We start from the raw sequence: 45,591 nt of genomic DNA, 5'->3' as shown, positions 1-45,591 counted from the left end.
AAGACGACCGAACATTTATCCCTGTGCGTTTCGTCGCAGAGGCACTTGGTTTGGAAGTTGAATGGTTGGAATGATTACTTATTAAAAAACGGAAATATATTGAACCGACACCCAAAAGTCAGACCAAAATCTAACAGTTGGGATGTCGGTTTTTTTATAAAAATTTTTTCAAACAAAGACAAGATATAGTGCTTGCAATTGGTAAAAATACAAAATAATCTATTATGAACAATCAAAGAACTTTCTGTTAAAATTTTTTACTTGAAATTATAAGAAAAACAGTATATAATATAAAATGTATAGTGCGAGAGAGTGCCTATAAGGGAGAGGTGTCTATGTATAAGTTGAATGATATACATAATTCTGATGTCGGAAACAAAGGCAATTTTGAAAAAATGGTTATTTCCGAGGCGGACAGAGTTAAGCCTATTATCAAAGAACAATTTCTTAGAGAATACATTCTTGGTACGGGCGATACATATGAAATATTCAATATATATTGTAAGACGTTTGGCGTAGACCGTATGCTTGAAACAAGAATGATAATCATTAAACCGTCACAGCAAAGTGAAGATGAAGATATATTCTTCTTAAAAAACACTTCTGAGCAGTATATCGGTGAAGATAGATTATTATTAAGCACAACAATAAAAAATCATTTGTTTCTTATAACAACATTATTGGAACAGCAAGAGATTACATCGGTACTTGAGAAAATTCATAATACTATGAAAACGTGCTATGGATATGATGTTATGGCGGTATACAGCAAGATTGCGTCAATAGCTGATGCACCTGCGTCATACGAACGTCTGAAAAGATGTATGGGATATTCGTTTTACTCTGACAGCTGCGAGATTTTGTATGAAAACGATATTAAAATCAACGAAAATGCTGTTAGTGTACAAGCTGAATACGGCGCTATTGAACACGCCGTAAAAACCGGTGATATGGAAAAGCTGAAAATGCTTTTGAGCGGATTTTTTAAAACACTTGAAAAAGCAATGCCGACTCCGGCAGTTGCAAAAACGTATTGTTTGGAGCTTTACGTCTGTATAATTCGTTGTTGCAGTGTTGAAAAAATCGAAAAGTATATGAAAGGAATTGTTTCTGTTCAAGCGGCTAAAAAGCTTAGTGAGATTAAATCTTTCATTGAACAGAACGGTTTTGAAATCGCAAAAGCCAATGCACCGGAATCTAACAAAATATACAGTTCGCTTATTCGTGATACGATTAACATAATTGATGAGAATATCGAAAATGAAAATCTTTCGCTGCGATGGCTTGCCGGAACGATATTATATACGAATGTCGATTATCTCGGAAAGCTGTTTAAGAAAGAAACAGGCAAGAATTTTTCTCATTATGTTATGGAAAAACGTATGGAAATGGCGAAAGATCTCATAATAGAGGGTAAAAAGGACAGAATTTACGAAGTTGCAGAAAAAGTCGGTTACGGCTCAAATTCACAATATTTCAGTCAGGTATTTAAAAAATATACCGGAGTTTCTCCGCTGGAGTACAGGGAATTTGCAAGGTTGGCAAGAGAAAAAAATGAAGTAGGTTGAATTTATAAAAACAACCGAAAATAGTCCTTAAATTAGACAATTATAACTGATTTTTAACTGTTAATTGTATTGACAATGCTATATAATTGTCTGTGAGTTTCGTTAATAGAAATTGGAAAAATCCAATTTGTATTATATTTTTAAATTTTATGGAGGTATTCAAATGGGTAACAAGATGAAAAAACTAATCTGTGCGCTTTTGGCATCAGCAATGCTTGTAGGCTCAGTCGGCGTTGTCGGCTTTGCAGATGAAGATACAAACGCTGAAACAGTTGTAACAACTTCTGCAGAAGCAACAGAAAAACCTGCCGATGCAGAGGCAACAGAGGCTCCTGCCGGTGCAGAGGCAACAGAGGCTCCTGCTGTAACAGAGGCTCCTGTAGCTACAGTTGCTCCTACTACATCTGGTAGCAGCTATGATAACGACAGTTATTATGACAAGGCACTTTCACTATGTAGTGCACTTGGTATTATCACAGGTTATGAAGATGGTAGTGTAAAGCCTGATTCAAAGGTAACAAGAGCGGAAATGGCATCAATCGTTCTAAGAATGCTTGATTTAACATCAACATCTACATATCAGAACGGTTTTACAGATGTAACATCATCACACTGGGCTGCTGATCAAATTCAAACAGCTTTAGAGGCTAATATCATCAGCGGTATGGGTGACGGAACATTTGTTCCTGACGGCGAAGTTACATATGCTCAAGTATGTGTAATGCTTGTAAATGCTATGAACTATCAAGATGACGCTGAATATTACGGCGGATATCCTAACGGTTATATTAAGGTTGCAGGTATGTCAGACCTTGAAATCACAAAGAACGCACCGGGTGCGGCAGACGTTGCCTCAGACCGTGGCGTAGTTATCAAGATGGTGTATAATGCACTTCTTGGTCAATACAAGGAAATCAACGGCTATGAGAACGGTGCTCCTACTTACAAAGCTAACGGAACATTGGCAAAGGCTAAGTTTGACGTTATCGATAAGAAGGGTGTTCTTACAGCTACATCAAAGACAAGCGTATCTTCAACAGACGTTCAAGACGGTCAAATCGAAATCGTTTCAGATGAAGACGATGAAGCTAAGCTATTTGACTGTGACCTAACAGGTCTTGAAGATTACCTTGCTCAAAAGATTACATATTACTACAAGGAAAACAGCGGTCTTACACCAAAAGTTCTTGCAGTAACATATGACGCATCAAAGACAACAACATTCAAGGCTGATGCTGATGATATTCAAACAGTTGAAGGCTTTGATACAGATGAAGGTAAATTTAAAATTGACGGCGTAAGCAAGAAAAAGAACTGTGCCGGTGCATCAATCGTATATAACGGTAAGATTATATCAAAGAGCCAACTTGCAGAGTTAGGTGAATCAATCAATGACCTACTTCTTCCTGAAAAAGGTAACATCAGACTTGTAGACAGTGACAAGGACGATGTATTTGATGTTGTATTCGTAGATTCATATGAAACAATGGTAGTTTCAAGTGCAACAGACGAAAGAATCGTAGGTAAAGTAGCAGATGACGATAACTTCGGCGATACAAAGGCGCTAACAATCAAACTTGACGATTCAGAAGACAGAACAATCTCTGTTACAAAAGCAGGTAACGAGATCAGACTTAGAAACCTAAAGAAGAACGATGTAGCAACAATCAGAAGAAGTCTTGACGATACAGTTGTTGACGTTGTTGTAACAGGCGAAAGCTTTACAGGTTCGGCGTCAGGTATTTCAAAGAAGGTTGACAAGAGCTATGCTACAATCAACGGTACAAAGTACGATGTTGCAAACGTTGCAGTTGGCGATCTTGTAAGCGGTACACAATCAACATTCTATACAGATATGTTCGGTCGTATAGCTTATATTGAATCAGCAGGCGGAAGTGTTCTTCAATCAGGTGAAAAGTATGGTTGGATTATGAACGGCTATGACGCAGAAGACGGTAGCGGTTACATTATTGAAATGATGACTCAAGACGGTAAGTCAGCTGAATATAAGCTTGGTTCAAGTGTTGATTACTGGGCTCCTACAGCAACAGCTGCTACAACACTTTCTTCAAAAGAAGAGGCTAAGTCAACAATTTCAGCTCTTGTAAGTGCAAATTCATTTATGAAACTTTCATCTGATGCAAATGTTGCAATTAGACTTGTAAAGTATAAAGTTAATTCAAGTGGCAATATTACAAGATTATATTGTGCAGTTAATGCTAAAACAGTTTCTGATGACAAGGCTCTTAGAATTAATCCAACAAACTTAAAGAGTACTGCGGTTGTATCTGGTCTTGTTGGCGGATATAAGATTGGTGACGGTATTGTTGAAATGTCAGTTCCAAAGACTGCAGCAGATATGAAAAATGCAGACAACTATAAGGTTGGTACAGTAAATTCAGGTTCTTATGTGGTAAGAGAAAACGGTTCAAGTCGTGATTTCGTTGTTGGTCAATTTGAAAATACAAATGTTCCTACAATTCTTATCAACTTTACTTCAAGTGCGGATGCTCTTGCAGCAGTAAAGGATATTGATACGGCTGCTAACAATCCGACAATGGTCGTTAATGAAATTGAAACTGGTGTTGATGATGATGACAACACAGTTTACACAATCAATGGTTACTTTAATGGTGCAGAAGTATCTCTTACAACAACAAAGAATGCTGTTTTAGGTAAGTTGAATAACAAGGGTAAGAATAACGGCATTATTGCAGACCAGGGTGGTAGCAAGTTCTATTCAACAACAGATATTTGGAATGCACAATCTGGTGCTAAATTGACTGATTACTTATCAGAGGGCGATTATATTCTTTATGATGGTGGAGATAGAATTGTCTTGGTACTTGACGCAGATGATGTGTATAAACAAGTATATGAAGGTAAGACTGTAGCCGATGCTCTACCGTTTGGTGCATATAACCAATTTATTGCTCGTAATATGATGGTATATGGTGCAGTGCTTTCATCAGATCTTGATGATGAGGCTAAGGTTGAAATTGATGCAAGTGCATTGAATACTCTTCAATTCGACTCATCAAAGCTTATGGATACTATTGAAATCAATATAAAGACCGGTAAGGCTTCTATTGATACAGACGGTAGTGAGATTTCAGATCTTGAGCCATATGATTCTGAAACAAAAACAGGTGATTATGCAATAGCAAGATTCTGTGATAAGGGTGCTCTACAAGAAATCGTTATTTACAGATTTGTAAACTAATTTCTGAAAATAATAATAAAATAACGGACGCGAATGCGTCCGTTATTTTTATAGCGAAATAAAATATAAGATTGCAATTATAATACAACAATATTACATTTTGGTTACATTTCACAAAATTCACTTATTACGATTGTATATTATTGATAAAGCGGAAAAAATAATAAGTTTTATTGTGCAAAATGTTACGCAAAAGACTTGCAAAGTATAGGTGTTTTGTGATAAAATAATAATGTACAGTTAAAGATATTAATTTACAATTTGTCTGTGCGGTAAACAGCACAAAAACACAGAAAAAAGTCTTTACAACAAGACTTATATGGTGTATAATAAAGACAAAACAAAATAAAACCAAAAAAAACAAAGAAAAGAGGGAAAACAAATGTATAAGTCTGACTTTGAAATTAAGAAAGAATTATGCGAAATCGGAAGGAGAATTTATAATGACGGTTTTGTTGCCGCAAATGACGGTAACTTTTCAGTCAAAATTGATGACAACAATTACTATGTTACACCGACAGGCGTAAGTAAGGGTTTCATGACTCCTGAAATGATTTGTAAAGTTGATGGACAAGGTAATATAAAAGAGGCTAACGGCCCTTGGAAACCTTCATCAGAATTCAAAATGCACTTGAAGGTTTATCAGCAAAGACCGGACGTAAATGCCGTTGTTCATGCTCATCCTCCGATTGCAACTTCATTTGCTATCGCAGGTATTCCGCTTGACAAGCTAATTATGCCGGAAGCTATCATCTTCCTTGGTGCAGTGCCAATCGCACAATACGGTACACCGTCAACAATGGAAATTCCTGAATCACTTGAACCATATCTTCAAGATTATGATGCAATTCTACTTGCAAACCACGGTGCACTTTCATTCGGTTGTGACCTAAACACAGCATTCTTCAGAATGGAATCAACAGAATTTTACGCAAAGCTACTTTTCTATGCAAGAATGCTTGGCGGTGAAAAGGAAATCCCTTGCGGTGAAGTTAAGAAACTTGTTGAACTTAGAAAGCAATTCGGCGTTCCGGGTAAGCACCCTATGGAAAAGCTTTGTCCGGGTTGTTATGAAGGTGACGATACTTGCTCAATGTCACCGACAGAGGCTAATGAAAAGTACGGCGTAGAATCATCAGCCGCTTATCATGGTTTCCAACCGCTTCCTTCACAGGTTTGCCCGACTCCTTCATCATCAAATAAGGATATGGAAAGCCTTGTTGCAGAAGTAACAAAGAAAGTTATGGAACAACTTAATAAATAAGTAACGGAGAAACATCATGAAAACTATTGATGAACTTGTCGATGAGTTGGCAGTACGCCTTAACTCTGGACAAACCGTTAAACAAAAAAAAGTCGCAAAACCTGTTTCTGCTCCTAAACCGACGGAGGTTAAACCGGAAGTGAAAAAAGAGTGTAAAAAACAATGTAAGTGCGGCGGAAATTGCAAACATGAAAGTCCCGAAAAGATGACTATTGCTATGGCGAAAGAACTTGCCGAGGCAGTTGAAAAAGCGGCGACGATTTTGGGAGTTAAAGTGGTTGTTGCAATTCGTGACGAGGGTGCAAATCTTGTACTTCTTCACGCAATGGACGATAGTTACATAGCAAGCGTTCAGGCGTCACAGGATAAGGCTTATACAGCCGTAGCACTGAAAATGCCTACACATATCGCACTTGATGAATCAAGAGGCGGTTCGCTTGACGGACTTACAAACGGAAACGGAATATTGCTGTTGGGCGGAGGTTATCCGCTTAGAACAGACAAAAAAATATACGGCGGAATCGGAGTTTCAGGCGGCACAAAAGAACAAGATACAACTCTTGCAATGGTTGCCGACGCGTATTTTAAAGCCCGATTTGCTTGAGGAGGTTGGAAAAGTTAATGGTAGATGAAAAGCAAGTAAGCGAAATCGTTAAAAACGTTATTGCCGGAATGGATATTTCATCATTCGATAACAAGCCTGCAAGAAAGCAGCTTGGTGTATTCGATACAATGGAAGAGGCCATTGCAGCTTGTAACAAAGCTTACACGACCTTTAGACATTATAATAAAGAACAAAGGGAAAATATTATAAAGGAAATCAGACGTCTTACTCATGAAGAGGCTGAACCAATGGCTAAGTTGGCTGTTGAGGATACTAAAATGGGTAATGTTTATCACAAGATTTTAAAGCATCACCTTGTTGCCGATAAAACTCTTGGTACATCTGACCTTGAAACCCGTGCACTATCCGGTGACAGAGGTCTTACACTTGTTGAGATGGCTCCGTTCGGAATTATCGGTGCAATCACACCGTCAACAAACCCAAGCTGTACAGTTATTTGTAACAGTATCTGTATGCTTGCAGGCGGTAACGGTGTTATATTCAATCCGCACCCGCACGCAAAGAGAATTTCAGCATATGCTGTTGACCTTGTCAACAGAGCTATTCTTGCGGCAGGCGGTCCGGAAAATATCGTATGTACAGTAAAAGAACCGACAAGAGAAACTTCTGCTAAGATGGTTAATGACCCATCAGTAAGAATGCTTGTTGCAACAGGCGGTCCGGGCGTTGTTAAAATGCTGCTTTCAAGCGGAAAGAAAGCTATCGGCGCAGGCGCAGGTAACCCTCCTGTTGTTGTTGATGATACTGCCGACATTCCAAAGGCGGCTAAAGATATTATCGACGGATGTACATTTGATAACAATCTTCCTTGTATCGCTGAAAAAGAATGTTTCGTAATGAAAAATGTTGCGGACGAGCTTATTCAGAATATGTTGAAGAACGGTGCTTACCTAATCAATGCGGCACAAGTTAAACAACTTGAGGATGTTGTCCTTGTTTGGTCAAAGCCTAAAAAAGAGGGCGAACAGCCAAAACGTGTTATCAATAAGGATTGGGTTGGACGTGACGCAAAGAAGATTCTTGCTCAAATCGGTATCAATGTCGGTGACGATATTAGATGTATCATTTGTGAAACAGAGTTTTCACAGGCATTTGTTCAGACAGAACTTATGATGCCGATACTTCCTATCGTCAGAGTAGATACATTCGACGAGGCTGTTGAAATGGCTGTTAAGGCTGAACACGGCAATCGTCACAGCGCTCATCTTCATTCAAAGAATGTTGACCATATGACACAATATGCAAAAGCAATCTGTACAACAATATTTGTTAAGAATGCTCCGTCATATGCAGGTATCGGCTTTAACGCTGAAGGTTGGACAACCTTTACTATTGCCGGTCCGACAGGTGAGGGTATCACTTCTCCGAGAAGTTTTACACGTCAGAGAAGATGCGTACTTTCAGACGCACTTAATATCATATAAAAAGGAGTGAAAACCTTGAATATAAACGAAAATGATGTAGCAAAGCTTGTACAACAGGTTTTGCAAGAAATGACAAGCGGTGCTCCTGCATCAGCTCCAAAAGCACAAGCAGCTCCGAACGGTGACATTCCAAAGACTGCAAAAGTTGCTATGATGACAGAATTAAAGCACTTTGAAATTCAGGAATACCCAATCCCTGAGTTGGGTGATGACGATATTCTTGTAAGAGTTGAAGGCTGCGGTGTTTGCGGTACAGATGCTCACGAATATAAGAATGACCCATTCTCACTTATCCCTGTTGTTCTTGGACACGAGGGTACGGGTGAAATCGTAAAGATGGGTAAAAACGTTAAGAAAGATAGCGCAGGTAAGCCTTTAAACATCGGTGATAAGGTTGTTACTTGTATGATTTTCAAAGACGATCCTGATATTACAATGTTTGACCTTAATAAGCAAAATGTAGGCGGTGCAGACGTTTACGGACTTCTTCCTGATGATAACGTTCACCTAAACGGCTGGTACAGTGACTACATTCTTATCAGAGGCGGTTCAACAGTGTTTAACGTAAGCGACCTTGATCTTGATTCAAGAATTCTTATCGAGCCATGTGCGGTTTTGGTACACGCTGTTGAAAGAGCAAAGACAACTAACATTTTGAGATTTAACTCAAGAGTTGTTGTTCAGGGTTGCGGACCTATCGGTCTTATCTGTATAGCAGTTCTACGCACAATGGGTATTGAAAATATCGTTGCAGTTGACGGTAATGAACAAAGACTTGCATTCGCTAAGAGAATGGGTGCCGGTGAAACAGTTAACTTTATGAACTACAAGGGTATCGATAACCTTGCAAATGCTGTAAAGGACGCTTTCGGCGGACATCTTGCGGATTTTGCATTCCAGTGTACAGGTTCGCCTGTTGCTCACAGCAATATCTATAAGTTCATCAGAAACGGCGGCGGACTTTGTGAACTTGGTTTCTTTATCAACGGCGGTGACGCTACAATCAATCCTCACTTTGACCTTTGCTCAAAGGAAATTACGCTTGTAGGCTCATGGGTATATACTCTTAGAGATTATGCTACAACATTTGATTTCTTAAAGAGAGCAATCGCAATCGGATTGCCTATTAAGGAACTTATTACACACAGATTCCCACTTGAAGAAATGAACGAGGCACTTGAAACAAACCTTGCTCAGAAGGGATTGAAAATAGCTTACGTCAGAAAAGACTTAATCTAAACCTCGGAAGAAAGGCTGAATAAGTATGAATGACGCAATAGGAATTATAGAAATGTTCGGATTTGTTACTGCGATAACAGCGGCAGACGCGGCTGCAAAAGCTGCAGACGTTAAAGTTATTGCAATCGACTCAAATAAGCCGGCAAACGCCGATTCGGTAGAAGTACCGCTTATTATGGCTGTCAAAGTTCAAGGCAGTGTCAGTGCCGTTACTGCGGCGGTTGATGCGGCTGCAAGAACAGCGGAGAGCATATCCGGACTTATAAATAAGCACATAATTGCAAGACCAACCGACGATTCGCAAAAAATGGCGAACCGAACAAGTGTCGGCAGAGATAAGGTAGGTCATATACCAAATAACGCGTAGCGTAAATTTAAGGAAAGGAATGATATAGGAGTGCAGGCATTAGGATTTATCGAAACAAGAAGTCTTACCGCTTCTATTGAAGCTTCCGACGTTATGACCAAAACCGCTGACGTATGGGTAGTCGGAACTGAGAAAATCGGCTCAGGTCTTGTGAATGTAGTGATTCAAGGCGATGTTGACGCTGTTACGGCGGCTGTTAAAGCCGGTGAGGCAGTGGCAAAAGAAATCGGAGAGGTTTATGCAGTTAATGTAATTCCTCGTCCGCATGATGACATTGCCAAAATCCTGCCTTCGATTTAAGTAGGAGGTTAGCAGATGGAATATTCATTAGGTTTGGTTGAGGTTTCAGCGTTGGGAAATGCTATTATAATGCTTGACGATATGCTGAAAGCGGCTGATGTTGAGTTTGTTGCGACAGAGCGTAAGCTTGGAGGCAGACTTGTAACAATAGTCGTAAGAGGCGAACTTACTTCCGTAAAAGCGTCAGTTGACGCCGGTGTGGCAAGAGCTACAAAGGACGGATGTTTGAAAGCGTCACAGGTTATAGCAAGACCTCATCATGAGATATTTAAGTTCTTGCATCTTGACGAGGAGGAGAAAAAGCCTAACTCGGAAATTGCGGGAACACACGTCGGAGCGATAAAAGAAACTCCGGTTAAGGCTGAAAAACCAAAAACAGTTGAGAAATCAACAGAAACGGAAAAGACTGCGAAAACAACTGCCGAAAAGAAACCGGCAACAAGAAGACGCGGTCGTCCGAAGAAAACACAATAATTAAGTTCTAATTTGCACATTGGTGCTTTTAGATAAATAAATTAAGTAAAAAAGGGCATTTGCCCAAGAAAAAATAGGAGGAAATTTAAAATGGCAGTAGAAGCATTAGGTATGGTAGAAACAAGAGGTCTTGTAGCAGCAATCGAGGCAGCAGATGCTATGGTTAAGGCTGCAAACGTTACACTAATCGGTACAGAAAGAATCGGTTCAGGTCTTGTAACAGTTATGGTAAGAGGCGACGTTGGTGCAGTTCAGGCTGCAACAGACGCAGGTGCTGCAGCAGGTTCAAGACTTGGTGAACTTGTATCAGTTCACGTAATTCCTCGTCCACACAGTGACGTTGAAAAGATTTTACCTGCTGTTTGATTTAGTAAGTAAAAATTCTTATGTAGAAATACATAAGGCGAAGTATGGACGTTAAGTCCGATTCCGACATGGCTGACGGGGAAATTTAATTTTCCCGTCACAGCTATGGGGAATGAAACCTCAATTTTTAGGAGGAAAAAGGAATGGACAACAATTTGCAAGATATGATTGCTAAGGCAGTTGTAGATATTATTAAGCAAAAAGAAGATAATAAAGGAATAAAAGTCGGCGTGTCGGCAAGACATGTTCATTTATCACAGGAACATTTGGAAATTCTTTTCGGTAAGGGACACGAACTTACTGTAAAGAAAATGCTAATGGGTGATCAGTTTGCTGCAGAAGAATGTGTAACATTGGTAAGTCCGTCACTTCGTACAATCGAGGGTGTTCGTGTACTTGGTCCTGTCAGAAAACAATCACAAGTTGAAATTTCAAGAACAGATACCTTTAAATTAAAGGTTAGTCCGCCTGTACGTCCTTCAGGCGAGTTAAAGGGCAGTGCGCCGATGGCGTTGGTTGGTCCAAAGGGCAGTATATTTTTAAATGAAGGCTGTATCATAGCCAACAGACACATACATATGACTCCTGCAGAGGCAGAAAAGTATGGAATTAAGGATAATGACATCGTTGATGTTGAAATCCAAAACTCAAAACCGACACGTTTCTATAACGTTCAGGTCAGAGTTAGAGAAGACTTTAATACGGAAATGCACATCGATACTGATGACGCAAATGCCTGTGCAATAAAGACAGGCGACAGAGTTGTGATTTTAGAAAAATAACCATATTAGGCTTTTTGTCTAATAAGAGGATTGATAATAATGATTATTGGCAGAGTATATGGAAGCGTTGTATCAACTCATAAACTTGAAGGTTTGGTGGGATATAAGTTTATGCTTGTACAATGTATTGAAAATAAAAATCTTGTCGATAAGTTCCTTGTAGCAGTTGACGGAGTCGGCGCCGGTATCGGTGAGGACGTTATAATTACTACGGGTAGCAGTGCGAGAGTTGCAATCGGTGATGCAAATTCACCAGTTGACGCAACGATTGTCGGTATACTTGACGAGAAACAATGCTGATTAAATTCAGTAAATAAACCCACATAATAACTCTTTGGGGAGGAAGAAGCAAAATGACATTTGAAGAGCTTCAGAAAATTGTATATGATGCAGGTATAGTCGGTGCCGGTGGTGCCGGATTCCCTACTCACAGAAAAATTTCAGACAAAGTAAAACAGATTATAGTGAATGCGGCAGAATGTGAACCATTGATGATGGTTGACCATCACATTTTGGAACATCACCTTCAGGCACTTGTTGATACACTTAATGTACTAATTGATACAATGGGTGCAGATGAGGCAATTATCGGTATTAAGGGTAAGAATATGCACCTTTTGGATACAAAAATTGTTGCATCACTTGAGGGTACAAAGGTAAGAATTAAGGAAATCCCTGACATTTATCCTGCCGGTGACGAAGTTGTACTTACATATGAAACAACAGGCAAGATTATTCCGGAGGGAGCAATCCCTGTAATGGTCGGAGTAATGGTTATTAACGTTGAAACTGTTTATAACATTCACTGTGCAATTACAAACGGTCAGCCTGTTACTCAAAAGTATGTAACAATCGGCGGTGACGTTGATGAGGATATTACAGTTAAAGTTCCTGTCGGAATGAAGATTAAGGCGTTGCTTGAGGCAACAGGACACGGTGACCTTGACGGTAAGGCTGTTATTAACGGCGGTCCTATGATGGGAAGACTTGTTGATTTGGAAAACGATTCAGTTACTAAGACAACTAAGGGACTTCTTATATTCCCTGAAACTCATTCTATCATTCAACGTAAGAGAATGCCAATTTCAATGACATTAAAGCGTGCGTCTGCAGCTTGCTGTAACTGTACAATGTGTAGTGATATGTGTCCGAGAAACTTGCTTGGATATAATATCAATGTGCATAAGACAGTTCGTGCGGCATCGCACAGTGAAGTTACAGATTCAGAAAGCTTTTTGCAGTCGGCTCTATGCTGCGGTTGCGGTGTCTGTACCGTTATCGGTTGTCAGCAAATGCTTGACCCGCAGAAGATTTCAATGGACGTCAAAGGTGCTCTTGGAAGAAAGGGTCTAAGACGTCAGAATAATCAAGCGCCACAACAGGTAAGACCTGAAAGAGCGTCAAGACTTGTATCTTCGTCTGTTCTGATTGACAGACTGGGAATAAGAAAGTATGTTAAAGCACACGTTGAAAGAAAGTATATAGACTTTGCTCCAAACGAAGTTTATATCGAACTTAAACAACACGTTGGTAAGCCGGCAAGTGCTACTGTAAAGGTCGGCGATACAGTTAAAGTTGGTGACGTTGTTGCTCAAACAGCATACGAGGACCTTGGTACAACAATGCACGCAAGCATTGACGGCAAGGTTAAGGCAGTCACAGACAGATTTGTTATTATTGAAAGATAGTGGGTGAGAGATGATGAATTCAATAGGATTAGTTGAAGTAAAAAACGTATCTAAGGGTATTGTTGTAACTGATGAAATGCTAAAGAGTGCGGGTATCGTGCTTATAAGTTCAGGTTCGGTTTGTCCGGGTAAATTTGTCACAATCGTAGGCGGAGAACTTTCTGCTATTCATGCGGCTGTTGACAGAGCGGAACTTATCGCAGAAGATGCACTTATTGATAAATTTGTAATAGGTAATCTTGGTGATAACGTATTTGAGGCAATTTGCGGAACAGCCGATGTTAAGGAAAAGAAAGCATTCGGTATTGTTGAAACATTTACTGCCGCAAGTGCAATTCAAGCAGCCGACGCTGCTGTTAAAGCCGGTGACATCGAACTTATCGAAGTTCGTGTGGCTCGTGGTTTGGGCGGTAAATGCTTTGTTTCAATGACAGGTGATGTTGCAGACGTTAAAGCAGGCGTTGAGGCAGGAGCAAGAATTGCGACTGAACAAGGCGTGCTTATCAATACAGAAGTTATTGCTAATCCACATCCTGAATTGTGGGAAGCTGTACTTTAATTTGATTTTACGGCTTACAAAGGTACTGCGTATGCAGTACCTTTTTTACGTCTAAATCCAGACAAATTCGATTGTGTAGCGTAAATGTTTATATAATCGTATTTATGTGCGAAAGTATAGTAATATTAAATTACTAATTAGATTTGCCGAAAATGTGATACCATCACACTTCCCGCGGAGCGTGTGAGTTGAAATTTTAGATTTTTTGTTTATATTTTAAATTATTAAATGTATAATGTTAATATGAGATGATACAATAGAAAGGATGATTTATATGCTTACAACAGTAGAAAAAATAAAAGTAATTATGAAACGCAATAATTTTACAATGACTGAATTGGCCAATCAATTAAATTGCTCAAGACAGAATTTGTCAAATAAAATGTCGCGTAATAATTTTGACGAAAGGGAATTGACCGCCATTGCCAATGCTCTTGGTTGTGAACTTGAAATTAATTTTGTAAATCGTGAAACAGGTGAAAAGATTGAATTATAACAAAAATTCTGATTTTTCTTGCATACAAAAAAGCACGTCTAAAAATGTGCTTTTAATCTTCGTCAAGGTATGCATATTTATCTGACATTGCTTCCGTTATTTCTTCTTCTGTTAAGCTATCAATTATTCTTTGAATTGCTCGTTCATTTTCTTCAGGTGTTCCGTCTAATTTGGTTGATGGTTTAAGTTCTTTCATTCTAAATCACTCTTAACTGTCTGTATTCTCTTTTATTATACCATATTTTTTGACATTTGCAACAGATTTTAATGCATTTTTAACTCGTATGTCATATTTAGAATCGCACTTAACCATATGACATTATAACTACATTGGGTGAAAACATATTTTAATATGATTTTAATATATGATTTACAAATTCGTTAGGCAACTTTGCATTGTATTTTTCTACGTAATATATTAGTTCATCACTCCATACGTATTCGTTATCGCCTAAAACACGATTTTCATATGATATGGTATCGCCCGTAAATATATCACGCAAAATATCTAAACGTACAAAGATAAATGTTTCTTTTTTTAGATAATTCAATATTTGTTCCTTGTTTTCATATTCGACATCAGATATATTACTATGCAAACTTTCTAAACAACTATTACAACCGTTTAATTCTTTAAATCCTATAAGTTTCATATTTTAATCATTCCTTATATCATAATTTTAATTAGTACCACATTACCAAACGCTCATTCGGTGTATATGACGGATCTTTTTTTATGTCGTATAATATTCTTTCTAAACCGTTTATTGCCATACGAGTATATGTGTCGCTAAAACCTATCACACTTCTCACATCAATTTCTTTTGTCACTCTATTCATTTTAATATGACCGCATTCAGAGCTGCATTCAGGTATATAATCAGCCTCAATATATGCATCAGTAATTTTAATGTTTTTTAATTTTAACATAATACATTTCACTACCTATTTCGTTAAATTATATTTACCGTACGTCAGACTGTTTTCGTTCCACAGGAGTGTATGAGTAAAAAGTAGGGAAGAAAAACTAAGTAAAATCGCGTCTATAATCGGTTGGTTTTTGATTGGTATTCTTTTTAAACTGTGATATAAAGTTACTTGTATCAAGGAACCCGCATTCTTCGGATATTTCGGAGATTGATTTATTTGTTGTACGCAAAAGCAATTTTGACTTATTTATTCTATAATTCGTTAAATAATTATACGGAGTTGTACCCATAATCCTACGAAAAAGGCGGATAAAATGATATTTTGAAATATGGATATTCTGTATCATATCATCAATGGATATTGAATCGGAGTAATTATTTTGAATAAAATCAATTACTACATTAATATCATCCGAATGTTGACGTTTTTGACTTTTTTGCTCATTTTCGATTGTGTAAATAACAAGTGTATTCAGAACATCATGTATTTGCGAAGAAGTGGAAATACTGCTGAGAACATCATTTTTTGTTACGTTACATATAAGCTCCGACAGCTGTTGTTCAAAACTCAAAAAGTCTTTTACGGAAATAATATTTACCGCGTTAGGGTAGAGAATATCAAACATTGCCGCCACTGCACTGCCTTTTAAATGAATCCATATAAATTCCCATTCTTCGTTATTTGAAAAGTATTTATGATAATTATGACAATTTATCATAACGGCATTGTGAGGAAGAGCGGCCAAAGAAACTTTGTCACTCACAACCGTACCGCTGCCTTTTATTGTGTACAATAAAAGATAACTGTCGTGTTCGTCACGTTCCACTTTATAATCAGCCTCTGCACGAAAATGACCTGCCTCGGTTATGTAAAAAGGCAATGTCAATGTAAGCGGGGTAGGGGTGGCGGTGTACCAAAGTGAATTATCTGTTATTTTTTCTTCGTATTTTGACATATGGCTCTACCTCCTTTTTTTATTCTAACACATATTAAACTTTAAAGCAATAATTTCATATTAAATGTACAAAAAAAGCAAGCCACGTGAATAGCTTGCTTTTATATGTTTTATTTATCTTGTTACGATGTCAACAGGAACATTAAAGATTTTAGCAACCTTTAAGATTGTATCGATATGTCTGCCTGTAGCGGCTGCAAAGTGGTGAGTAGGACCGCATTCGCTCCAACGGTTTACAAATTCTCTTGCTCCGCAAGTGAAACGTGTTCTCATATTTGTATCACCGAATGAAAGAATCTTACCTTCTTCATTTACGCCCTCTGCAACGATAAACTTAAAGTGACCGTCACCGTCTTGTGTAATTGCAAGATAAGTAACAGGACCTGTGTACGGATAGAATTGAGTAAGGTAACCGCCGCCTGTTTTACCGTGGAATACCTTAACAATCTTCATTGTAGGTTTTTTATCTGAAATATCAGCATCACCCGAACCGCTGTGACCGATGATTGCAATATCGTCGTTAAAGTCGATTGAATACATTTCAGCAAGCTGACCTGTACCTGAGATAGTCTTTAGGATACTCATAGCCATAGCAACTTTCATATCACCCTCAACGGCACAAGCTGTACCTTGCTTAATAAGCATTGAGAATGCAGGGATAAGCATACTGTCAAGTACGCCGGCTTTACCTTGAGCGTAACCGTCATAGTGAGATGCGATTAAGCCAAGATGTTCGTCCTTAACCCATTGCTCAAAAGCAACAACGTATTTAGCCATATCCCAAACTTCTTCGATACTTCCGCCGCCTTCGATGTCGAATGTATCAAGAATATCTTGAGCCTTTGCACGAATTGCATCTTCGTCTGTGATGTTGTCAGCGATTGCCCACATCTTTTCCCAGTCGAACTGCTTTGTATATAGGTGCATTCTTCTGTATAGGTTTGATTCGTCAATGTAAAGGTCCATCATACCCGGATAAGGTCTGCCGATTTGAGCGATATTTGTATCTCTGAATCTTCTTCTAACCTGAGCTGCACGGCACCAATCGTCGATTTCAGCCTGTACACCAGGGTCGCCGCCTTCAACAACGCCTGTGATTACAGCGTGTCTTTTGCCGTATCTTTCAAGGTCTGCAACCATTTCGCCGACTGCACCGCAGGCATAACCTTCGCCAAGCCATGACGCTATATCAGTGTGGTCATAATCCAAAGCCTTTAGCTTTTGAATATTTACAAGAACAACCGGTACATCAAGGTCTTTTACTGCCGGTAGCATATTGTATGATGTTGCATATGTAAGTAACTGAAGAAATACCAAGTCAACGTCTGCGGCACGGAATAAATCTCCTGCTGCTTGTGACTGCTCCTTTGTTGTTACCATTCCGCCGTCGATTATTTCGACAGTGTCAGGAAGTGTTTTCTTGAACGCATCGTATTGAGCTTCAAATTCAGGTACCAATGATGGGAACTGAGGTAGATAAGCTCCTAATGCAATAGAAAATACGCCTACTTTAGCCTTTGTTTCAACTAACATTACTCTCTTCCTCCATTAATTAAATATTTAATTATTTTTCCGAAAAACAATAGCAAATCATACAATTTGACTGCCACGCACTGCTTTTCTCTCTATAAGATTTATTATACAATAAATGCAATAATACGTCAAGCGTTTGGGGCAATAAAAAAACCGCATAAAGCGGTTTTTAAAATATATTATTTACTGTTTAAACGATTTAACTCTTCCATAGAAATTGTGCGAGTATGTTTTGTATGTGACCATTCGGTTTTGTTTTTACCGATCATACCTTGAATTGCGATAGGCACCCAAGTGAAGTTATACAAAATATATGTGAAGTAGTAAAATACCATTTTTGGCTTAAATTCGCGGCGTTCATACCATATAACGAACGGTGTATAGCAGAACTGCAAAATAACGATTACGTTCCACAGCCACGAATTACCGAATATGTATGAAAGCTGAATGAATCCTAAGTCACCGTCGGGGTGAAATGTTTGTGCATATGCGAAGAATGTAATGATACCTGTTGCGATAATTCTTATCGGCTGAACAAGATATACAGCACAGTCAATACACGAAAGTTTTCTCTCTTTAATGCCTTTTTTGATAAGTTTAAAGAAATATCTTGATGCAACGTCACAATGTCCTTGCATCCAACGAACTCTCTGACGCCACGACTGTTTTAAGGTCAAAGGTTTTTCGTCGTAAACAACAGCGTCGTAAGCGAATGCCACACGTGTGTCGTTAAGAGAAAGTTTCATTGTAAATTCCATATCTTCCGTAAGACAGGTTGCACCCCAACCGAGTTTCTTTAAAGTGTCAAGTGCGATTATAAAGCCTGTACCCGAAAGTTCACAGCAAAGACCGAGTTTGTATCTTGAAAGCTGAAATATACGGTTTACACTCCAAAAACAGAATGAATAAGCTGCCGTAATCCAAGAATCGTATGGGTTTTTGCTGTCAAGGAAACCTTGAACAACCTTAAAGCCTTGATTTGCACGTTCATTCATAGCTTTTAGATAATTTTTATCAACAAGGTTGTCCGCGTCAAATACCGATATATAGTCGTATTGTTCGTCCATTTTATAAAGCTTGTCGAACATCCATTCAAGCGCGTGTCCCTTACCTCTAAGCTCCGGAACGTTTCTTACATATACAAGTGCACCGGCATCTTCAGCCGCTTTTGCGGTATTGTCGTCACAATTATCGGCAATTACAAAAATATCATATGCGTCATCGGGATAGTCAAGCTGTTTCAAAGATTCAACCATATTACCGATAACGACTTCCTCATTATGTGCAGATATTATAAGTGCAAATTTATGTGTTTTGTCGGAAATTTTCTTATTCTTGTCTTTTATCGGCAAAAATCCCGTAATTCCGACTATAAGATAGTAAATACCGATTGACAAAGAAAATACCTGTAAAATTATGCTAAATACAGTCAAAAACATACTGCCGTCTGACATTAAATTACCCCCTATAAAATATTCATAGCCTATTTTACTATCTTTGGCTGAAAAAAGCAATATATTTATGATATTTTTTGCAAATTCTATAATTATTTCTAAATAAATAAATTATATATGGGTAATTTTTTAGTATGGCAGAGATGAAATTATAATATAAAGGCAGGTGCATATAATAGATAATACTGAAAAGAATGCTATAAGCTCGCCTTTCAGACGTGAAGATTTTTGACGGCGGGTATAGTTTGAAACCGCTATACATTTACTGTTTTTTAACTGTTGTGTATTCATAATAAAACTTGTCCTTTTTGTGAAATTAATTATATATATAAAGTATATGAAATAAATTTACAATATATTCCAATTATTTTCGCGAAAAGTGAAATATTTGTAAACATACTTAAAAAGGGGTTTAAAATTTTAGATTGATATGGTATAATAACTTCAAAAATTGTGTATTTTCAGCGGTAAAACCGTTTTAAGATATATAGAAAGGAAAAAAGTGATGACATTATGTGCAAAATGTAAGAAAAACCCTGCGGTTTTCTTCATTACAAAAATGGAAAACGGAAAGACCACAAGCGAAGGACTTTGTCTGTCATGTGCAAAAGAGCTGGGGATTGCTCCGATTAATCAAATGATAGATAATTTCGGTGTGTCTGACGAAGAACTTGAAAATATAAATAATCAGATGTCCGAATTTATGGAGAGTATGGAAGGTATGCCTGGTATGGACGGCGATTTGTCGGAAATGCTCGGACAGATTTCGGGCGGTGAGGACGACGAAGGCGGTGCGGCTACCGCTCCTCTTGATGCGTTTAAAGATTTCTTTAATAATCTTGGCTCTAACTCAAACAGTGACGAAAGTACCGAGGAGAATAAAAAGTCGAAAGACAAAAAGCAGTCGAAGAAAAAACAGAAAAAGACCATGCTTGATACTTACGGCACAAATCTTACCGAAAAAGCCGCAAGAGGCGAGGTTGACAGAGTTGTAAACAGAGATGCGGAGATTGAACGTGTAATTCAGATTTTGAACAGACGTTCAAAGAATAATCCAGTTCTTTTGGGTGAGCCGGGTGTAGGTAAAACTGCCGTTGCAGAGGGCTTGGCTTGCAGAATATATGAAAAGAATGTTCCGCCTAAACTTTTTGAATATCAGCTTTATTTGCTTGATTTTACGGCACTTGTGGCAGGTACGCAGTTCAGAGGACAGTTTGAGGCAAGACTGAAAAGTCTTTTAAACGAGGCTGCCGAAAGAGGTAACGTTGTACTTGTAATTGATGAAATTCATAATATCGTTGCGGCAGGTGACGCAGAAGGGGCAATGAGTGCGGCGAATATTCTGAAGCCGGCACTTGCAAGAGGTGAAATTCAGATAATCGGTGCGACAACTCTTACAGAGTACAGAAAACATATAGAAAAGGATTCCGCACTTGAAAGACGTTTCCAACCTGTTCTTATCGACGAGCCTTCTATTGACGAAAGTATCGAGATTTTGAAAGGTATTAAGGATTATTACGAAAATTACCATTCTGTAAAAATTTCTGACGATATAATTGAACAGGCGGTAAGGTTGTCGGAAAGATATATAACAGACAGATTTTTGCCTGACAAGGCTATTGACGTAATAGACGAAGCAGGTTCAAGAGTAAATCTTAAAAATAAGGCACTTTATGACGTTAAATTGTTGGAGGACAGACTTGATGTCATAGAGGAAGATATTGAAACGGCTACCGATGATGGCGATTTTGAAAAAATAGCCAACTTAAAAACAGAAAAACTTAAAGTTGAAAAAGACATTGAAACGGCTGAAAACGAGGCTAAAAAAGCAGAGATTACGTTTGACGATATTGCGGCTGTTATCGAGGGGTGGACAAAAATTCCCGTACATCGCTTGACGGAGGACGAATCTACAAAACTTCTTAATCTTGAATCGCGTATTCATGAGCGGGTTATCGGTCAGAATGAGGCTGTTGAGGCTGTTTCGCGTGCGATAAGACGCGGCAGAGCCGATATTACTACAAGAAAACGTCCTGTATCGTTTATATTTGCAGGCCCGACAGGTGTCGGAAAAACAGAACTTGTTAAGACGATTGCGGAAGTTATGTTTGATAACGAAGAATCACTTATCAGAATTGATATGTCGGAATATATGGAGAAACATTCGGTTTCGAAATTAATCGGCTCACCTCCGGGATATGTCGGATATGATGATGCCGGTCAGCTTACAGAAAAGGTTAGAAGAAAGCCGTATTCCGTAATATTGCTTGACGAAATCGAAAAAGCACACCCTGAAGTGTTTAATTTGTTCTTGCAAATTCTTGATGACGGACGTGTTGCGGACAGTCACGGTAAAATAGTTAATTTTGAAAATACCATTATTATAATGACAACAAATGCTGGCTCTGAATTTAAGTCGGCGGCGGCAGGGTTTAACTCGAATGATGAAGTTAAACTTGACGATAATGTGGATAAGAGTTTAAAACAGTTCTTTAAGCCTGAATTCCTTAACAGAATTGACGAAATTGTAACATTCAAACCGCTTACAAAGGAAAATCTAAGACAGATTATTGACCTATTGCTAAAGGATATCCACGCAAAACTTGCGGAAAAAGACGCAAAACTTGTTGTTACCGATGAAGCGAAGGAGCTTATCTTGGAAAAGGGTTACGATAAGCGATACGGTGCAAGACCGCTTAAGAGAGCAATCCAAAAACTTTTGGAGGATAAACTTTCAATCTTGTCGCTTACAGGTCAGATTACATCGGGCTGTGTGATCACCGCCGACAGAAAAGACAACGAAATCACACTTACGGCAGTTTCAAACTTGCTTGAAAATTAGTATGATTTTCCTGTGATATTTTAAACCTAACTGCAAATAATATTTATGTGCCGCAGGGGCGGTATTAAATATTATTTTATGGAGGTAAAATATCATGGCATGTTGTAACGGCGAAAAGAACGAAAGTATTAAATGTACTGTAACACAGTGTGCAAATCACTGTGATTCAGCAGATTATTGTTCACTTTCAAGTATTCAAGTGGGTACGCACGAGGCTAATCCTACAATGGTTGAATGTACAGACTGTAACTCATTTGAATTGAAGAAGTAATAAAAAATTTCAGAACCCTAAAAGGAACTGTAGAAAAATTATGTTTTTTCTACAGTCCCTTTGTTTATGGAGAAAATTATGGAGAATAAATTTAAGTATTCAAACGACAATAAAAGATATCATACATGGAACTATCATCTTCAGCGGAAATTCGGCGGTAAGGTGTTTAAGGTGGCGTTAAACGGCGGTTTTACATGCCCGAATATCGACGGTAAAAAGGGCGTCGGAGGGTGTATATATTGTTCGTCAAGCGGCAGCGGTGATTTTGCCGGTGATCCGTCACATAATATTCTTACGCAGTTTGAGGAAGTCAAGGAGCGTATGCATAAAAAGTGGCACGAGGCTAAGTATATTCCGTATTTTCAGGCACATACAAATACATATGCACCTGCAAGCGTGTTGCGTGAAAGGTTTGAACCCGTGCTGAAACAGGATAACGTGGTTGGGATAAGTATTGCGACGCGTGCGGATTGCCTTGAAGATGATGTGCTTGATTATTTGTCGGAATTGAACGAAAGAACATATCTTGTGACCGAACTCGGCTTGCAGACTGTTTTTGACGAAACCGGTGAAAAGATTAATCGCTGCCATACATATGCGGAGTTTTTGGACGGTTATAAAAAATTACAGGATAGAAATATAAATGTGTGCGTACATCTTATTGACGGCTTGCCGGGTGAAACGACAGATATGATGCTTGAAAGTGCAAAGGCGGTGGCGAAACTAAATCCGCATTGCGTGAAATTGCATTTACTGCACGTTTTGAAAAATACGCGCCTTGCAGATATGTACGCAAGAGGTGAGTTTGAACTTATGACTCTTGAAGATTACGTTGAAACGATAGTAAATCAGCTTGAAGTTTTTTCGGAAGAAACGGTTATACAACGACTTACCGGTGACGGCGGACGTGATTCGCTTGTAGGTCCGCTGTGGAGTTTGAAGAAATTTGTAGTGCTTAATGAAATTGATAAACTTATGGTTAAACGCGATACATATCAAGGGGTTAAGTATGGTGAATAGTAAAAAAGAGAAGTCAATGGCTTCTCTTTTTTTGATAAAAGTTTTATTGTTGTAATTCTATTCTATCAAGATACAATGCAGGAACTGTGATTTTTCCGCCCATAGTCGATTGATAAGAATAAAGTCCTAAAGAAGTTCCGTAAACCGTTACATAATCATCATCAAGAATTCTTGATGTTACTATATTTTTCGGATAAGCAACATATATAACGTTGTCATAATCTCCGTTCACAGCAATTCTGTGTTGAGTTTCAGTATCACCTTCTATAACTTGAATGACTTTACCGCTATATGTAAGGCTTTTTCCTTTATATGGGTCAGGATTCCTTGCAAGTTCTTTGTAGTCAACATAACCATAATTTTCTCTTATAAATTCCTTTGCAACGGGAGCAGGTGTCGGTGTTGGCAGAGGTTCCGGAGTGGGAGTAGCAATAGGTACGGGTGTTGCCGACTGTTGTTCGGTGACAGGTGCTGTTGTGACAACAGTTGAATCTTTTTGGGTTGGTTCGTCAGATGAAGAACATTTTGTAAATAAAAGAATAATAATGATAATAGCCGCAATTATAATTGTGATAATGTATTTTTTATTTGGATTATTATTCCCTTGAGGAACTTGTTGTATAGGTGATGTGTCTGTTGTTTGTGTGTTTTGTTGCGGTGTTTGAGTCGATTGAGTATAGGCGGTTTCTGATTGAGTGTTTTTTGTGTCGGTATTTGTTGTTTGCTCAACTTTCTCTAACGGTGTATTGCAAGCAGTGCAGTAAACAATATCATCAGTAAATTCTTTTGAGCATTTAGGACATTTTTTCATAAGTGTTCCCTCCATATATGTATATTTTGCACCTATATAGGTGCAAAATTATTATAACACAATGCTACAATGAAGTCAATAGTTTTGTACTTATATTAGTGCATTTTGACGGGGTGAAATATGGACGCATTATATGAGAAAAAAATAGGAAATAAAATCCGAAGTATTCGTGAAAAAAGAAAGATTACACAAGAGGAATTATCTGCAAAACTGCAAGTTAGAGGGTGTGACATAACACGTAGTGCACTTGCAAAAATAGAAGTTGGTCAGCGTCATATATATCCTGATGAGATTAGGCATTTTAAAGAGATACTAAATGTTGAATATGATGATTTATTTAATGTGTGAGATAATTATTAGGATAGATTAAAAAGAGAAGTCAATGGCTTCTCTTTTTGTGTGAGTAGGGGCGAACATTGGTCGCCTGTGTAGCAAGGTAATTTGCGGTGGCGATAAAAAGGGGACGTCGAGTGCGCCGTCCCGTACGGGGGAAATATCTACAATACCACCACTCCGTCCTGCGGACACTTCTCCTCAAGAAGAGGCATAAAAGCCTCCCATAGAGGGGAACTGTCGACAAAGTCGACTGAGGGGTGGAGAGGAAAAACGGAGAGCAGTGGCGGAATACAGTCGTAGGGGCGACCATTGGTCGCCCGTGTGGATAGTATTCTTTTTATTTTTGCACCGTATTGAAAAGATAGGGAAAATATGATAAAATACATACAATAAATAAGAATGGAGATTAGATATGCTTGCAGTTGAACGCAGAAACAGAATAGAGCAGATAATAAATAAAAACAAGAGTGTACTTGTGGTGGAACTTGCAAAACAGTTTGAGGTTACAACCGAAACAATTCGCGGTGACCTTGAAAAACTTGAAAAACAAGGTGTGCTTGTTCGTACATACGGCGGTGCAACGCTTGTCGACAACAGCGAAATCGAACTTGCAATAACGGAACGTGATACGGTGAATTATGAGGGCAAACAACGTATAGGAAAATATGCGGCTGACCTTATAAAAGACGGTGAAACTATATTTCTTGATGCAAGTACATCGGCATGGCATTTGGCGAGATACATAAAAGGTAAACGCGGTATAACTGTTATTACAAATGCTGAAAAAATCGTGAATGAACTTTCAATGTGTGACCATATTCACGTTGTGTGCGTCGGCGGTGAACTGACGCCGAGAAATATGTCGTATATCGGACGTGTTGCGGAAAAAACAATAAAAGAAAATTATTATGCGAATAAGTGCTTTTTCTCATGCAGAGGTGTAACGCTTGGTCGTGGGCTTGTTGATTCGAGCGAGGGCGAGGCTGAAATTAAAAAAGCGATGCTTTCGTGTAGCGAATCGGCAATTTTCCTTTGCGATAAAAATAAAATCGGTAAAATAGGTGTTCCGAGAATTTCGGGCCTTGACGGTATAGATTGCTTTATTACAGACGCACAACTGACAGATGAATGGCAAGTGGCACTTGCCGAACAGGACGTTAAACTTGTGGAAGTGGAAAAGTAAAGCCACCCCTCAGACGGTTTCACCGCCACCTCCCCTCAATGGGAGCCGATTAAGAGCCTCTCCTTGAGGAGAGGTGTCACAAAGTGACGGAGTGGTGGCAAAAAAACAAAGCGGAAAGCCATCCCTCAGGCGGTTTCACCGCCAGCTCCCCTCAATGGAAGCCGATTAAGAGCCTCTCCTTGAGGAGAGGTATCACAAAGTGACGGAGTGGTGGCAAAAATACAACCCAAATCGGTGTAAAAACACCGATTTTTTAATTTTTTTTAAATTTGTGAAACTTTTTTGAAAAAAGGTATAGCATTTTTAGCGTAAATACGATATAATTATAAGATAAAATGACTATTCATATGTAAAAATGTGAAAACGGTTACATAACAAAGTATTGGAGGCTGACTTTTATGGAAGAAATTTTAAACATTCTTGACAAGGAAAAAGGTAATGTATCACGAGCGAAAATCGCGCAGATGCTTGGTATGGAGGAAAAGGAAGTCGCCGACAAGATTGAAAAAATGGAAAAGGAAAACGTTATTGTCGGTTACAAAACCATTGTAAATTGGGATAAGACCGACAAAGACGTTGTTGTTGCACTTATTGAACTTCGCATAACTCCGCAAAGAGGTGAAGGATTTGATAAGGTGGCAGAGAGAATTTACAAATACCCACAGGTAAAATCACTTTACCTAATGTCCGGTGCATATGACTTGGCCGTTACAATCGAGGGCAAGAGTATGAAAGAAGTGGCATTGTTCGTTGCGCAGAAGCTTGCACCGATGGATTCGATAATTTCAACGGCAACTCATTTTGTGCTAAAAAAATACAAAGAGGAAGGAATTGTATTCGAGGACGATGAAAAGGATACAAGACAGGTAATTACGCTATGATAGATTACGAAAAAATTATTTCACCGGTAGTTTCGGCTTTACCGCCGTCAGGCATAAGAAAGTTTTTTGATATAGTTGCAGAAATGGACGACGCTATTTCGCTTGGCGTCGGTGAGCCTGATTTTACAACACCTTGGGCAATTCGTGAAGCCGGCATATATTCGCTTGAAAAAGGACAGACGCACTACACCGCAAATGCCGGACTTATGGAATTGCGTGAAGAAATCTGCAATTACTATGACAGAAAATTCGATATAAAATATAATCCGAAAAAAGAAGTTCTTGTAACGGTAGGAGGCAGTGAGGCGATTGACCTTATGGTAAGAACGCTTATTAATCCCGGTGACGAGGTACTTATTCCGGAGCCTTGTTTCGTTTGTTATCGCCCTTGTACGGTTATGGCAGGCGGTGTTCCTGTTCCGATTGAAACAAAAGAAGAGGACAATTTCAGACTTTTGCCGGAACAGCTTAAAGAAAAGATTACCGACAAGACAAAACTTTTAATTCTGCCGTATCCGAATAATCCGACAGGCGGAATTATGTCAAAGGAAGATTTGGAGGCTATTGCAGAGGTACTTCGCGGTACAAATATAATGGTACTGTCAGACGAGATTTATGCTGAACTTCGTTATGACGGCGAAAAGCATATTCCGTTTTCAAATTTTGAGGGTATGAAAGAAAGAACTGTTGTTGTAAGCGGTTTTTCAAAGACATTCGCTATGACCGGTTGGCGTCTTGGTTATGCGTTAGGTCCTGAAAGAATTATAAAGCTTATGACAAAAATTCATCAGTACGGCATAATGTCAGCACCGACAACCGCACAATTCGCTGCGATTGAGGCACTAAAGAGCTGTGACGATGACGTTGCGGAAATGCGTCGTGAGTATAATTACAGAAGACGCTACATAGTGGACGGTTTCAGAGCAATGGGACTTAGTTGTTTTGAACCGCTCGGAGCATTTTATGTATTCCCTTGCATAAAATCTACGGGTATGACAAGTGAAGAATTTTGTCAAAATCTGCTTATGGAAGAAAAGGTCGCTGTCGTACCGGGCAATGCGTTCGGCGAGAGCGGAGAGGGATTTATACGCTGTTCATATGCGTATTCGATTGAGAACATTCAAGAAGCACTTAAAAGAATAGAGAAGTTTGTTAAAAGACACAGTAAATAGGAGGAAAAAATGGATACAAAGTATATATTCGTAACAGGCGGAGTTGTTTCAGGACTTGGTAAGGGCATTACAGCCGCATCATTGGGAAGATTGTTAAAGGCAAGAGGATATAAGGTTACAATGCAGAAGTTTGACCCTTATATCAATATGGACCCGGGTACAATGAGCCCGTATCAGCACGGTGAAGTTTTCGTTACAGATGACGGTGCGGAAACAGACCTTGACCTTGGACACTATGAAAGATTTATCGACGAAAACCTAAGCGTAAATTCAAACGTAACAACAGGTAAAATTTATTGGTCGGTTATTTCAAAGGAAAGACGCGGTGACTATGAGGGAAGAACTGTACAGGTAATTCCGCATATCACAAACGAAATCAAGTCAAGAGTTTACCGTGTTGCAAATACGCAGGACACAGATATTGTTATTACGGAAATCGGCGGAACAGTCGGTGATATTGAATCTACACCGTTCCTTGAATCAATCAGACAGGTTGTAAAGGAAGTCGGTAAGGAAAATTGTATGTATATCCACCTTACACTTGTACCGTATCTTTCAACATCGGGTGAACAAAAGACAAAGCCGACACAGCACAGTGTTAAGGAGCTTCTGAGCCTTGGTATTCAGCCTGACGTACTTGTTTTAAGAACTGAAAAGCCTCTTGAAGAAGGACTTGCAGAAAAGATTGCACTATTCTGTAATGTATCACCTGAATGTGTTATCGAAAACCTTGATCTTGATACACTTTACGAAGTTCCTCTTGCACTTGAAGAGGAAGGACTTGCAAAGGTTGTATGTAACCGTCTTGGACTTGAGGACAGAAAGCCGCAGCTTGATGATTGGACAAAGATGGTTGACGTCGTTAAAGACCTTATGAACGGCGGCAAGGAAGAAGTTACAATTTCACTTGTAGGTAAATATGTATCATTGCACGACGCATATATCAGTATCGTTGAATCGCTAAAGCATGGCGGAATACAGAATTACTCAAATGTTAATATCAAGTGGATAAACAGTGAAGAAGTTACTGCAAAGACTGCGGATAAACTCCTTAAAGATTCTGACGGTATTCTTGTACCGGGCGGTTTCGGTGACAGAGGTATTGAGGGTAAGATTATTGCCGCTCAATATGCAAGAGAACACAAAATTCCGTATCTTGGAATTTGTCTTGGTATGCAGATTGCGGTTATAGAATACGCAAGAAACGTACTTGGCTACAAGGATGCAAATTCATCTGAACTTAACCCTGATACAACTCACCCTGTAATCGACCTTATGCCTGAACAGCGTGACGTTGAAGATTTGGGCGGTACAATGCGTCTTGGATTGTATCCGTGTAAGGTTACACCGAACACACTTGCACAAAAGGTTTATAACAGTGACCTTATTTATGAAAGACATCGTCATAGATATGAATTTAACAACTTCTACAGAAATGAAATAACAGACAAGGGAATGGTTATTTCAGGTCAGTCACCTGACGATAAACTTGTTGAAATGGTAGAAATTCCTAATCACCCATGGTATATCGGTGTTCAGTTCCACCCTGAATTCAAGTCAAGACCTAACCGTCCGCACCCATTGTTTGCCTCATTTATCAAGGCGGCATTGGACAAGAAGAATAAGGCGGCTGAATAATTGGATTGCCTGCTTGACAGAAAGGTAAGATTAACTTGAAATATTATTGGAAGTATATAAAACCGTATATGTTGTTTTTCATATTAGGTCCTTTGCTTATGCTTACGGAAGTTGCGGGGGAAATCGTGTTGCCTAAAATTATGGCGTCAATGATTGACAGCGGTATCGGTGCGGAAGTCGCAGGACTTGGAACGGGATATATTTTGTCGCGGGCGTTGCTTATGATTGCGTGTATCTGTATTATGATAATCGGCGGTATCGGCGGTCATTTCTTTGCGATTAGGGCGTCGGTTTATTTCAGTGCGGATTTAAGACAGGGAGTGTTTGAAAAGGTACAGAACTTCTCATTTAAGAATATAGACAACTTTTCGACAGGCTCACTTGTTACGCGTCTGACGAACGACATTACGCAAGTGCAGAATATGGTTAGAATGCTTCTGATTATGGCAATGCGTTCACCGGGTATGCTGATAGGCGGTATTATAATGGCTTGTTCAATTAATAAAGAACTTGCGCTTATATTGGCATTCGTTATTCCGATACTGGCGGTATTGATAGGATTGCTGCTAAAAACCGCGTTTCCGCGATTTGGTGCAATGCAGAAAAAACTTGATAATCTTAATTCGGGTATACAAGAGAATATAACGAATGTTCGAGTTATAAAATCTTTTGTACGACAGGATTTTGAAACAGAAAAATTTGAAAATGCCAACTCAGACCTTATGAATACTACAATGAGAGCCTTGAAAATCGTTATAACGACAATGCCGATTATGACGTTGGCAATGAATATAACAACATTGCTTGTGGTATGGTTCGGCGGTAATTTTGTTGTAGGCGGAAGTATGGGTGTTGGTGACCTTATTGCGTTTACAACATATATTACGCAAATTCTTATGTCACTTATGATGGTTTCAATGCTTTTCTTACAGCTTTCGCGTGCGCTTGCGTCATCGACAAGAATTACGGAAGTGCTTAAAACAGATGTAGACCTTACAGATGAAAATGCAGGTCAAAAGGATAAGAAAGTTGAAAACGGCAGAGTTGAATTTAAAAATGTTTCTTTCAAGTATTACGAAAAACGTAAAGAAAACGTACTTGAAAATATTTCATTTACCGCAGAGCCGGGAGAAATTGTCGGTATAATCGGCACAACAGGCTCGGGTAAATCGTCGCTTGTACAGCTTATACCGCGTCTTTATGATGTTACAGACGGTGAAGTGCTTGTTGACGGCGTGAATGTTAAGGATTACGGTCTTAAAAATTTGCGTGACGGCGTCGGCATGGTACTTCAGAAAAATGTATTGTTCAGCGGAAGTATCGAAGAAAATCTTCGTTGGGGTGACGAAAATGCCACAATGGAAGAAATTCGTGCCGCTGCGGACGCCGCACAGGCTGACGGATTTGTAAACGCATTTACGGACGGCTATAATATGGAGCTCGGACAGGGCGGTGTCAATGTTTCAGGCGGACAAAAGCAGAGATTGTGTATCGCAAGAGCACTTTTGAAAAAGCCGAAAATTCTTATACTTGACGACAGTACAAGTGCCGTTGACACAGCCACAGAGGCTAAAATCAGACAAGCGTTTACAACGAGTTTGAAACACTCGACTAAAATAATAATAGCACAGAGAATTACATCCGTAATAGACGCGGATAAAATAATTGTGCTTGAGGACGGAAAGATTATCGGTATGGGAAATCACAATGAGCTTATGAAGAATTGTGAAGAATATCGCGATATTTACTATTCTCAAACAGATAAAGAAAAAGAAGTTTCTTAATTTGTACATCTTATCAGCCCACGATAAGAAATGTATTGACTATGTGGGCAGAAAGGCTATGGAAGTAAAATGCCTCCAATGGGACCACCGAACAGGAACAGAAATCAGAAAAAACAGAAACCTAAAAATACAAAGGCGACTGCAAAAAGACTGTTTTCGTATTTGGAACAGGAAAAGCATAAAATTGCGGCGGCATTTGTGTGTGTTTTGGTAAGTTCTGCGTCAACATTGTGCGGCTCGTATCTTTTAAGACCGATTATTAACGGACTTATAGATTCGACCAAAACATCTCAGCAGAAAATCACTTCGCTTATGGCAGGACTTGCACTTATGGCAGTGGTTTATGTACTCGGTGTCGGTGCAACATATTTGCAGGGACGTATTATGATCAGCGTTTCACAGGGTACTCTGAAACGTATCAGAGAGCATTTGTTCCGTAAGGTGCAGAAACTTCCTGTCAGATATTTTGACACAAACCCTACGGGTGACATAATGAGCCGTTTTACTAATGACGTTGATATTATCGGCGAAATGCTTAATTCGACTCTTGTACAGATTTTCTCGGGTACGATAACTTTAATCGGTACACTTGCACTTATGCTTTACACAAACTGGGTGCTTGCGGTTGTGACGATTGTAGTATCACCGATTATTGCAAAAATCGGAACTGCCATAGCCGGTAAATCGCGAAAATATTTTATGAAACAACAAACCGACTTGGGTAAAGTAAACGGTTATATCGAAGAAACCGTTACAGGTCAAAAGGTTGTTAAGGTATTTAATTATGAAGAAAATGTCGTAAATGAATTTTCCGAGCTTAATCAAAGTCTTAGAAATTCACAGGTTAAGGCACAGTTTATAAGCGGAATTATGGGGCCTTGTATGAACGCAATGAGCCAGGTCAACTACACATTGACAGCTTGTGTCGGCTCGATAATAGCTTTCGCGTCACGTTGGGGCGGAGGTGTTCCGTTTTCCGCACTTGACATAGGCGGTCTTACTGTTTTCGTAAACTATTCAAGACAGTTTTCAAGACCTATAAACGAACTTGCACAGCAGGTTACAAATATTATGTCGGCACTTGCCGGTGCGGAACGTGTATTTAACGTTATGGACGAGGCAGAAGAAATAGATGAAGGTAAAAAACTTGTACTTAATAAAGTACACGGTGACGTCTTGGTTGAGGGTGTGACATTTGGATATAATCCCGATAAAACAATTTTGAAAGATGTTTCTGTTTTCGCCCACCCGGGACAGAAAATAGCACTTGTCGGTTCAACAGGTGCGGGTAAAACAACAATAACCAACTTGATTACACGTTTTTATAACATTGATGAAGGAAAAATCACTATTGACGGTGTTGACATTAAGGATATAAGCCTTGAATGTTTAAGAGAAAACATCGCGATGGTTTTACAAGATACACATTTGTTTACAGGCACGATTTTGGAAAATATTCGTTACGGCAGACTTTCGGCTACCGATGAAGAAGTTCGACAGGCGGCGAAAACTTCTTGTGCGGATATGTTCATAAAAAATATGCCTGAAGGCTATGATACAATGCTAAAGGGGGACGGTTCAAACCTTTCACAAGGTCAGCGTCAGCTTTTGAATATTGCGCGAGCCGCTTTGTCAAAAGCACCGATACTTGTGCTTGACGAGGCAACAAGCTCCGTCGATACAAGAACGGAAAAGCATATCAATGAGGGTATGGACGCTCTTATGGAGGACAGAACCACGTTTGTTATAGCACACAGACTGTCTACAATTCGTAATGCGGACGCGATTATGGTACTTGAAAACGGTGAGATTATCGAAAGAGGTACTCACGAAGAACTGCTTAAAAAGAAAGGCAGATACTTTGAATTGTATACGGGACTCAAAGAACTTGATTAATTTATGCTATATGGCATAGAAAGGAATGGTCAGATAAAATGAAGGTATATCAGTTAATCTATACCTCTGTACAGCATAGCCTGTCCGATCCCGAACTTGGACTTGTCAATCAGTCGGGGCTGAGAGTGTTTTCATGCACACAGGGACTTACAAAGCAAAATATTGATGAAACAATAAGATTTGCTACTTACAGACTTCCGAAAAACAATGAAATTAAATATACACAGACACCTTGCGATCCGACAGTGCCTGAACTGTTTCCGAAAATTTTCAGAACGTTCAGACTTTCAGACGGAAGATATGTTGCAATGCAGATTTCTTATGCCGGTTATGATTTTGACGGTCAACCGGGCAATGTGTTTGCTCATGCATTTATATTTGATGATGTTGACGAAAACTTTTTGCCGGAAAGATATATCGGACATAAGCGTTACAGAACGCATCTTACCGAAAAGGATTTGAACGGTCAGATTGTTCATTATTTGAAACCGCTTGATAATATCGCACCGTCTGAAGGTGTCGAAAATAAGGTTATCAACTTTATCGGCGAACATAAGTATGAATTGACTTATGTTTTAGACAGAGCGACAAGACTTCTGACTTCAGATGATATTAAAAATATATGTATCGCGGCAAATGACGCGGAAACGGTGCAGATGTATTTGCTTGCATTAAAGTGGATTTTACCAATCAGTCTTTCCGAAAACACAGGTATTTCAACGTATAACGTGTACTTACCGTCGGATAAACAAAAACAGATTGTGTTCCACGGAACTATAAAACAGCATAATAATATAACAGGTCAAGCCATTGAGGCGAGAAAAAATTGTATCTATATTGATATAGAAAATACAAAATTTCCGCATAGTGCAAAGTCAATGCTGTTGGGATTTGACATTGATGAACTTCGTGAAATATACAGAAAATATCATTTCACGTCAATGACACAACTGCTTGACTGGCAGGCAACTTGGGAAAATACGACCAAAACGGGTATAGGCGGAAAACTTATTAAGCTAAAAAAATCGGCAGGCGACAATGCTTTCAAAACACGTGTGCTTGAACTTTATCCGGCTATAAACGACCTTAATATGAAAAACGTAAAATTTGAACTTTCAAAGATTATGTTTGACAATATTGAATTGTTCCCGAACGAAAAAGAACGCGTGACGGAAATTTATATGGGTCAATGTATCGAAAAACTTTGCAAAGGCGAGAATGTTGAATTTGTAAATCCTTTGGGCAATGGAGAAAACGCAAAAGAACAGGCAAATGCGATAAGAGCAAAGCTTTCGATTTATATGAATTTTGTTCGTGAAAATATAGACGATATTTCAGATAAGAATAAAACCGAACTGCTTGGACTGTTCGGAAGTATAAAGCATATGGCAGAGGTTGACACCTGGAAATCGTTGTTTACAAATAAAGAAGATTTAAAATTATTCGTGCTTTTGGCATCACAGATTGTCATAACAGGTACGGGACTTAACGCCTTTACACAGGTAAAGGGTTGGGAAAAGTCCGATTTGGCAGAATTGGTTGCATATTTTGAATCTTCGACAAAAGATCCGTTCTTAAAGAAAAGCTGTATAAAGTATATATACAACAATAACTTGGATTGGTCTAAGTACGGTATTTCAAAAACACTTCATGCGAAAACAAAAGGCGAAAGAGAACAGGATTTGCAGAAAATCAGACGTATGCTTTCAAAGGTCGGATATATACCGTATCAGCGTGCGACATATACGAGCTTGAAACCTGAAGTTACGGACGATATAAGAAATAATAATTCACCGCTTTTGATTTCAAGACTGCTTTATGCGGTTTATCGTTGGCAGGGAACTTACGGCAATCAGATGAAAGCCGAAAAGTGTGCAAACAGAGTCAGAAAACTGCTTTTGGAAATGAGAAAAACGCAGACTTCGTGCTTTAATTTTATGATTCCTAAATTGGCACTTGAAATAATTGAGTCACCGGGACATTATCACGAAGTTATGATTAATACGGAAACAATGCCTCCGAGCTTTTGGAATTGGTTCTTAATCGGCTATAACAAGAGCAAGGAAGATGAGGATAAAATGCTTGCGTATACGAGAGTATACAGTGCAAGTAAAGCGAAAATGTCGAGAATTCCGGCAAAGAAAAAAATGCGTGAAACTTTTAAAGACGTAGTTGAATAGGAGAGATTATGATGAATATAAAAAAGAAAATTATGGTAATATTTGCAACCGGTATTATGGCATTTTCAGCATCACCATTCGTATTGGCGGCAACTCCGGCACCTGCAAACAACACTCAACAGGCAGAACAAGTTGACACAACCAAGCAAGATACGGCTAATCAAAATAACACAGCCAATCAAAATACACAGGCACAAATTCCGGCAGCCGGAAATGTACAGACTCAAACGGACACTTCAACACAAGTTTCAAATAAGAAATACTTGTCAAAGGGATGGGCTGTATTTTGGTTTATATTCACTATTATAATCAATGCAATTATCAGCTTTTGGATTGGAAACAGATTTTACAAACTTTCAAAGAAAGATAATCACCTTTCATTTGAAATCAGAGCATTGAGAAAAGATATTGAAGAAAAATTCGTAAACAACGTAGGCGGTTTTTCAGAACAAGAAGTTGATATTAAGAATTTAAACGAAAGTCTTGCACTTGATGATGAAGGATTAAAGCCGACTGCAAAACAGCCTGTACTTAATGAAGTCAGTGCGGAAGAAGAAGCACGTTTCAGAAGATGGGAAGAGGCTCAGTCTAAACCGAGAAAAGAAAGAGTAAAGCCTAAATCAGTATTAAAAGAAGAATTTGACGAAGAACTTGACGACGTTAAGAAGATAAAGAGAAAGAATTATCAGCCTAAACGTAATCCGAGCGAAGATTTCGAGGATGAGAAAGAAAACGAAAAATCAGAAAGTGTCGATATGGACGCTACAAGAGAAATCAAGCTAAAGGGCGAGGGCGTAAAATCAAAAGCCAAAGAACTTTTGGGTGATATATTCCCGTTTAAAGAGGACTAAAATAAAGTAGGCAAGCCGTGGCTTGTTTATTGTCAAAAAGACAGTCGTAGGACAGTCTTTTTTGAAAAGAAAGGTACTGTTATGGATTTAAAAGATGTTCAGCCATATATAGAGGACAAAGTCTGTATGGTTACTGGCGGCGGAGGTTCAATCGGCAGTGAAATAGTGCGTTCACTGTCAAAACTCAATGCGGAAAAAATCGTAATTGTCGATATATACGAAAACGGTGCGTACAGTGTAAAATGTGAAGTCGGCGACAAGGTGACGGTTGAAATTGCGTCTGTTCGCGATTATGAGAAAATGGACTGCATTATGAATAAATATCGTCCCGATATTGTATTTCACGCGGCGGCACATAAGCACGTTCCTTTTATGGAGCTTAGTCCCGAGGAGGCTGTCAAAAACAATGTAAAGGGTACAGAAATGGTTGCCGATTTAGCCGAAAAATATAACGCGGACAATTTTGTGCTTATTTCAACGGATAAGGCGGTTGAGCCGATAAGCGTGATGGGTGCAAGTAAGCGTTGTTGTGAAATGTATGTGTATGAAAAGTCGCTGAAATCAAAACACACTAAGTTTTCAGCGGTGCGTTTCGGAAATGTTTTAAATTCCAACGGTTCTGTTATTCCGTTGTTTAAAAAACAAATCGAAAACGGAGTTGTGACGGTGACGGATAAGGACGTTACGCGATTTTTTATGACTATACCGCAGGCAGTTGAGCTTGTTCTTATGTCAATGACGATTGCGAATGGCGGCGAAATTTTTGTGTTTGATATGGGCGGAGCGGTGAGAATACTTGACGTTGCGGAAAAAGTTATAAAAGACGGTGGAAAAGTGCCGTACAAAGATGTAAAAATTGAGTTTACAGGTCTGAGAAAAGGGGATAAACTTCACGAAAAACTGTTTTTTGACTTTGAACAACCGCAAAAAACACGCTATAAAAAAATATTGCGTGTAAATGGCAGCAGTATAGAAAATTTTGCGGAAATGCTTGATAAGCTGTACGAAAAAGCCTATAAAAACGACAGTGACGGAGTTCGTGAAATTATAATGAAAATGACAAACAGTTAAGGGGGAAGAGTTATGAAAAAATTGCTTTGTATTATAGGTATCATATTTGCGACAATGATGTCAACAACGGCATTTGCCGAAATGTTTTCTTTTCAGAGCGTTTTGGGAGTGAATGATATATCCGATATTCAAAGCGCGGTTATAGTGGGAGATAACGGAAAATGTGCGGATATTGAACAGGAAGATTTACAACAGTGGCTTAATGTGTATTGGAATTTTCAGGGCTATGAGCCTGTGATTTTACCGCAGTCGAATAACGGCTATTATTATATTAAGCTATGGAACAAGGATAAAACAAAATCTTATGTTGTGAATGCAAATTCGGGTATATTAGTAGGAAGATACGGTGAACCGAGCAAATCTCACGGAGAGGTTAAGGAAAATTATTTGTGGTATTTTCCGTATATAGGAAATGCAAGAAATGCGTTATATACGGAAAATTCAATATTGCAAACCAAATATTTATATGAAGGATATAACTTGCGTGATGTTACATCTGATGATGTGGCGGTTGTGCCTGAAGACAATATATTTTCATCAGACGGTGCGAGCGATTGGGCGAAAGAAGAAATGCAAAAGGCAGCGGCTTGTAATTTACTGCCGATAGATTTTACAAATGAATATACAAGAAGTATAACAAGAAAAGAATTTTGTGATTTGATTTATCGTCTTACCGCAACGGAATTTAATCCGATTGCCGACTCAAGAAAAGGTCAACAGGACGCAATAAAGCATGTTATCGCAGAAAGACAGCTTGAAGATAAAATCAGCGAAGTTTCATATTCCGATTGTGATGATGAAAAAATTAAATTTTTGTCGGGTGCAGGGATAATTTACGGTATGGACGACGGAACTTTTGCACCCGATGATAATATTACCCGTGAACAGGCGGCGGCTATTCTTTACAGAACGGCTGGATTTTTGGGAAACAAGACGATTGTCGAGCCGAATGGTACGACATTTGATATGGAAAATTAATTTCTGATTGGGCGAGAGTGTCTGTTTCGATTATGAATTCAATGAAGATTATGGAAGGAGTTTCTGATACTGAATTTGCTCCGAAAGTCAACTACACCGTTGAACAGGCTATTGCAACAATGGTAAGACTTTATAATTGTTATTAAAAACGGTGTTGCAAAAATGAAAGAGTTGTTGTAAAATACATTAATAACTATGTAATTTGGGAGAGGGTTTAATTGGATATACATGAGGCATTGCAAACCGCCGGACAGTATATTTATATAGGTTTTCGTGCATTGCTTGAGGGGCTGCAAAAGCTGTTCGGAATGTTGGCAGATTGGTTTCAAAGTCTGCCATGGCCGAATGCGATAAAGCTTTTCAGCAACGATACGGCTAATAAATATTTGTTTTTCGGTATTGCAATATACTTGCTTTTGATGAATATATGGGCATTCGCACTGTTCGGTGCGGATAAATCAAATGCAAAGAGAAAACAGAGAAGAATAAAAGAAAGTAAATTGATGAAAGTATGCTTTTTCGGCGGTGCGACAGGCGGTATTATCGGTATGAATGTGTTCCGTCACAAGACGCTGAAAAAGAAATTTTCGGTCGGTATACCGATTTTGTTCGTATTACAGCTTATTTTAAACAGTTTCATACTCGGATTTTTGGGATTTTGGACGTTTTTCTAAAAGGACTGGAATTTTCAAAGAAAGTGTGATATAATAAAATAAGAATTTGTCGGAAAGGAAGATACGGCAGTGGAATTGAAAGATATTTTATCGACAGACGATAAATTGAGAATTATACAGGAACTTGTACCGGGTAAACAAATTACCCTTGCACACGTTATCGCAAGTCCCGACCCTATTTTATACACGAAGCTTGGACTTAATCCCGAAATTGACTTCGGAAGAAGTGCAATAGGAATACTTACAATGAGTCCTGCGGAAACGGCGATTATAGCGGCAGACTTGGCTACAAAAACATCAAATGTTGATTTAAGCTTTGTTGACCGTTTCAGCGGTACGCTTATAATTACCGGTATGGTTGCGGACGTTGAAACGTCACTTCGTGCAATTATGGACTATGCCGAAAGAACTCTTAAATTTACTGTTTGCGAGATAACAAAAACATGAAGAAGATAATACTTATCGGTAGAAGTGAGTGCGGTAAAACCACGCTTACACAGGCACTTAAAGGCGAAAAAATACATTACCATAAGACGCAGTATGTCAACAGATTTGATGTTATAATCGATACGCCTGGTGAGTACATACAAACCAAAAACTTGGGAAATGCGATTGCAATGTATACGTTTGAGGCGGACGTTGTGGGACTTTTGATGAGTTCGAGAGAGCCGTATTCATTGTATCCGCCATGCGTAACACCGCTTTGTAACAGACCTGTTATCGGAATAGTTACACAGATAAACAGTGACGGTGCCGATCCCGACAGAGCGGAAAGCTGGTTAAGACTTGCCGGTTGCGAAACGATTTTCAGAGTTGATTCAAAAACGGGTGAGGGCGTTTGGAAAATAATTGATTATTTGCGTGAGGACGGCGATGTATTGCCGTGGGACGAAGAAGAAATGAGCAGATAGACGAAAATGTCTATCTGTTTTTTCTTGCACAAAATTTTGCAATTTGCATATGATATAGCATAATATCGAATGGGAGGCAGAGGATATGTGCGGAATATGCGGATTTATAAATTTTAAGACAAACCTTGTCAAGAACGAACGAGAAAATCTTGCTGTTGCTCACCGTATGGCAGAAAAACTGCGTCACAGAGGTCCGGACTCTTGGGGAGAATGGGTTGGCGAACACGCAGTGTTTGCTCATAGCCGTTTGGCGGTTATAGACGTTGAAAACGGACTTCAGCCGATGAAACGTACAGTCGAGGGACACGAATTTGTGATTACATATAACGGTGAACTTTATAACACGAACGACATAAGAAACGATTTGAAATCTCACGGATACGAATTTACCACTGCATCGGATACGGAGGTGCTATTGTATGCCTACATACATTACGGCGAAAAATGTGCCGAAATGCTGAACGGCATATATGCGTTTGTTATCTGGGATTCTATGCGACAAAGAATTTTTGCTTGTCGTGACAGATTCGGCGTAAAACCGTTTTTCTATACACAGAAAAATGATGTGACGGTGTTTGCGTCCGAACTGAAATCACTGTTTGAATATCCGGACGTATCGGCAGTGCTTGATAAAACGGGACTTTGTGAACTGTTTGCGCTAAGTCCCGCAAGAACACAGGGTGTCGGTGTGTTCAAAGATGTAAGAGAACTTCGACCGGCAAGATATATGATAATCAACCGTCACGGAATGACAATAAAGAAATATTGGTCGCTTGTGAGCGGTGAGCATAAAGACAGTTACGAGGAAACGATAGAAAAGGTGCGTTCGCTTGTGTATGATTCGGTGAAAAGACAGCTTATTTCAGATGTGCCTATTGCAACATTTCTGTCGGGCGGACTTGATTCGAGTATTATAACCGCAATCGGTGCTATGGAAATGAAGAAAAAAGGCGAAAGAATTTCAACGTATTCGTTTGATTACGAGGATAATAATAAGTATTTCAAAGCGTCGCATTTTCAGCCGGACAGTGATACGAAATGGGTGCCGAGAATGGTGGAGGCATTTAATACAAACCATACATATCTTGTTTGCCCGAATAACGTGCTTACGGAGCTTTTGGAGGAGGCACTTTTGGCGAAAGATTTACCGGGTATGGCAGACGTAGACGCGTCACTGCTGTATTTCTGTCGTGAGGTGAAGAAAAATCATACAGTTGTGCTTTCCGGCGAATGTTCGGACGAAATATTCGGCGGTTATCCATGGTTTAGGGAGAAGAAAGCGTTTGAAACACACGGTTTCCCATGGTGCTATGATTTGTCGATAAGAAATAATATTTTGCTTGACAGTGTTCGTGAAACTTTGGATATAGACAATTATTCGCGTATGCGATATGAAGAAAGTATTGCGGAAGTGCCGATTTTTGACGGCGATAATGATGAGGAAAAACGCAGACGTGAAATTTCGTATCTGAATATAAATTGGTTTATGACGAATTTGCTTGACAGAAAGGACAGAATGAGTATGGCAAGCGGACTGGAAGTGCGTGTGCCGTTCTGCGACCATAGACTTGTCGAGTACGTTTGGAATATACCTTGGGAAATGAAAAATCGTGACAATGTTTCTAAAAATGTATTGCGTGAAGCGGCAAAGGGAATCTTGCCTGAAGATGTACGTCTAAGACGTAAAAGTCCGTATCCGAAAACGCATAATCCGCATTATGAGGAGGCGGTTAAGACGTTGCTTGACGGTATTATATCCGATCCGAATGCACCTATTTTGGCACTTTGCGATAAAACTAAATTAATGTCACTTTTGGACGGCGGTTCGTCAGATTACGGTAAGCCGTTTTTCGGTCAGCTTATGGCAGGACCGCAGTTTATAGGATATATTGTGCAGATGAATTATTTGCTTAGAGATTATAAAGTGAGAATACTGTAAAAACAAAGAGCAGACTTTTTTGTCTGCTCTTTGTTTTTATTCCTCTTTTTCTTCTTTTTCAACAAGCTCCATACGATTGATAGATACCTCGTATGCGGTTTTGGTGATTGTTTCTTCTTCGCTGATACGTTTTTGATATGTTCGTGACTGAATACGTCCCCATATTTTTACGTTATCGCCGACGTGAAGATTTTTTGCAAAGCGAGCATTGCGTCCCCATGCAATAATCGGTATGTAGTCGGATTTGTTGTAACTTCTGTTTACCGCAAGCAGAATATCCGTAATTTCACGACCGAACGGAGTTGTGCGGTAAACGGGTTCTTTACAGATAAATCCGTTTAGGAAAAGTGTGTTTGGATTTTTGCTTTCTTCTTCGTCAAAGTGGCAGATGTCTTTTGCAAACACCGTAAGAACAAGACGATTGTCACCGCTTTCGTAACTGTTATAGGAACGGAATTGACCTGTCACCTCAATCATATCGCCGATACAGTATTCACCGTCCATTATAAGTCTTTCAGATACCATAACTCTGACATTATCCGACGCACCGCTTAAACGAGGTACTTTAACGGTAAATGTATAGAATTTTTCGGCGTAAATTTCGTGGTTGAATACAAATTCGTCCTCAATAGTTCCTATGATTATTGCCTGATTGTTTGATAAGTTGTTATCCATGTGTAGAAAACCTCCTCTGCTGTAATTAAATGCTCTTTATCATCAAGTTATATTTATTCGGATATGTCCGCTTTTATGCTTACTAATTAATTATGCTACATATTTTCTTATATTATACAAGTTTGACCTTGACAAAAATACATTAAAATGCGATAATAATTAAATGGAGTATTTTTTCTTCTGAGTATAAATTGAAAGGGTGTGAGTATTTTTGATTATTAAAATAACGGCTTTTATTATCGGTCTTATAGCGATAGTTCTTACTTTCAAAGCTGAACTGATACTTGAAAAAGTTTTCAAAAAAGAGCCGACCCAAGGGTTGGTTCTGCGAGTCAAATACATTGCACTTGCTTTAGCGGTAATTGCCTTTATGGCGGTATTTATATTAGGAAGATAAAATTAAAAGGAGTTAGTATAAATGGAAGATGCAAAGAATATAGCAAAAAATTATAATCCGGCTGAATTTGAGGATAAGCTGTATAATGAGTGGGTAGAAAAGGGATATTTCCACGCAGAAGTGGATAAAAACAAGAAACCTTTTACAATCGTTATCCCGCCTCCAAATGTAACAGGTCAACTTCATATGGGACACGCACTTGACGAAACACTTCAGGATATTCTTATCAGATACAAGAGAATGCAAGGTTACAGTGCGTTATGGATTCCGGGTACAGACCACGCCGGTATAGCAACACAAATTAAGGTTGAAGAAAATCTTCGCGTAAACGAAGGACTTACCCGTTACGATTTGGGACGTGAAAAGTTCCTTGAAAGAGTATGGGATTGGAAAAAGCAGTACGGCGGAAGAATTATAAATCAGTTGAAGAAAATCGGTTCTTCATGTGACTGGGACAGGGAACGTTTTACTATGGACGAGGGCTGCAGTAAGGCGGTTAAAGAAGTATTCGTAAATCTATATAATAAGGGACTTATTTATCAAGGCTCAAGAATTATAAACTGGTGTCCGCATTGTATAACGGCTCTTTCTGATGCGGAAGTTGAACACGCCGAGCAGGCAGGTCACTTCTGGCACATCAAGTATCCTATAAAGGATAGTGACGATTACGTTATAATCGCAACAACACGTCCGGAAACATTGTTTGGCGATACAGCCGTTGCGGTTAATCCTGAGGATGAAAGATATAAGGATTTAGTAGGTAAAATGCTTGTTCTTCCGCTTGTCGGACGTGAAATTCCTGTTATTGCGGACGAATATGTTGATAAAGAATTTGGTACAGGTTGTGTTAAAATCACTCCTGCACACGACCCTAACGACTTTGAAGTCGGTCAACGTCACAACCTTGCACAAATTAAGGTTATGAATGATGACGCAACGATGAATTCATATGCCGGCAAGTATGAGGGTATGGACAGATATGAGTGTCGTAAGGCAATGATTAAGGACCTTGAGGACGAAGGACTTCTTGTAAAGGTTGAGGATCACAGCCATAACGTAGGTCAGTGTTACCGTTGCGGTACAACTGTTGAGCCTATCGTTTCAAAGCAGTGGTTTGTAAAAATGAAGCCTCTTGCACAGCCTGCTATTGATGCAGTTAAGAACGGCGATACACAGTTTGTTCCCGAACATTTTGAAAAGGTGTATTTCCACTGGCTTGAAAATATTCGTGATTGGTGTATTTCACGTCAGCTTTGGTGGGGACACAGAATACCTGCTTTCTATTGTGACGATTGCGGCGAAATTGTTGTTACAAAAGAGGACAGTGCAGTTTGCCCTAAGTGCGGCAAGGAAATGCGTCAAGACCCTGATACTCTTGATACTTGGTTCTCATCGGCATTGTGGCCGTTCTCAACACTTGGCTGGCCTGATAAGACAGAAGAACTTGATTACTTCTATCCGACAAGCGTGCTTGTAACGGGTTACGATATAATTCCGTTCTGGGTAATGAGAATGATGTTCTCGGCACTTGAACACACAGGTGAAGTACCGTTTAAGCATGTGTTCATTCACGGTCTTGTTCGTGACAGCCAGGGCAGAAAAATGAGTAAGTCGCTTGGTAACGGTATCGATCCGCTTGAAATTGTTGACCAATACGGTGCGGACGCATTGCGTTTCACTCTTGCAACAGGTAATGCACCGGGTAACGATATGCGTTTCTATATTGAACGTGTTGAGGCGAGCCGTAACTTTGCAAATAAGATTTGGAATGCGTCAAGATTTACTCTTATGAACCTTGATGTAACTGAAAATAAATTACCTGATTTGAACGATTTACAGCTTGAGGATAAATGGATACTTTCAAAGTATAATGACGTTGTTAAGTCGGTTACTGAAAATCTTGATAAGTTTGAACTTGGTATCGCACTTTCAAACTTGTACGATTTCATTTGGGAGAACTTCTGTGACTGGTATATCGAGCTTGTAAAGCCGAGATTGTTCGATAAGGAAAATCCGACAGGTAAGACGGCGCAGTATGTATTGACATACGTACTTTCAAATACAATGAAGTTACTTCACCCGTTTATGCCGTTTATTACTGAAGAAATTTGGCAGCATCTACCTCATGAGGGCGAAAGCATTATGATAAGTGAGTGGCCTGAATATGACGAAAAACTTAACTTCCCTAAGGACGTTGAGAGTATGGAACTTATTATGCAGTCAATCAGTGCTATCAGAAACAGAAGAGCTGAAATGAATGTTCCGCCGTCAAAGAAAGCAAAGGTTATTATCGTAACTGATAAAACTGACGTGTTCAAACAGGGTACAGCATTCTTTGAAAAACTTGCGTCTGCAAGCGAGGCTGTTGTTCAGACGGATAAGAGCGGTATCAGCGATAATGCAGTAAACGTGGTTGTTCCGTCAGCGGAAGTATTCTTGCCGCTTGATGAACTTGTTGATAAGACAAAGGAACTTGAAAGACTTAATGCGGAAAAGAAAAAGCTTGAGGGCGAAATTAAACGTGTAGAAGGCAAACTTAATAATGCCGGTTTCGTTTCAAAAGCACCTCAAAAGGTCGTTGACGAAGAAAAAGCTAAGGGCGAAAAGTATAAAGAAATGCTTGAAAAAGTCCTTGAAAATATTAAGTCAATGGAAAATATGTAATTCTAAAAGCAAGCCGATTTTTCGGCTTGCTTTTTGTATGTTTGTGAAATAGCGGGTAAATTGGAGAAAGTGTGAAAAAAGAGCTTATTCATTTTTTGATGTGACCCCCAAAAGTTAGACTTTTTATAGCGTAGTAGTTTTAACGACTGCTACGCTATTTTTATGCAGCC

Annotated in this window: 44 protein-coding genes; 36 read left to right on the top strand and 8 right to left on the bottom strand. The window is 39.1% G+C overall.

From position 1 onward, the window contains the following. From LKE05_RS14095 to LKE05_RS12490, 16 genes are all read left to right on the top strand, one after another. A partial coding sequence (locus LKE05_RS14095) for a stalk domain-containing protein (protein WP_373367886.1) occupies window positions 1–74 on the top strand: 74 nt, incomplete at its 5' end. Window positions 75–335: 261 nt separating this feature from the next. Continuing rightward, the gene (locus LKE05_RS12560; RefSeq protein WP_308457055.1) at window positions 336–1,568 is read left to right on the top strand and encodes a helix-turn-helix transcriptional regulator; all 1,233 of its coding nucleotides are present in this window, start codon (window positions 336–338) and stop codon (window positions 1,566–1,568) included. Window positions 1,569–1,731: 163 nt separating this feature from the next. Beyond that, window positions 1,732–4,791, top strand: a complete 3,060-nt coding sequence (locus LKE05_RS12555; RefSeq protein ID WP_147515204.1) for an S-layer homology domain-containing protein — start codon at window positions 1,732–1,734, stop codon at window positions 4,789–4,791. 382 nt (window positions 4,792–5,173) lie between these two features. Beyond that, on the top strand, window positions 5,174–6,055 hold the full coding sequence (locus LKE05_RS12550) for a class II aldolase/adducin family protein (RefSeq protein WP_308457054.1): 882 nt from the start codon (window positions 5,174–5,176) through the stop codon (window positions 6,053–6,055). 16 nt (window positions 6,056–6,071) lie between these two features. Beyond that, the gene (locus tag LKE05_RS12545) at window positions 6,072–6,659 is read left to right on the top strand and encodes a heme-binding protein (protein WP_308457053.1); all 588 of its coding nucleotides are present in this window, start codon (window positions 6,072–6,074) and stop codon (window positions 6,657–6,659) included. A gap of 17 nt (window positions 6,660–6,676) precedes the next feature. Beyond that, the gene (locus tag LKE05_RS12540; RefSeq protein WP_022229858.1) at window positions 6,677–8,104 is read left to right on the top strand and encodes an aldehyde dehydrogenase family protein; all 1,428 of its coding nucleotides are present in this window, start codon (window positions 6,677–6,679) and stop codon (window positions 8,102–8,104) included. Between the two features lie 69 nt (window positions 8,105–8,173). Next, window positions 8,174–9,343 carry a zinc-dependent alcohol dehydrogenase gene (locus LKE05_RS12535; protein ID WP_373367885.1) on the top strand — a complete coding sequence of 390 codons (1,170 nt, stop codon included), beginning with the start codon at window positions 8,174–8,176 and terminating at the stop codon, window positions 9,341–9,343. A gap of 25 nt (window positions 9,344–9,368) precedes the next feature. Then, window positions 9,369–9,710: a BMC domain-containing protein gene (locus tag LKE05_RS12530; RefSeq protein ID WP_022229856.1), complete on the top strand. Its 342-nt coding sequence runs from the start codon at window positions 9,369–9,371 to the stop codon at window positions 9,708–9,710. Window positions 9,711–9,740: 30 nt separating this feature from the next. Continuing rightward, a complete protein-coding gene (locus tag LKE05_RS12525) occupies window positions 9,741–10,010 on the top strand; it encodes a BMC domain-containing protein (RefSeq protein WP_022229855.1) in 270 nt (89 codons plus the stop codon). 15 nt (window positions 10,011–10,025) lie between these two features. Continuing rightward, complete coding sequence (locus LKE05_RS12520; protein WP_303672322.1) at window positions 10,026–10,484, top strand: BMC domain-containing protein; 459 nt, start codon at window positions 10,026–10,028, stop codon at window positions 10,482–10,484. A 90-nt stretch (window positions 10,485–10,574) separates the two neighbouring features. Further along, on the top strand, window positions 10,575–10,850 hold the full coding sequence (gene eutM / locus LKE05_RS12515; RefSeq protein WP_117968447.1) for an ethanolamine utilization microcompartment protein EutM: 276 nt from the start codon (window positions 10,575–10,577) through the stop codon (window positions 10,848–10,850). Window positions 10,851–10,993: 143 nt separating this feature from the next. Next, entirely contained in the window at window positions 10,994–11,632 is a 639-nt protein-coding gene (gene pduL, locus LKE05_RS12510; protein WP_022229852.1) for a phosphate propanoyltransferase, read from the top strand. Between the two features lie 39 nt (window positions 11,633–11,671). After that, the gene (locus tag LKE05_RS12505) at window positions 11,672–11,932 is read left to right on the top strand and encodes a EutN/CcmL family microcompartment protein (RefSeq protein WP_022229851.1); all 261 of its coding nucleotides are present in this window, start codon (window positions 11,672–11,674) and stop codon (window positions 11,930–11,932) included. A gap of 53 nt (window positions 11,933–11,985) precedes the next feature. After that, the gene (locus LKE05_RS12500; protein ID WP_303672323.1) at window positions 11,986–13,320 is read left to right on the top strand and encodes a 4Fe-4S dicluster domain-containing protein; all 1,335 of its coding nucleotides are present in this window, start codon (window positions 11,986–11,988) and stop codon (window positions 13,318–13,320) included. A gap of 10 nt (window positions 13,321–13,330) precedes the next feature. Continuing rightward, on the top strand, window positions 13,331–13,879 hold the full coding sequence (locus LKE05_RS12495; RefSeq protein ID WP_118446613.1) for a BMC domain-containing protein: 549 nt from the start codon (window positions 13,331–13,333) through the stop codon (window positions 13,877–13,879). A gap of 274 nt (window positions 13,880–14,153) precedes the next feature. Next, entirely contained in the window at window positions 14,154–14,375 is a 222-nt protein-coding gene (locus LKE05_RS12490) for a helix-turn-helix domain-containing protein (RefSeq protein WP_308457051.1), read from the top strand. Window positions 14,376–14,427: 52 nt separating this feature from the next. Here the strand turns inward: LKE05_RS12490 and LKE05_RS12485 are convergent, their stop codons facing one another. The 6 genes from LKE05_RS12485 to LKE05_RS12460 form a co-directional block, all read right to left on the bottom strand. Beyond that, the gene (locus tag LKE05_RS12485) at window positions 14,428–14,571 is read right to left on the bottom strand and encodes a hypothetical protein (protein WP_022229847.1); all 144 of its coding nucleotides are present in this window, start codon (window positions 14,569–14,571) and stop codon (window positions 14,428–14,430) included. A 151-nt stretch (window positions 14,572–14,722) separates the two neighbouring features. After that, on the bottom strand, window positions 14,723–15,028 hold the full coding sequence (locus LKE05_RS12480; protein ID WP_022229846.1) for a hypothetical protein: 306 nt from the start codon (window positions 15,026–15,028) through the stop codon (window positions 14,723–14,725). A 31-nt stretch (window positions 15,029–15,059) separates the two neighbouring features. After that, window positions 15,060–15,305 (bottom strand): hypothetical protein, encoded by a 246-nt coding sequence (locus LKE05_RS12475; protein WP_117968444.1) that lies wholly within the window; start codon window positions 15,303–15,305, stop codon window positions 15,060–15,062. 97 nt (window positions 15,306–15,402) lie between these two features. After that, the gene (locus LKE05_RS12470; protein WP_308457050.1) at window positions 15,403–16,260 is read right to left on the bottom strand and encodes an AraC family transcriptional regulator; all 858 of its coding nucleotides are present in this window, start codon (window positions 16,258–16,260) and stop codon (window positions 15,403–15,405) included. Window positions 16,261–16,374: 114 nt separating this feature from the next. Next, window positions 16,375–17,793 carry an arabinose isomerase gene (locus tag LKE05_RS12465; RefSeq protein ID WP_117968442.1) on the bottom strand — a complete coding sequence of 473 codons (1,419 nt, stop codon included), beginning with the start codon at window positions 17,791–17,793 and terminating at the stop codon, window positions 16,375–16,377. A gap of 179 nt (window positions 17,794–17,972) precedes the next feature. Continuing rightward, window positions 17,973–19,247: a glycosyltransferase family 2 protein gene (locus tag LKE05_RS12460; RefSeq protein WP_117968441.1), complete on the bottom strand. Its 1,275-nt coding sequence runs from the start codon at window positions 19,245–19,247 to the stop codon at window positions 17,973–17,975. A gap of 505 nt (window positions 19,248–19,752) precedes the next feature. Here LKE05_RS12460 and LKE05_RS12455 point away from each other — a divergent pair. The 3 genes from LKE05_RS12455 (at window position 19,753) to mnmL (ending at window position 23,380) form a co-directional block, all read left to right on the top strand. Then, a complete protein-coding gene (locus tag LKE05_RS12455) occupies window positions 19,753–22,089 on the top strand; it encodes an ATP-dependent Clp protease ATP-binding subunit (protein ID WP_308457049.1) in 2,337 nt (778 codons plus the stop codon). A 94-nt stretch (window positions 22,090–22,183) separates the two neighbouring features. Then, window positions 22,184–22,360 carry a DUF1540 domain-containing protein gene (locus LKE05_RS12450; RefSeq protein ID WP_022229840.1) on the top strand — a complete coding sequence of 59 codons (177 nt, stop codon included), beginning with the start codon at window positions 22,184–22,186 and terminating at the stop codon, window positions 22,358–22,360. 78 nt (window positions 22,361–22,438) lie between these two features. Beyond that, entirely contained in the window at window positions 22,439–23,380 is a 942-nt protein-coding gene (gene mnmL / locus LKE05_RS12445) for a tRNA modification radical SAM protein MnmL/YtqA (RefSeq protein ID WP_022229839.1), read from the top strand. Between the two features lie 43 nt (window positions 23,381–23,423). Here the strand turns inward: mnmL and LKE05_RS12440 are convergent, their stop codons facing one another. Next, entirely contained in the window at window positions 23,424–24,191 is a 768-nt protein-coding gene (locus tag LKE05_RS12440; RefSeq protein ID WP_147513808.1) for a hypothetical protein, read from the bottom strand. A gap of 120 nt (window positions 24,192–24,311) precedes the next feature. Here LKE05_RS12440 and LKE05_RS12435 point away from each other — a divergent pair, with 120 nt between their 5' ends. The 15 genes from LKE05_RS12435 to asnB all read left to right on the top strand — a co-directional run bounded on the left by LKE05_RS12435 (window position 24,312) and on the right by asnB (window position 41,685). Then, window positions 24,312–24,539 carry a helix-turn-helix domain-containing protein gene (locus LKE05_RS12435; RefSeq protein ID WP_147513809.1) on the top strand — a complete coding sequence of 76 codons (228 nt, stop codon included), beginning with the start codon at window positions 24,312–24,314 and terminating at the stop codon, window positions 24,537–24,539. 400 nt (window positions 24,540–24,939) lie between these two features. After that, a complete protein-coding gene (locus LKE05_RS12430; protein ID WP_022228749.1) occupies window positions 24,940–25,710 on the top strand; it encodes a DeoR/GlpR family DNA-binding transcription regulator in 771 nt (256 codons plus the stop codon). A gap of 398 nt (window positions 25,711–26,108) precedes the next feature. Beyond that, window positions 26,109–26,591, top strand: coding sequence for an Lrp/AsnC family transcriptional regulator (locus LKE05_RS12425; protein ID WP_022228748.1), 483 nt, complete (start codon window positions 26,109–26,111; stop codon window positions 26,589–26,591). Continuing rightward, window positions 26,591–27,763, top strand: coding sequence for an aminotransferase class I/II-fold pyridoxal phosphate-dependent enzyme (locus LKE05_RS12420; protein WP_308457056.1), 1,173 nt, complete (start codon window positions 26,591–26,593; stop codon window positions 27,761–27,763). The genes LKE05_RS12425 and LKE05_RS12420 overlap by 1 nt, the downstream gene beginning before the upstream one ends. Before the next feature lie 9 nt (window positions 27,764–27,772). Then, the gene (gene pyrG, locus LKE05_RS12415) at window positions 27,773–29,401 is read left to right on the top strand and encodes a CTP synthase (RefSeq protein ID WP_147513811.1); all 1,629 of its coding nucleotides are present in this window, start codon (window positions 27,773–27,775) and stop codon (window positions 29,399–29,401) included. A gap of 68 nt (window positions 29,402–29,469) precedes the next feature. Next, window positions 29,470–31,185, top strand: a complete 1,716-nt coding sequence (locus tag LKE05_RS12410; protein ID WP_373367884.1) for an ABC transporter ATP-binding protein — start codon at window positions 29,470–29,472, stop codon at window positions 31,183–31,185. 69 nt (window positions 31,186–31,254) lie between these two features. Further along, window positions 31,255–33,081 (top strand): ABC transporter ATP-binding protein, encoded by a 1,827-nt coding sequence (locus tag LKE05_RS12405; protein ID WP_308457047.1) that lies wholly within the window; start codon window positions 31,255–31,257, stop codon window positions 33,079–33,081. 38 nt (window positions 33,082–33,119) lie between these two features. Beyond that, a complete protein-coding gene (locus LKE05_RS12400; RefSeq protein WP_308457046.1) occupies window positions 33,120–35,261 on the top strand; it encodes a GAP1-N2 domain-containing protein in 2,142 nt (713 codons plus the stop codon). Window positions 35,262–35,269: 8 nt separating this feature from the next. After that, window positions 35,270–36,112, top strand: coding sequence for a hypothetical protein (locus tag LKE05_RS12395; protein WP_308457045.1), 843 nt, complete (start codon window positions 35,270–35,272; stop codon window positions 36,110–36,112). Window positions 36,113–36,193: 81 nt separating this feature from the next. Continuing rightward, window positions 36,194–37,183: a polysaccharide biosynthesis protein gene (locus LKE05_RS12390; RefSeq protein WP_308457044.1), complete on the top strand. Its 990-nt coding sequence runs from the start codon at window positions 36,194–36,196 to the stop codon at window positions 37,181–37,183. Between the two features lie 12 nt (window positions 37,184–37,195). Next, window positions 37,196–38,161 (top strand): S-layer homology domain-containing protein, encoded by a 966-nt coding sequence (locus LKE05_RS12385; protein WP_308457043.1) that lies wholly within the window; start codon window positions 37,196–37,198, stop codon window positions 38,159–38,161. A gap of 218 nt (window positions 38,162–38,379) precedes the next feature. Continuing rightward, window positions 38,380–38,835, top strand: coding sequence for a DUF1294 domain-containing protein (locus LKE05_RS12380; RefSeq protein ID WP_022230913.1), 456 nt, complete (start codon window positions 38,380–38,382; stop codon window positions 38,833–38,835). Between the two features lie 69 nt (window positions 38,836–38,904). Further along, window positions 38,905–39,282 carry a BMC domain-containing protein gene (locus LKE05_RS12375; protein WP_022230914.1) on the top strand — a complete coding sequence of 126 codons (378 nt, stop codon included), beginning with the start codon at window positions 38,905–38,907 and terminating at the stop codon, window positions 39,280–39,282. Then, window positions 39,279–39,746, top strand: coding sequence for a EutP/PduV family microcompartment system protein (locus tag LKE05_RS12370; protein WP_022230915.1), 468 nt, complete (start codon window positions 39,279–39,281; stop codon window positions 39,744–39,746). Before LKE05_RS12375 ends, LKE05_RS12370 begins: the two co-directional genes overlap by 4 nt. Before the next feature lie 85 nt (window positions 39,747–39,831). After that, on the top strand, window positions 39,832–41,685 hold the full coding sequence (asnB, locus tag LKE05_RS12365; protein WP_308457042.1) for an asparagine synthase (glutamine-hydrolyzing): 1,854 nt from the start codon (window positions 39,832–39,834) through the stop codon (window positions 41,683–41,685). 36 nt (window positions 41,686–41,721) lie between these two features. Here asnB and LKE05_RS12360 read toward each other — a convergent pair whose 3' ends face one another. Further along, window positions 41,722–42,360: a single-stranded DNA-binding protein gene (locus LKE05_RS12360; RefSeq protein WP_308457041.1), complete on the bottom strand. Its 639-nt coding sequence runs from the start codon at window positions 42,358–42,360 to the stop codon at window positions 41,722–41,724. Window positions 42,361–42,571: 211 nt separating this feature from the next. On the opposite strand from LKE05_RS12360, the gene LKE05_RS12355 reads away from it, so the two are divergent. Next, entirely contained in the window at window positions 42,572–42,757 is a 186-nt protein-coding gene (locus tag LKE05_RS12355) for a hypothetical protein (RefSeq protein WP_117968601.1), read from the top strand. 21 nt (window positions 42,758–42,778) lie between these two features. Then, the gene (locus LKE05_RS12350; RefSeq protein ID WP_308457040.1) at window positions 42,779–45,421 is read left to right on the top strand and encodes a valine--tRNA ligase; all 2,643 of its coding nucleotides are present in this window, start codon (window positions 42,779–42,781) and stop codon (window positions 45,419–45,421) included. Window positions 45,422–45,591: the final 170 nt, after the last annotated feature.

It is taken from the genome of Hominilimicola fabiformis (genome assembly GCF_020687385.1).
In the GTDB taxonomy this organism is placed as follows: Bacteria; Bacillota; Clostridia; order UBA1381; family UBA1381; genus Hominilimicola; species Hominilimicola fabiformis.
Note: the sequence above shows the minus strand (reverse complement) of the source record. Positions and strands in the feature narration are given on the sequence as shown.

Excerpts from the sequence above, each read along its gene's own strand:
- mnmL (WP_022229839.1), top strand. The coding sequence starts at position 22,439 with ATGGAGAATAAATTTAAGTATTCAAACGACAATAAAAGATATCATACA.
- LKE05_RS12425 (WP_022228748.1), top strand. The coding sequence starts at position 26,109 with ATGGAAGAAATTTTAAACATTCTTGACAAGGAAAAAGGTAATGTATCA.
- LKE05_RS12430 (WP_022228749.1), top strand. The coding sequence starts at position 24,940 with ATGCTTGCAGTTGAACGCAGAAACAGAATAGAGCAGATAATAAATAAA.
- LKE05_RS12370 (WP_022230915.1), top strand. The coding sequence starts at position 39,279 with ATGAAGAAGATAATACTTATCGGTAGAAGTGAGTGCGGTAAAACCACG.
- LKE05_RS12385 (WP_308457043.1), top strand. The coding sequence starts at position 37,196 with ATGAAAAAATTGCTTTGTATTATAGGTATCATATTTGCGACAATGATG.
- LKE05_RS12465 (WP_117968442.1), bottom strand. The coding sequence starts at position 17,793 with ATGTTAGTTGAAACAAAGGCTAAAGTAGGCGTATTTTCTATTGCATTA.
- LKE05_RS12350 (WP_308457040.1), top strand. The coding sequence starts at position 42,779 with ATGGAAGATGCAAAGAATATAGCAAAAAATTATAATCCGGCTGAATTT.
- LKE05_RS12540 (WP_022229858.1), top strand. The coding sequence starts at position 6,677 with ATGGTAGATGAAAAGCAAGTAAGCGAAATCGTTAAAAACGTTATTGCC.
- LKE05_RS12490 (WP_308457051.1), top strand. The coding sequence starts at position 14,154 with ATGCTTACAACAGTAGAAAAAATAAAAGTAATTATGAAACGCAATAAT.
- LKE05_RS12395 (WP_308457045.1), top strand. The coding sequence starts at position 35,270 with ATGATGAATATAAAAAAGAAAATTATGGTAATATTTGCAACCGGTATT.
- LKE05_RS12505 (WP_022229851.1), top strand. The coding sequence starts at position 11,672 with ATGATTATTGGCAGAGTATATGGAAGCGTTGTATCAACTCATAAACTT.
- LKE05_RS12530 (WP_022229856.1), top strand. The coding sequence starts at position 9,369 with ATGAATGACGCAATAGGAATTATAGAAATGTTCGGATTTGTTACTGCG.
- pyrG (WP_147513811.1), top strand. The coding sequence starts at position 27,773 with ATGGATACAAAGTATATATTCGTAACAGGCGGAGTTGTTTCAGGACTT.
- LKE05_RS12535 (WP_373367885.1), top strand. The coding sequence starts at position 8,174 with ATGACAAGCGGTGCTCCTGCATCAGCTCCAAAAGCACAAGCAGCTCCG.
- LKE05_RS12435 (WP_147513809.1), top strand. The coding sequence starts at position 24,312 with ATGGACGCATTATATGAGAAAAAAATAGGAAATAAAATCCGAAGTATT.
- LKE05_RS12400 (WP_308457046.1), top strand. The coding sequence starts at position 33,120 with ATGAAGGTATATCAGTTAATCTATACCTCTGTACAGCATAGCCTGTCC.
- LKE05_RS12410 (WP_373367884.1), top strand. The coding sequence starts at position 29,470 with ATGTTGTTTTTCATATTAGGTCCTTTGCTTATGCTTACGGAAGTTGCG.
- LKE05_RS12440 (WP_147513808.1), bottom strand. The coding sequence starts at position 24,191 with ATGAAAAAATGTCCTAAATGCTCAAAAGAATTTACTGATGATATTGTT.
- LKE05_RS12495 (WP_118446613.1), top strand. The coding sequence starts at position 13,331 with ATGATGAATTCAATAGGATTAGTTGAAGTAAAAAACGTATCTAAGGGT.
- LKE05_RS12475 (WP_117968444.1), bottom strand. The coding sequence starts at position 15,305 with ATGTTAAAATTAAAAAACATTAAAATTACTGATGCATATATTGAGGCT.
- asnB (WP_308457042.1), top strand. The coding sequence starts at position 39,832 with ATGTGCGGAATATGCGGATTTATAAATTTTAAGACAAACCTTGTCAAG.
- LKE05_RS12460 (WP_117968441.1), bottom strand. The coding sequence starts at position 19,247 with ATGTCAGACGGCAGTATGTTTTTGACTGTATTTAGCATAATTTTACAG.
- LKE05_RS12405 (WP_308457047.1), top strand. The coding sequence starts at position 31,255 with ATGCCTCCAATGGGACCACCGAACAGGAACAGAAATCAGAAAAAACAG.
- LKE05_RS12455 (WP_308457049.1), top strand. The coding sequence starts at position 19,753 with ATGACATTATGTGCAAAATGTAAGAAAAACCCTGCGGTTTTCTTCATT.
- LKE05_RS12480 (WP_022229846.1), bottom strand. The coding sequence starts at position 15,028 with ATGAAACTTATAGGATTTAAAGAATTAAACGGTTGTAATAGTTGTTTA.
- LKE05_RS12360 (WP_308457041.1), bottom strand. The coding sequence starts at position 42,360 with ATGGATAACAACTTATCAAACAATCAGGCAATAATCATAGGAACTATT.
- LKE05_RS12555 (WP_147515204.1), top strand. The coding sequence starts at position 1,732 with ATGGGTAACAAGATGAAAAAACTAATCTGTGCGCTTTTGGCATCAGCA.
- pduL (WP_022229852.1), top strand. The coding sequence starts at position 10,994 with ATGGACAACAATTTGCAAGATATGATTGCTAAGGCAGTTGTAGATATT.
- LKE05_RS12485 (WP_022229847.1), bottom strand. The coding sequence starts at position 14,571 with ATGAAAGAACTTAAACCATCAACCAAATTAGACGGAACACCTGAAGAA.
- LKE05_RS12500 (WP_303672323.1), top strand. The coding sequence starts at position 11,986 with ATGACATTTGAAGAGCTTCAGAAAATTGTATATGATGCAGGTATAGTC.
- LKE05_RS12560 (WP_308457055.1), top strand. The coding sequence starts at position 336 with ATGTATAAGTTGAATGATATACATAATTCTGATGTCGGAAACAAAGGC.
- LKE05_RS12520 (WP_303672322.1), top strand. The coding sequence starts at position 10,026 with ATGGAATATTCATTAGGTTTGGTTGAGGTTTCAGCGTTGGGAAATGCT.
- eutM (WP_117968447.1), top strand. The coding sequence starts at position 10,575 with ATGGCAGTAGAAGCATTAGGTATGGTAGAAACAAGAGGTCTTGTAGCA.
- LKE05_RS12470 (WP_308457050.1), bottom strand. The coding sequence starts at position 16,260 with ATGTCAAAATACGAAGAAAAAATAACAGATAATTCACTTTGGTACACC.
- LKE05_RS12550 (WP_308457054.1), top strand. The coding sequence starts at position 5,174 with ATGTATAAGTCTGACTTTGAAATTAAGAAAGAATTATGCGAAATCGGA.
- LKE05_RS12390 (WP_308457044.1), top strand. The coding sequence starts at position 36,194 with ATGGATTTAAAAGATGTTCAGCCATATATAGAGGACAAAGTCTGTATG.
- LKE05_RS12545 (WP_308457053.1), top strand. The coding sequence starts at position 6,072 with ATGAAAACTATTGATGAACTTGTCGATGAGTTGGCAGTACGCCTTAAC.
- LKE05_RS12450 (WP_022229840.1), top strand. The coding sequence starts at position 22,184 with ATGGCATGTTGTAACGGCGAAAAGAACGAAAGTATTAAATGTACTGTA.